The 57,671-nt window shown below is 63.2% G+C and carries 51 protein-coding genes and 3 pseudogenes (1 of these 54 running past the window's edge); 36 read left to right on the top strand and 18 right to left on the bottom strand.

The features are described from left to right. From HPY55_10250 to HPY55_10195, 12 genes and pseudogenes are all read left to right on the top strand, one after another. A protein-coding gene (locus HPY55_10250) for an imidazolonepropionase (GenBank protein ID NPV71009.1) crosses the window boundary here: on the top strand, nt 1–57 show its final stretch. It extends 1,224 nt beyond the left edge of the window; only the last 57 of its 1,281 coding nucleotides appear in the window; the start codon falls outside the window, past its left edge; its stop codon occupies nt 55–57. Nucleotides 58–267: 210 nt separating this feature from the next. Further along, nucleotides 268–1,965 (top strand): formate--tetrahydrofolate ligase, encoded by a 1,698-nt coding sequence (locus HPY55_10245; protein NPV71008.1) that lies wholly within the window; start codon nt 268–270, stop codon nt 1,963–1,965. Between the two features lie 240 nt (nt 1,966–2,205). Beyond that, nucleotides 2,206–2,502 carry a hypothetical protein gene (locus HPY55_10240; protein ID NPV71007.1) on the top strand — a complete coding sequence of 99 codons (297 nt, stop codon included), beginning with the start codon at nt 2,206–2,208 and terminating at the stop codon, nt 2,500–2,502. Then, nucleotides 2,451–2,624: pseudogene (locus HPY55_10235) on the top strand (ABC transporter ATP-binding protein). Before HPY55_10240 ends, HPY55_10235 begins: the two are co-directional and overlap by 52 nt. Before the next feature lie 305 nt (nt 2,625–2,929). Then, complete coding sequence (locus tag HPY55_10230; protein ID NPV71006.1) at nt 2,930–4,069, top strand: ABC transporter substrate-binding protein; 1,140 nt, start codon at nt 2,930–2,932, stop codon at nt 4,067–4,069. A 78-nt stretch (nt 4,070–4,147) separates the two neighbouring features. Then, nucleotides 4,148–5,053 (top strand): branched-chain amino acid ABC transporter permease, encoded by a 906-nt coding sequence (locus HPY55_10225; GenBank protein ID NPV71005.1) that lies wholly within the window; start codon nt 4,148–4,150, stop codon nt 5,051–5,053. 47 nt (nt 5,054–5,100) lie between these two features. Further along, entirely contained in the window at nt 5,101–6,072 is a 972-nt protein-coding gene (locus HPY55_10220) for a branched-chain amino acid ABC transporter permease (protein NPV71004.1), read from the top strand. After that, entirely contained in the window at nt 6,059–6,829 is a 771-nt protein-coding gene (locus tag HPY55_10215) for an ABC transporter ATP-binding protein (GenBank protein NPV71003.1), read from the top strand. The genes HPY55_10220 and HPY55_10215 overlap by 14 nt, the downstream gene beginning before the upstream one ends. Beyond that, nucleotides 6,826–7,569, top strand: coding sequence for an ABC transporter ATP-binding protein (locus tag HPY55_10210; protein ID NPV71002.1), 744 nt, complete (start codon nt 6,826–6,828; stop codon nt 7,567–7,569). The genes HPY55_10215 and HPY55_10210 overlap by 4 nt, the downstream gene beginning before the upstream one ends. A gap of 214 nt (nt 7,570–7,783) precedes the next feature. Further along, entirely contained in the window at nt 7,784–8,533 is a 750-nt protein-coding gene (locus HPY55_10205; protein ID NPV71001.1) for a ZIP family metal transporter, read from the top strand. Nucleotides 8,534–8,599: 66 nt separating this feature from the next. After that, entirely contained in the window at nt 8,600–9,400 is an 801-nt protein-coding gene (locus HPY55_10200; GenBank protein ID NPV71000.1) for a type III pantothenate kinase, read from the top strand. Beyond that, nucleotides 9,394–10,149 carry a HesA/MoeB/ThiF family protein gene (locus HPY55_10195; protein ID NPV70999.1) on the top strand — a complete coding sequence of 252 codons (756 nt, stop codon included), beginning with the start codon at nt 9,394–9,396 and terminating at the stop codon, nt 10,147–10,149. Before HPY55_10200 ends, HPY55_10195 begins: the two co-directional genes overlap by 7 nt. Nucleotides 10,150–10,181: 32 nt before the next feature. Here the strand turns inward: HPY55_10195 and HPY55_10190 are convergent, their stop codons facing one another. Next, on the bottom strand, nt 10,182–11,939 hold the full coding sequence (locus tag HPY55_10190; GenBank protein NPV70998.1) for a glycosyl hydrolase: 1,758 nt from the start codon (nt 11,937–11,939) through the stop codon (nt 10,182–10,184). 279 nt (nt 11,940–12,218) lie between these two features. Between HPY55_10190 and HPY55_10185 the strand changes: the two genes are divergently transcribed. Continuing rightward, nucleotides 12,219–13,496 (top strand): CBS domain-containing protein, encoded by a 1,278-nt coding sequence (locus HPY55_10185; protein ID NPV70997.1) that lies wholly within the window; start codon nt 12,219–12,221, stop codon nt 13,494–13,496. A 122-nt stretch (nt 13,497–13,618) separates the two neighbouring features. Here the strand turns inward: HPY55_10185 and HPY55_10180 are convergent, their stop codons facing one another. Then, complete coding sequence (locus HPY55_10180) at nt 13,619–14,860, bottom strand: divalent metal cation transporter (protein ID NPV70996.1); 1,242 nt, start codon at nt 14,858–14,860, stop codon at nt 13,619–13,621. A gap of 206 nt (nt 14,861–15,066) precedes the next feature. Between HPY55_10180 and HPY55_10175 the strand changes: the two genes are divergently transcribed. Then, complete coding sequence (locus HPY55_10175) at nt 15,067–16,701, top strand: amidohydrolase (protein NPV70995.1); 1,635 nt, start codon at nt 15,067–15,069, stop codon at nt 16,699–16,701. 73 nt (nt 16,702–16,774) lie between these two features. On the opposite strand, the gene HPY55_10170 is transcribed toward HPY55_10175, so the two are convergent. The 4 genes from HPY55_10170 to HPY55_10155 form a co-directional block, all read right to left on the bottom strand. Continuing rightward, the gene (locus HPY55_10170; GenBank protein ID NPV70994.1) at nt 16,775–17,515 is read right to left on the bottom strand and encodes an SIMPL domain-containing protein; all 741 of its coding nucleotides are present in this window, start codon (nt 17,513–17,515) and stop codon (nt 16,775–16,777) included. Nucleotides 17,516–17,594: 79 nt separating this feature from the next. After that, nucleotides 17,595–18,260, bottom strand: a complete 666-nt coding sequence (locus HPY55_10165; protein ID NPV70993.1) for a PilZ domain-containing protein — start codon at nt 18,258–18,260, stop codon at nt 17,595–17,597. A 9-nt stretch (nt 18,261–18,269) separates the two neighbouring features. Beyond that, entirely contained in the window at nt 18,270–18,767 is a 498-nt protein-coding gene (locus HPY55_10160; GenBank protein ID NPV70992.1) for a pyridoxamine 5'-phosphate oxidase family protein, read from the bottom strand. A 47-nt stretch (nt 18,768–18,814) separates the two neighbouring features. Further along, nucleotides 18,815–19,765, bottom strand: coding sequence for a 4Fe-4S binding protein (locus tag HPY55_10155; protein ID NPV70991.1), 951 nt, complete (start codon nt 19,763–19,765; stop codon nt 18,815–18,817). A gap of 147 nt (nt 19,766–19,912) precedes the next feature. Here HPY55_10155 and HPY55_10150 point away from each other — a divergent pair, with 147 nt between their 5' ends. Continuing rightward, on the top strand, nt 19,913–20,173 hold the full coding sequence (locus tag HPY55_10150; protein ID NPV70990.1) for a hypothetical protein: 261 nt from the start codon (nt 19,913–19,915) through the stop codon (nt 20,171–20,173). A 39-nt stretch (nt 20,174–20,212) separates the two neighbouring features. Here HPY55_10150 and HPY55_10145 read toward each other — a convergent pair whose 3' ends face one another. From HPY55_10145 to nifV, 3 genes are all read right to left on the bottom strand, one after another. Then, nucleotides 20,213–21,520, bottom strand: a complete 1,308-nt coding sequence (locus HPY55_10145) for a DUF1576 domain-containing protein (protein ID NPV70989.1) — start codon at nt 21,518–21,520, stop codon at nt 20,213–20,215. Between the two features lie 171 nt (nt 21,521–21,691). Next, nucleotides 21,692–23,809 carry an aspartate kinase gene (locus tag HPY55_10140; GenBank protein ID NPV70988.1) on the bottom strand — a complete coding sequence of 706 codons (2,118 nt, stop codon included), beginning with the start codon at nt 23,807–23,809 and terminating at the stop codon, nt 21,692–21,694. Between the two features lie 427 nt (nt 23,810–24,236). After that, the gene (gene nifV / locus HPY55_10135; protein ID NPV70987.1) at nt 24,237–25,397 is read right to left on the bottom strand and encodes a homocitrate synthase; all 1,161 of its coding nucleotides are present in this window, start codon (nt 25,395–25,397) and stop codon (nt 24,237–24,239) included. A 132-nt stretch (nt 25,398–25,529) separates the two neighbouring features. Here nifV and HPY55_10130 point away from each other — a divergent pair. From HPY55_10130 to HPY55_10065, 14 genes and pseudogenes are all read left to right on the top strand, one after another. Then, nucleotides 25,530–27,275, top strand: a pseudogene (locus tag HPY55_10130) (3-isopropylmalate dehydratase large subunit). Continuing rightward, nucleotides 27,272–28,507: an NADP-dependent isocitrate dehydrogenase gene (icd, locus tag HPY55_10125; GenBank protein NPV70986.1), complete on the top strand. Its 1,236-nt coding sequence runs from the start codon at nt 27,272–27,274 to the stop codon at nt 28,505–28,507. The pseudogene HPY55_10130 and the gene icd overlap by 4 nt, the downstream one beginning before the upstream one ends. A gap of 513 nt (nt 28,508–29,020) precedes the next feature. Then, nucleotides 29,021–29,374: a hypothetical protein gene (locus HPY55_10120; protein ID NPV70985.1), complete on the top strand. Its 354-nt coding sequence runs from the start codon at nt 29,021–29,023 to the stop codon at nt 29,372–29,374. A 51-nt stretch (nt 29,375–29,425) separates the two neighbouring features. After that, nucleotides 29,426–29,716: a hypothetical protein gene (locus tag HPY55_10115; protein NPV70984.1), complete on the top strand. Its 291-nt coding sequence runs from the start codon at nt 29,426–29,428 to the stop codon at nt 29,714–29,716. 218 nt (nt 29,717–29,934) lie between these two features. Beyond that, nucleotides 29,935–31,185: a hypothetical protein gene (locus tag HPY55_10110; protein NPV70983.1), complete on the top strand. Its 1,251-nt coding sequence runs from the start codon at nt 29,935–29,937 to the stop codon at nt 31,183–31,185. 20 nt (nt 31,186–31,205) lie between these two features. Next, nucleotides 31,206–31,856, top strand: a complete 651-nt coding sequence (locus tag HPY55_10105) for an ATP phosphoribosyltransferase (GenBank protein NPV70982.1) — start codon at nt 31,206–31,208, stop codon at nt 31,854–31,856. Continuing rightward, a complete protein-coding gene (hisD, locus tag HPY55_10100) occupies nt 31,843–33,102 on the top strand; it encodes a histidinol dehydrogenase (GenBank protein NPV70981.1) in 1,260 nt (419 codons plus the stop codon). The genes HPY55_10105 and hisD overlap by 14 nt, the downstream gene beginning before the upstream one ends. Nucleotides 33,103–33,114: 12 nt before the next feature. Further along, on the top strand, nt 33,115–34,170 hold the full coding sequence (locus tag HPY55_10095; GenBank protein ID NPV70980.1) for a histidinol-phosphate aminotransferase family protein: 1,056 nt from the start codon (nt 33,115–33,117) through the stop codon (nt 34,168–34,170). Then, nucleotides 34,167–34,769, top strand: coding sequence for an imidazoleglycerol-phosphate dehydratase (locus tag HPY55_10090; protein ID NPV70979.1), 603 nt, complete (start codon nt 34,167–34,169; stop codon nt 34,767–34,769). The genes HPY55_10095 and HPY55_10090 overlap by 4 nt, the downstream gene beginning before the upstream one ends. 34 nt (nt 34,770–34,803) lie before the next feature. Further along, complete coding sequence (gene hisH, locus HPY55_10085) at nt 34,804–35,406, top strand: imidazole glycerol phosphate synthase subunit HisH (protein ID NPV70978.1); 603 nt, start codon at nt 34,804–34,806, stop codon at nt 35,404–35,406. 39 nt (nt 35,407–35,445) lie between these two features. After that, a complete protein-coding gene (gene hisA / locus HPY55_10080; GenBank protein NPV70977.1) occupies nt 35,446–36,183 on the top strand; it encodes a 1-(5-phosphoribosyl)-5-[(5-phosphoribosylamino)methylideneamino]imidazole-4-carboxamide isomerase in 738 nt (245 codons plus the stop codon). Nucleotides 36,184–36,217: 34 nt separating this feature from the next. Next, on the top strand, nt 36,218–36,982 hold the full coding sequence (hisF, locus tag HPY55_10075) for an imidazole glycerol phosphate synthase subunit HisF (GenBank protein NPV70976.1): 765 nt from the start codon (nt 36,218–36,220) through the stop codon (nt 36,980–36,982). Then, a complete protein-coding gene (locus tag HPY55_10070) occupies nt 36,969–37,661 on the top strand; it encodes a bifunctional phosphoribosyl-AMP cyclohydrolase/phosphoribosyl-ATP diphosphatase HisIE (GenBank protein NPV70975.1) in 693 nt (230 codons plus the stop codon). The genes hisF and HPY55_10070 overlap by 14 nt, the downstream gene beginning before the upstream one ends. Continuing rightward, on the top strand, nt 37,661–38,464 hold the full coding sequence (locus tag HPY55_10065) for a histidinol-phosphatase (GenBank protein NPV70974.1): 804 nt from the start codon (nt 37,661–37,663) through the stop codon (nt 38,462–38,464). The genes HPY55_10070 and HPY55_10065 overlap by 1 nt, the downstream gene beginning before the upstream one ends. Before the next feature lie 43 nt (nt 38,465–38,507). Here HPY55_10065 and HPY55_10060 read toward each other — a convergent pair whose 3' ends face one another. The 9 genes and pseudogenes from HPY55_10060 to HPY55_10020 all read right to left on the bottom strand — a co-directional run bounded on the left by HPY55_10060 (nt 38,508) and on the right by HPY55_10020 (nt 50,015). Further along, entirely contained in the window at nt 38,508–40,586 is a 2,079-nt protein-coding gene (locus tag HPY55_10060) for a sigma-54-dependent Fis family transcriptional regulator (GenBank protein NPV70973.1), read from the bottom strand. Nucleotides 40,587–40,735: 149 nt separating this feature from the next. After that, entirely contained in the window at nt 40,736–41,695 is a 960-nt protein-coding gene (locus tag HPY55_10055) for an NAD(P)-dependent oxidoreductase (protein NPV70972.1), read from the bottom strand. Between the two features lie 22 nt (nt 41,696–41,717). Beyond that, on the bottom strand, nt 41,718–41,903 hold the full coding sequence (locus HPY55_10050) for a hypothetical protein (GenBank protein ID NPV70971.1): 186 nt from the start codon (nt 41,901–41,903) through the stop codon (nt 41,718–41,720). Nucleotides 41,904–41,937: 34 nt separating this feature from the next. Continuing rightward, nucleotides 41,938–43,641 carry an L-lactate permease gene (locus tag HPY55_10045; GenBank protein ID NPV70970.1) on the bottom strand — a complete coding sequence of 568 codons (1,704 nt, stop codon included), beginning with the start codon at nt 43,639–43,641 and terminating at the stop codon, nt 41,938–41,940. A gap of 127 nt (nt 43,642–43,768) precedes the next feature. Then, entirely contained in the window at nt 43,769–44,713 is a 945-nt protein-coding gene (locus HPY55_10040) for a pyruvate ferredoxin oxidoreductase (protein ID NPV70969.1), read from the bottom strand. 19 nt (nt 44,714–44,732) lie between these two features. Next, on the bottom strand, nt 44,733–45,926 hold the full coding sequence (locus HPY55_10035; GenBank protein ID NPV70968.1) for a pyruvate ferredoxin oxidoreductase: 1,194 nt from the start codon (nt 45,924–45,926) through the stop codon (nt 44,733–44,735). 13 nt (nt 45,927–45,939) lie between these two features. Continuing rightward, a pseudogene (locus HPY55_10030) lies at nt 45,940–46,883 on the bottom strand (4Fe-4S binding protein). Between the two features lie 104 nt (nt 46,884–46,987). Then, a complete protein-coding gene (locus tag HPY55_10025) occupies nt 46,988–49,189 on the bottom strand; it encodes a CDC48 family AAA ATPase (protein NPV70967.1) in 2,202 nt (733 codons plus the stop codon). Nucleotides 49,190–49,331: 142 nt separating this feature from the next. After that, nucleotides 49,332–50,015 (bottom strand): GntR family transcriptional regulator, encoded by a 684-nt coding sequence (locus HPY55_10020; protein NPV70966.1) that lies wholly within the window; start codon nt 50,013–50,015, stop codon nt 49,332–49,334. Between the two features lie 210 nt (nt 50,016–50,225). Here HPY55_10020 and HPY55_10015 point away from each other — a divergent pair, with 210 nt between their 5' ends. The 7 genes from HPY55_10015 to lysS all read left to right on the top strand — a co-directional run bounded on the left by HPY55_10015 (nt 50,226) and on the right by lysS (nt 57,331). Further along, on the top strand, nt 50,226–51,602 hold the full coding sequence (locus tag HPY55_10015) for a phosphomannomutase/phosphoglucomutase (GenBank protein ID NPV70965.1): 1,377 nt from the start codon (nt 50,226–50,228) through the stop codon (nt 51,600–51,602). A gap of 61 nt (nt 51,603–51,663) precedes the next feature. After that, entirely contained in the window at nt 51,664–52,083 is a 420-nt protein-coding gene (locus HPY55_10010) for a bifunctional nuclease family protein (GenBank protein ID NPV70964.1), read from the top strand. Between the two features lie 5 nt (nt 52,084–52,088). Continuing rightward, nucleotides 52,089–53,054, top strand: coding sequence for a tRNA dihydrouridine synthase DusB (dusB, locus tag HPY55_10005; protein NPV70963.1), 966 nt, complete (start codon nt 52,089–52,091; stop codon nt 53,052–53,054). Continuing rightward, nucleotides 53,055–54,023 (top strand): hypothetical protein, encoded by a 969-nt coding sequence (locus tag HPY55_10000; protein NPV70962.1) that lies wholly within the window; start codon nt 53,055–53,057, stop codon nt 54,021–54,023. 15 nt (nt 54,024–54,038) lie between these two features. Beyond that, complete coding sequence (locus HPY55_09995; GenBank protein ID NPV70961.1) at nt 54,039–55,088, top strand: hypothetical protein; 1,050 nt, start codon at nt 54,039–54,041, stop codon at nt 55,086–55,088. Between the two features lie 232 nt (nt 55,089–55,320). Continuing rightward, complete coding sequence (greA, locus tag HPY55_09990; protein NPV70960.1) at nt 55,321–55,800, top strand: transcription elongation factor GreA; 480 nt, start codon at nt 55,321–55,323, stop codon at nt 55,798–55,800. A 64-nt stretch (nt 55,801–55,864) separates the two neighbouring features. After that, complete coding sequence (lysS, locus tag HPY55_09985; GenBank protein NPV70959.1) at nt 55,865–57,331, top strand: lysine--tRNA ligase; 1,467 nt, start codon at nt 55,865–55,867, stop codon at nt 57,329–57,331. The last annotated feature ends 340 nt before the right edge of the window (nt 57,332–57,671 follow it).

The raw sequence follows: 57,671 nt of genomic DNA, 5'->3' as shown, positions 1-57,671 counted from the left end.
GGTCGCGTGGTGGCCAGGGACGGTGTACCGTGCTGGTCGGCGGATGGACGAGCATGACAGGAGTTTGCCGCGGGACGTAGAAAGGAGAACGCTGTGAAGTACGACTGAACACTCCGCCCAGGCGGGGCCCCCCGGGAAAGCGGCCGGTGGCGCCGGCGGCGGAACGATTCTTGCATTGACTGGAGCGTATGAGAGCGGGGGGGTTTCTCGTCAGTAGACGGGTTTGCGGCCCGATCCGACGAATCTGCGGACAAGGAAGGTGCGCCGATGAAAAGCGACATCGAAATCGCCCAGGAAGCAAAGATGAAGCCTATCGGGGAAATCGCAAAAGGCATCGGGCTCACGGAGGACGACATCGAGTACTACGGCAAGTACAAGGCGAAGGTATCACTCGATGTCATCGACAAGTTCGCCGGCAAGCCGAACGCGAAGTACGTGGTAGTCACGGCCATAACCCCCACACCACTCGGTGAAGGCAAGACCACCACCACGATAGGCCTTGGCCAGGCGCTAAACCGCCTCGGCAAGAAGACGATCAACTGCATAAGGCAGCCGTCGCTGGGCCCCGTGTTCGGGATAAAAGGGGGCGCCGCCGGTGGCGGCTACTCTCAGTGCATCCCGATGGAGGAGTTCAACCTCCACTTCACCGGCGACACCCACGCGGTCGCACTCGCCCACAACCTGCTGGCGGCGTTCATCGACGCCAGCATCCTACACGGCAACCCGTTCAACATCGACCCGTTCACGATAACGTGGCCGCGCGTCGTCGACATCTCCGACCGCGCCCTCCGGAAGGTCATCGTCGGCCTGGGCGGGTCCGAGAACGGTCACCCTCGCGAGACGGGATTTGACATCGCCGTTGCTTCCGAGGTCATGGCGATCCTCGCACTCACCAATAACATCAAGGACCTCCGCCAGAGACTCGGCAAGATCGTCGTCGGCTACAGCAAGGACGGCAATCCCGTCACGGCGGAAGACCTGCGCTGCGCCGGCTCGATGGCGGTCCTCCTCAAAGACGCGATCAAGCCGAACCTGATCCAGACCCTCGAGAATACCCCGGTTTTCGTGCACGCGGGGCCGTTCGCCAATATCGCGCACGGCAACAACTCGATCCTGGCGGACAAGATCGCGGTCAAGCTCGGTGACTACGTTGTGACCGAGGCCGGGTTCGGCGCCGACATCGGCTGTGAGAAATTCTTCAACATAAAGTGCCGCTACAGTGGCCTCAAGCCCGACGCCGCGGTCATGGTCGCGACGGTCCGCGCGCTGAAGATGCACGGCGGCGCGTTCAGGGTCGTCCCGGGCAAACCGATGGACAAGGAGCTCGTCGCGAAGGAGAACTACGACGCTCTCGCGAAGGGCTGCGAGAACCTGGCGAAGCAGATCGAGAACGTCAGGATGCACGGCGTTCCGGTAGTCGTCTGCGTCAACAGGTTCGATACCGACCACGACAAGGAAATCCAGATGATCCGCGAGCTCGCCGTGCAGGCGGGAGCCTCCGACTCCGTGCTCAGCGAGGTCTGGGCGAAGGGCGGTGAAGGCGGAATCGACCTGGCGAAGGCCATCATCAAGGCATCGGAGCAGCCCAACCAGTTCAAGTTCCTCTACCCGCTCGAGGCGTCGATCAAGGAGAAGATCGAGACCATAGCGACGAAGGTCTACGGCGCGTCGGGAGTCGATTACCTGCCGGCGGCGGAGAAGCAGATCAAGATGTACACCGCGAACGGGTTCGACAAGATCCCGATATGCATGGCCAAGACCCACCTCTCGCTATCGGCGGATGCAAGCCTGAAGGGCCGGCCGAGAAACTTCAAGGTCACCGTGCGCGAGGTCCGCGCGTCGGTCGGCGCCGGCTTCCTCTACCCGCTCCTCGGCGAGATGAGGACTATGCCCGGCCTCCCGTCGGACCCCGCCGGAGCGCACATCGACTTCGACGACGAAGGGAAGATCGTAGGGCTGTTCTAGCAGGTGTTGTCCGCAGGGCCCGGCCTGGGCTGGGCCCTGTTGGGCCCCTTCCAGCAGGACTGCACGAAATGGAGGCGACCACCGCGTCGCCTCCGATCCATCTCTAGCCCTCCTTGATGGCTTGTTGCCAGCATGTGTCTCCAGTGCTTACCTGAACGCTTGCAGGGCAGCTGCTCGTAGAAATCAGACAACTTAACAGGATTCTTTCATTTTGGGGCGAAATGCGGACCGTGTGGAAAGATTGCCATAAATTGCCACGTCCTTGTGGGACCGTTTTTATGCGACGCTCGGGGCAACATCACGGTAGTGGCCGGGTTCAACATCCACGCAGACCCGGAGGCGGCGGCTGTCGTTTTCCAGTCGGGGATCCCCATCACTATGGTTCCATGGGAGACAACGCTAAAGGCGCTGTTTGGGGCCGAGGGCATGGAGGTACTCGAGCGCTCGGACCGTCCCCTGGCCCAGACCTTTCTCAAGGCCAGCCGGACGACGGCATCGGCATGGTCCACCAGCACTTCATGTTGGCGCCCTCCCTGACCGTCGCCGAGAACGTGGTCTATGAGGACACACCGGCCGGCATGCGCCAGAAAGTGGAGATCCTGACGGCCCTGAGGAGAGGGGCCGAACTCCTGGTGTTGGACGAGCCTACCGGCTTGGTCGAAGCCTCCGTGCAGGAGGACATGGGCATCCTACAGAATGGAACGCACAATAGTCAGGATCTGAAGCAGGAACAGCGAAAGGGCTAACATTTTGTCGCGGGCAGTCATGGGAGCTATCGTAGGCCTGCTCTCCGGCCTCGTGGGTACCAGCAGGCGGGCTCGCGCTCAGATTTTTATAGGGAGATTTTCGAAGGAGGTGATTATTGCAGGAACGCACGCCTGAAACTCCAGGAGACGGCGCTTGATTCAAAGCATCTTGATTCAGGCTATCTTGATTTAGATCATCGCGAGGGGGGTAATCGGTTTTGAAGAGATTACTGGCGCTAGTAGTGATCGCGTGTATTGCCGCGTCGGTGGCAGGCTGCACCAGTAAACCCGGAGAGATAAAGATCGGATGCAACGCCGAACTTACCGGCAGCATCCCTGTAGTCGGTCAATCGTGTAAAAACGCGGCTGTCATGGCGGTGGATGAGGTTAATAAGGCCGGTGGCCTGGAGGTAGGCGGCAGGAAGTACACGATCACCTTACTGATCGAGGATAACGAGGATAAGGCTGAGTCTGCCGCGGCGGTCACTCAAAAGCTGATTAACCAGGGCCAGGTTCTCGCCATGATCGGGCCGAACGCCAGCCGCAACGCCATTCCCGCCGCGTCCATCGCCGAAGCATCCAAGGTTCCTATGATCAGCCCGTGGTCCACGAACCCCAAGACCACCGATGGCAAGAAGTACATATTCCGCGCGTGCTTCATCGACGACTTCCAGGGAGTGGTGTGCGCCAAGTTCGCGTTGAACAACCTGCAGGCCAAGACGGCCGCGGTGCTCTACGACGTAGGCAGCGAATACAACAAGGGCATCGCCGAGGTGTTCAAGAAGACGTTCGAGGGATCCGGCGGAAAGATCGTGTCGTTCGAAACCTATACCACCGGTGACAAGGACTTCAGTTCGCAGCTCACCAGAATAAAGAATGCCAGTCCGGATGTCCTGTTCCTCCCCAACTACTACAGCGAAGTCCCGCTCCAGGTCCAGCAGGCATACAAGCTCGGCTACAAGGGCAAGTTCCTGGGCGGCGACAGCTGGGGTAGCCCTGAGCTCATAAAGCTCGGTGGCGCCGATATGGAGGGCCACTTCTTCAGCACCCACTACGCCCCCGACATTGCGACTCCGGTGGCGCAGAATTTCATCAAGACTTACAAGGAAAAGTACGGGAGCACCCCCGACGATGTCGCGGCGTTGACCTACGACTCTTTTAGCCTGCTGTTCCAGGCGATCAAGGCAGCGGGGAAGCCCGACAGGCAGGCCGTACGCGACGCCCTGGCAGGGATCGCGAAGTTTGAGGGGGTTACGGGAGTCCTCCAGTTCAAGGGGACCGGAGACCCTGTCAAGAGCGCGGTCATCCTCCAGATCAAGGACGGCAACTTCAAGTACTTCGAGACGGCCAAACCATAACCGGGTGCAAAGAGGGGCGGAAAGGGGCCGTCACGGGACGGCCTCACCGCCCCGATTTGCCTGGGGGAGGGTCACGCATTGGTGCACCTTGTGCAACAAGCACTGAACGCGCTCCAGCTGGGTAGCGTGTACGCCTTGATAGCGCTGGGATACACGATGGTCTACGGCATACTCCGGCTGATCAATTTCGCGCACGGCGATATCTTCATGGTCAGCGCCTACCTCGGCGTGTTTGCGGCGGGCTTTTTTCTTTCCTTCAGGCACGCGCCGTTATGGCTGGCGTTCATCCTGACCATGCTCGTTTCGATGATAGGAACCGCGACGCTCGCCGTCATCATAGAGCGGGTGGCGTACAGGCCGCTCCGGAACGCGCCGAGGGTGTCATTGGTCATAACTGCACTGGGCGCCGGCCTGTTCCTGGAGAACTTCACCCTCGCAACCATGGGCGCGGAGCCAAGAAAGATGCCGGCTCTCATTCCTGTCGTCAACATCGACCTCGCCGGAGTGACGGTATCAACCATCCAGATCCTGATTGTTGTGGTTTCCGTGGTCGTCATGTTAATCCTTGACACAATCGTCATGAAGACGATGACAGGCATGGCGATGCGCGCCATATCCTTCGACAAGAACGTGGTTCCCCTCATGGGAGTGCCGCTGGACCGGATCATTTCACTCACATTCGCCATCGGGTCGTCGGTCGCGGCCGCCGGTGGAATTCTTTACGGGATCGCCTACCCGGTCATCGACCCGTACATGGGGATCAGGATCGGGTGGTGGGCGTTTATCGCTGCCGTCGTGGGCGGCATCGGAAACGTGCGGGGCGCGATGATAGGGGCGTATATTCTCGGCTTTGTGGAGATATTCACCCCGCTCGTTCTCCCGTCTTCAACGTACAGGGACTTTGTAGCCTTCTCGATTCTCTTGCTGTTCCTCGTGTCCAAGCCCACCGGCATACTGGGCAGGCCCAGCGTGCAGAAGGTGTAGGCCAACCGCCTTGAGCGAATGCAAGGTACGAAATGTGAGGTGCCTAAATGAGGAAACGGGACAAACACATCTGGGTCATCCTGGGCCTCATCCCCGCCCTGGCGGTCCTCCCCCACACCGGACTGGTCAACCCATACCTGGAACTGGTGCTCATGTACATAGGAATCAACATCATCCTGACCGTCGGCCTGAATCTCGTCAACGGATACATGGGGGAGTTCTCCGTGGGTCACGCGGCGTTCATGGCAATCGGGGCATATGCATCCTCCATCCTTACAGTAAAAGTTATTCCTGCAGCCTGGGGCGCCACGTTGTTCCCGCTGGTGGTACTTGCAGGGGGCGCCGCGGCAGCGCTGGCGGGAGTGGTCATCGCTGTCCCTTCTTTCAAAACGAGGGGCGACTACCTGGCGATTGTCACGCTGGCATTCAACATGATCATCAGGAGCGCCCTCGAAAACATGGAGGTAATTGGGGGACCGCGAGGCTTTATGGGTATGGCCAAACTGACTAACCCGGCCTGGGTGTACGTGTGGACCTTGATAGCGGTGTTCGGGGTCAGGAACTTCGTCTACACGAATTACGGGCGCGGGGTGCTTTCGATCAGGGAGGACGAGGTGGCGTCGGCGCTGGTCTCGGTGGACACCCGCAAGTGCAAGGTGCTCGCCTTTGTGCTGTCTTCATTCTTCGCCGGAGTGGCGGGGGCGCTATTTGCACACCTGCTCCAGTTCATCAACCCCAGGTCGTTTACGATACTGAAATCTACCGAGGTGCTGGTTATGGTTTACCTCGGCGGCGTCGGCTCGATCTGGGGGTCCATACTCGGCGCCGCGATATTCACGGTTCTTCTCGAACTCCTGAGGCCGCTGATGGTGTGGCGGTGGGTGGTCGGCCCGTTAATGCTGGTGGCGCTCATGCTATTCAGGCCGACAGGCATAATGGGTCTTCGTGAACACAGGTGGTTTTTGCCCGGGGACGAGGACATGAGCACGGTGGAGGTGAAGGCCGATGTCGCTGCTTGAAATGTGGGGAGTCACCCATTTTTTCGGCGGCCTGCGGGCGGTCCGCGAGTTCGAATTACGTGTCGAGCCTGGCGAGCTGGTCGGGATAATCGGGCCGAACGGAGCCGGCAAGACCACCGTGTTTAACCTTATAACCGGCGTGTATCACCCAACAGAAGGATCGATAACCTTCAAGGACAGGGACATCACAGGTATGGCGCCCAACGTCATAGCCTCAGCTGGCATAGCGAGAACGTTCCAGACCATCCGGCTATTCAAGGACTTGAGCGTACTGGATAACGTACGAATCGCCCAGTTTTCGCAGATAAAGTATGACCCGTGGCAGGGCTTGCTCAGAACAGGCGCGTTCAAGAGCGAAGAACGCGAGGTGCGCTCGAGAGCGCTTGACCTGCTGGGCATATTCAACCTGAAGAAATACGCGGGGATGCCCGCCAGGAGCCTGCCCTATGGAGAGCAGCGCCGCCTGGAGATAGCGCGGGCGCTTGCATGCAACCCCTCTCTCCTGCTTCTCGACGAACCAGCCGCCGGCATGAATCCCGGGGAGATTTCGAAGCTGATGGATCTTATCCAGTGGGTGCGGAGCCAGTTTAACCTCACTATATTGCTCATCGAGCATCAGATGAAGGTGGTCATGGGGATCTGCGAGAGGATCAAGGTGCTTGACTTCGGGGAAACGATCGCCGAGGGGCGGCCATCGGAGATCCAGAGCAACCCGCGCGTGCTCGAAGCGTATCTCGGAAAGGAGATGGTCGTGTGAGCACACCTTCCGCGCCGCTTCTTTCCGTAAGGGAACTATCGGTGTCGTACGGCAGCATCCGCGCGCTGCGTGGGATCTCGTTCGACGTCTATCCCGGGCAGATAGTAACGCTGATAGGAGCGAACGGGGCCGGGAAGTCCACCGCGCTGAGGACAATATCCGGGCTGCTCCGGGCCAAATCGGGCGGCATCATGTTGGACGGTCAGGATCTATTGAAGCGACCGGCGCACGAGATCGTCGAGATGGGCATAGCACACGTTCCAGAGGGTCGCGGGATATTCGGGAACCTGACCGTCCTTGAAAACCTCAAACTGGCGACGTACGCAAGGAAAGACCGCGCGGCCGTCAAACAGGACCTGGAGCGGGTGTTCGCTACATTCCCCCGCCTCAGGGAGCGACAGAATCAGTTTGGGGGCACTCTGTCCGGCGGTGAACAGCAAATGCTGGCCGTCGGGCGCGCCCTGATGACGCGGGGCAGGCTGATGCTCCTCGACGAGCCGTCGATGGGTCTTTCCCCCATCCTCGTCCAGGAGATATTCCGGATCATAAGGGAAATCAACCAGAGCGGTATCACCGTTCTCCTGGTCGAGCAAAACGCGCACATGGCGCTCCGGATAGCAGATTACTGCTACGTGCTCGAAACGGGTACCATCGCGTTTTCGGGGACGGCCGACGCCCTCCTGGGCGATGTCCGCATTAAGGAGGCATACCTCGGCGGGTCCGGCAGGGAAACCGCCTGACGCAGCGGAATTATCCTTGCCGTAGGACCTCACGATCACGTGGCGCCATACATAGGTCCTCACACCATGGTGACGAACCGCCGCAGTGCGACCGTGGCCGTAATGTACCAGGGCCTAACGCACCAAAGCGCAACTGGGCATTCTAAAGAATGACATGAGAATGACATGCACGAAAGTCAGGATCTGAAGCAGGAACAGCGAAAGGGCTAACGATTTGTCGCGGGTAGTCATGGGAGCTATCATAGGCCTGCTCTCAGGCCTCGTGGGTACCGGCGCGGGCGGGCTCGCGCTCAGATTCTTCGGAAGACCGTCCGACAGGGTATTCAGCATCATCCTCGGGTTCTCCGGCGGCATCATGCTGTCCATGGTCGCCTTTGACCTCATGCCCCAGGCCTTCCGTCTCGCCAGCGTGGGCTGGGGGATTGCGGGCCTGGTCGGGGGCGCGCTGCTCATCGGGCTGATCGACCTCCTGACGCCGCACGTCCACTTCATGTCTGACGACACCGAAAGCTCCCGGTTTGTCAGGGCCAGCCTCCTGATCGGCATCGGGATCGCGATACACAACCTGCCGGAGGGCCTCGCGATCGGGGCCGGCTACCTTGCTTCCGAGAGATTCGGCATCGGCCTGGCCATCATGATGATGCTTCATAACGCGCCTGAGGGTATGGCGATGTCGGCCCCAATGTGTAGAGTCGACGGGTGCACCTGGAAGGTGGTGGGCTGGGCGGCAGCGGCGGGCCTGCCGGAGGGGGTAGGCGCGCTGATAGGCCTGGCGCTTGGAGGGGTTTCGCCGATCGTGCTGGCGCTTGCCCTCGGCTTCGCGGCCGGCGCGATGCTGTTCATAACTTGCGACGAACTCATCCCCGATGCGCAGGAGTTCCGCGTCGGGCATACGGGAACGTGGGGGATTGTTGCGGGAGTGGTGACGGGCATTGTATTATCTACTTTACTGGAATTGCATTAGGTTGGACCCCCGGGCCAAGCGCTGGGAGGCGCGCTGGAGATCCGGCTGAGAGGTGGCGGTTCGCTCATGGTGCTGGTAGTTGACGTAGGCAATACGAACGTCGTGCTCGGAGTATACAGGGGCAAGGATCTCGTGGCGCACTGGCGCGTGTCGACGCAGAGGCACAGGACGTCCGACGAGTACGGTATCCTGTTCTGCCAGCTGTTCACGTACGACGGGCTTGACCCCAAGTCCGTGGATGCCGTCGTCATATCCTCGGTCGTCCCGCCGCTCACGGGCCACGTCGAGGAGATGTCCAGGAGGTTCTTCGGGGCCGAACCGCTTGTCGTGGGTCCGGGGATAAAGACGGGTATCACGATCAGGTACGATAACCCGCTCGAGGTGGGCGCCGACCGGATCGTCAACGCGGTCGCGGCCTTCACTAAATACGGTGGCCCCGTGATCGTAGTGGATTTCGGTACCGCCACGACTTTCGACGCCATATCCCGCAAGGGCGAGTACCTGGGCGGCGCGATCTCTCCCGGGATCGGGATCTCCGCCGAAGCGCTCTACACGCGCGCCGCAAGGCTCCCCAAGATCGAGATGATCAAGCCGCCGTCCGCGATCGGCAAGAACACTGTTGCAAGCATGCAGTCAGGGATACTGTTCGGTTATGCCGGGCTGGTGGACGAGCTGGTAGACCGGACCAGGAGGGAACTCGGCGGGTTCGCGCGTGTCGTGGCTACCGGGGGTCTCGCGTCGCTAGTGGCGCCGGAGACGAAGACGATCACCGAGGTCGACCCGTGGCTCACGCTCGAAGGACTGCGCCTGATATACGAGATGAACGCCAAGGACATGCAGGCGGAGGCGGTATTGCGGTCGTGTTGAATGCCACTCAGAGGGAGAGGTATCAGAGGCAGATTGTCATCCCGCCGGTAGGAGAGGAGGGGCAGGAGAGGATCCTGCGCTCCCGCGTCCTTGTCGTCGGCGTTGGGGGGCTTGGGTCCCCGGCTGCATACTACCTTGCCGCGGCAGGCGTTGGTTTCCTCGGACTCGTGGATGGCGACGTAGTGTCAGAGTCCAACCTGCAGCGACAGATCATCCACTCCACCTCGACCCTCGGCGTGCGGAAGGTCGAATCGGCCGCCGCACGGGTGAGGGAGCTTAACCCTGGCGTGACGGTCAGGACTTACGAGGGACCCCTGACCCGCGGCAACGCGCCGGACCTCGTCCGGCAGTACGACGTGGTGTTGAGCTGCCTCGACAACATGGAGGCGAGGTACGCCCTGAACGACGCGTGCGTCGCCGAACGGAAACCGTTCGTCGAGGGGGGCGTGATGAGGTTCAACGGCCTCGCGACCACTGTCGTCCCGGGTGTCAGCCCCTGCTACCGCTGCATATTCCCCGAGACTCCCCGCGAGGGCATGATGACTCCCGCACAGGCCGGCGTGATCGGGCCGGCGCCGGGCGTGATCGGCTCCGTGCAGGCCGTAGAGGCCATCAAGATCATCCTGGGGATAGGGGACCTGCTTACCGGCCGGCTGCTGCTGATCGACCTGTTGGGCGGGTCATTCAGGGAAGTATCGGTGCAGAGGAACCCGTCATGCCCTGCGTGCGGCGGGATGACGGCCGGATAGCACGGGGGTCCCGAGCTGGGCGGCAGTCGTGCTCAGAACAGCCTGAGCTCGGCCAGCGCGTCCCAGGTAGCGGCGTTCTCGAATCCCCGGCGCCACGAGGCGACCCCTTTCAGTCCGAACTTCTTCACCAGCGCGACCCGCCTGCGTATCGACTGCTCGTCCTCGATCCACATGACGTACCTGTGGCCGTTCTCCTCGTACCGCACGACGAACTGTTGCGCCTCCGCATCCCACGACGGCTGGAGTTGCCTGTCGCGAATGATCGCGGCAGCCTCGTCCATCGACACGGCGCGCTGTGTCACCCGCGCGGCCTCGCCGTTCGAGGCCCCAGGCGCGGCGGGCGTGGCGTCAGGCGCCAGCCGGCCGGGCGCCGCCGCCGGGCCGGGCTGCTTCCACAGGCGCGTGTAGAACGGCACGCCGAGCACGACCTTGGACGGGGGGACGTCCTCGAGCAGCGAGCGGATGCCCTTCTCCACCCACGGCAGTGACGCCGTCGGCCCCGGAGTCTGCGACCCCGCGGGGTACTCGTCGTAGGCCATGAGCATCAGGTAGTCGGCCGCGCTCCCGAGCGCCTTCCGGTCGTAGCATAGCGACCAGTTGCCGCTGGACGACTTCACCGTGACGTCGATGGAGACCGCGAGCCCCTGTTCGTGCGCGAGCGGGACGAGCTCCCTGATGAACTGCACGAGCAGCCCCGCGTCTTCCTTGAATACGTTCTCGAAATCCACGTTTATCCCGTCGAAGTCGTACATCTCCGCGTACAGGAGCAGCGAGCGTACGATGTTCTCCCTCGCGGCCGGATCCGACAGGAACGCGCGGGTCCGGTTGGGGTCGAACCCGTTGTCCACCAGCGCCCAGACCTCGCAGCCCCGCGAGTGAGCCCACTTCACGTATGCGGGGTCAGCGCGGCACGTGACGCTCCCCGAGCCGTCGGCCACCTTGAGCCAGGTAGGGGCCACCACGTTCACGCCCGGGAGTGGGCCGATCGACGATGGCGCGGGGTTCTTGTTGAGCACGTGCTCCCAGGTGAGGTTTATCCGTTCGCCTGTCCTCTTCCACGGCCTGTAGTAGTCGGGGGCCGGTGGCTGGGGTGCGTGAGTGACCCCTTTGAGGACCACCGCCGCCTTGGCGACGTATCCCGGGAGGCCGCTCTTTTGCCTGGCGAGGTACCAGCCGTGCATCTCGCCAAACAGGTACACCTCGGACCCCTGCTTGAGTTCGCTTATCACCGGCGCCTTGACCGAGGGAGACGTTCTTATGGCGGTGTCGACCGTCGTTTCGCCCGTCGCGGACTGCGAGCCGGGCGGGTCGATCACCACGACGTGCGATTCGGGGTCGTGGTGGACGGACAACCCGAGAAGGCGGGAGAACGGCTCCGCCGGCGCGTAGGGCCGATCATCCATCATCACGGGCGCGATCGACAGGGAAACCGGCCGGCCGTTGACGTAGGCGGTGAGGTCGCCGGTGCGCATTTTGACTACACGGTCCCTGGTCGTCACGATGACGGCGCGGGCCGTCTCGTCCCACACGATATGCGGGTCGACCAGGTCGTGCAGCGCTTCGACGGGGAGCAGCAGGCGGCCGTCCGCCACGACGGCCGGAGCGGCGTGACGTATGCCGCCGGCGACGAGCGCGGGCCTGTCCGGTGATGGCTGTACGGCCGGTTCATCTGATGGGATGTAGGGCAGCACCGCCATGTACGCGATCGTGCACAGGACCACGACCGCGAGCGGCGCAACAAACCACGGTGCGCGCCTTCTCCGGGTTACCTGGGGACCGATTGCCGCCACGACTCTCCGCCCTTAGGCCAGGTTAACTGGTCATACCTGCCAGGAACATCCAGTGCAACCCCGCAGGCTGATCGACATAATACTTCGACCATCCGCGGCGGATCTCTTTTTTCGGTAACATCGGAGAAATCTTCGCCAGACGCTCAGAATCTGCTTGACAAGGTGAGATGACGATGCTAGGGTGAAAACGAAGGCCCCTTGAGGACATAGGGCAAGCATAACGACCTTGAAGCCCGCTGATGGTCCCAGGTGGGCGTTCTCGCTTGATTGCAGTGAAATTTGGCCGAATCCGTGATGACGGGGGTGGTAGCTGTGTTCTACCTGTCGAGCTTCCTCGGCACCAAGGTAGTTGACCGTAAGGGAGCATTTGTCGGGAGTATCTCCGACATGGTGATCAAGGCGCACAACCCGTCCGGCACGGTCGTAAAAGCAGTTGTGTCGTCGGGAAAGAAGGGCGAGGCGTTCGCCGTCCAGTGGCAGCACGTCACGGCGTGCGACGAGGCGATCATCCTATCGGTTGACCGCGAGGCGCTACCGGCCTACGTCCCAGACGAGGACGACATCCTGTTGAGGGACAACATCCTCGACAAGCAGATCATCGACATAAAGGGTATCCGGGTTGTGCGCGTGAACGACGTCGCGCTGGCGCGGCATGAGAACTGCCTCAGGGTCGCCGGAGTCGACACGGGGTGGCGTGGGGCGCTGAGGCGCCTGGGCCTGCTGCGCGCCGCGAACCTCGTCGGGCGGGCGGCGGGGTGGGTTGCCCCCGAGAGGCTGGTTCCGTGGAACTGCGTCGAACCGCTGGCCGGCGCGCTCAGCCCCATCACGCTGACGGTCCCGTGGAAGAAGGTCAGGCATCTCCACCCGGCCGACCTGGCCGAGATCGTGGACGACCTCGACGCTAACGAGAGACGGTCGCTGTTCAACGCCCTCGACGATGAGGTGGCGGCGCAGACCCTGGCCGAGGTCGAGGAGCCGAAGATCCAGGAGTCGATACTCGACACACTCGGCCACGAGAGGGCGTCCGACCTCCTCGAGGAGATGCCGCCGGATGACGCGGCGGACATTCTAGGTGATCTGCCGCCGCACAAGGCGCAATCACTGCTTGAGGCCATGGAGGACGACGAGGCTGCGGAGGTTAAGTCGTTGATGCACTACGACGAGGACACCGCCGGCGGTCTCATGACCACCGACCTCGTGAAGATACCTGTGGGCTTCACCGCGCAGCAGACGATCGAATACTTAAGGCAAATCCAGCCCGGCGCGGACACCGCTTATTACCTGTACGTGGTTGACGAGTCAGACCGGCTGACGGGCGTGCTGTCGCTGCGCGATCTCGTCGTAGCGCCCCCCGAGGCGAACGTCGGAACGGTCGCCGAATGCCCGGCAGTGTGTGCGACCGTCGATATGGACGCCGACGAGGTTGTTGAACTGATGGCGAAATACGACTACCTGGCGCTACCTGTCACCGATCGCGACGGCGCGCTCAAGGGCGCGATAACGGTGGACGATGTCATGGATGTGGCGCTCGAGGCCAAGCCCCGCCGGCGGGGCTGAATACCGGCGGTGTAAGTGCGGCCCCCCGGCGACCGGTGTGGCGGCATGGATATACGATTGCATGCAAGGAGCGTACCGCAGGTGTTCCTGCGTGCGCTCCTTGCATTTCAGTCATGGGCCGTCTAGTGAACGAACGTCTGCACGAGCATAACTGCGGTCAGAGCCACCAGCACTGCAGCCTGGCTCCAGGTTATTATGTTCTCGAGCTGGTTGTTCGTGTGGTTACCCATGATCTTACAGTTGTTGATTATTCTCAGCATGAAGTAGAGTATCAACGGCAGGAGGACGCCGTTCACTGTCTGTGAAAACAGCATTATCTTCATGAAATCGACATTGGGCATCAGGACCATGGCGGCCCCTATGGCGACCATGGCGGTGTAGAGCCAGTAAAACGCGCTCGACTCACCCGACTTGACTTCGAGGCTCCCCTCGAAGCCGAGTGCTTCGGCAACGGCATACGCAGTGGTCAGCGGGAGTATGGAGGCCGCCATTATCGACGCATTGATGAGCCCCGCGGCGAACAGGAGGCCGCAGTACTTCCCCGCCAGGGGTGCCAGCGCAACAGCCGCCTGGTCTGCGGTATCGATGGTTATACCCTTGGGGAAGAGAACTGCCCCGCACGCGACCACAATGAAGAACGCCACGAAGTTGGTCAAGAAACTCCCGATATACGTGTCGATCCTCTCCATCGGCAGGTCCTTCACCGTCAGGCCCTTGTCCCTGATGGCCGACTGCTGGTAGAATTGCATCCACGGCGCTATGGTCGTTCCGATAATGGTAATTGACATCGTGACGAAGGCGGGGTCCCACGAGAAAGTGGGCCTCACCATGTCGGTGAGAACCCCGCCCCAGTTGGGGCGCGCGAGAACGCCCGAGATGACGTAGGTGCCAAACAGGATACAGAAGGCCATGTAGAACCTTTCGACAACCTTATAAGATCCCCGGACCACCAGCCACCATACGCCCAATGCACACAGCGGCACCGAGATGTATCGCGAGACCCCGAATATTTCGAAACCCGCCGCTATACCGGCAAACTCGCCGGCCGTATTGGCCAGGTTGGCGGCAATGAGCGCGAGCATAGCCAGCACGGTAATACGTATGCCAAAGGTCTCTCTTATGAGGTCGCCCAGGCCTTTACCTGTGACGGTCCCCATGCGCGCACACATTTCCTGTACAATGGCCAGGCTGAACGTGATTATGAAGAGTATCCACAACATGCGGTAGCCAAAGCGCGCTCCCGCTGCGGAATAGGTAGCTATGCCGCCGGCATCGTTGTCGACGTTCCCTGTTATGATTCCCGGTCCGGCGACTGCGAGGAAAACCAACAGATTGTGCTTGAGCGTTGCGAACCTGTTCTTCATTCCCGATACCCCCCGGGGCGGTCTACACTCCGTTCAACCTCCGTTTTTGGCCCCAGTGAATTCTGGCGGCTACCGTGGGGGCTCTACGAGTGACTACCATCGCCTGGCTCGTCTTGCGGCCGGTTAGCTCGCCGATTCTCAGCGCCACTTACTAGACTACGCCCGGCATTGCCCCAAGTCAAGCAAATTGATTTAATGTGATCGGCATGCTTTTCGTAACCCGGCCTTGGCCGGAGGTGGGCATTCTGAAGCGTGAATCCCGTATTGTATACATGAACGGCCGGTTCGTGACCCTGGACGACTCGCGCCCCAGCGCCGGGGCGGTGGCCGTGCGGGGCGGGCGGTTCGTGGCCGTGGGCCCGACAGCCGGGGCGCTTGAGGCTGCGGGGCCGGGCGCAAGCGTGTGCGACTTGCGCGGGCTCACCGTCGTCCCGGGATTCATCGACTCGCACTTGCACTTCGCTTCGTATGGTCTCGGGCTGCAGGACGTCGACCTTTCGGGCGCGGCGTCGGTGCGGGAGATACTCTCCCTCATCGGTCGCCGCGCCTCGCTATCGGCTGCGGGCGAATGGGTGGTGGCCCACGGCTACAACCACCTGGCGCTCGCGGAGAGCCGGCATCCCAGTCGCACCGAACTCGACTTCGCTACGCCGCGGAACCCCGTCTACCTGAGGCACTCCTCGGGCCACCTGTGCGTGGTCAACAGCGCCGCACTGCGCCTCGCGGCGATCGACAGGGAAACCCCCGATCCGGAGGGCGGCGTGATTGGCCGTGACGCTGCGGGAGAACCCGACGGCGTCCTCCACGAATCCGCGCAGATGCTCGTAAGGCGTCTCAGGCTGCCCCACGCGAGGGATCAGCTCGTGCGGGCGATAGCGCTGGCCAACGCTGAGCTGGTGAAGCGCGGGGTGACGAGCTGCCACGAGGCGCGCGCGGGGAGGCTGGCTCCCGACGAGGTCGAGGCCTACATCGAGGCGTCCCGCCGGGGCCTGCTCCAGATCAGGGTACACCTCATGGCCGACGGCACCACTGGGGCCGGTGGGCGCCCATCCCCGGAGTGGGCCGCTCTGCCCGGCGACGACCGCGCGCTCTCGGGCGGCACTGTCAAGTTCTTCGCGGACGGCTCCATCCTGACGGGCACCGCGGCTTTCTCGGGGGATGGCAGGTGGGCTCCGGTGAGGCTGGGAGAGATCGAATCGCTCCGCGAGGCCGTGCGAAACGGCTGGAGGGTTGCTGTACACGCCATCGGCGATCTCGCAGTCGACGCTGCGGTGACGGCCATTGCCTCGGAGGCGACCGGGGGGCGGAGCCGCGCAAAGCGGCACCGGATCGAACACTGCGGCTTGCCCTCACGCATCGCCGTCGAGATGATGGCGCGGATGGGAATCATGGCGGTCGGTGAGCCGTCTTTCGTGGCGGGAAGCGGCGACGATTACGAATCCCTCCTCGGGCGCGCCAGGGCCGAGCGGCTTTTTCCCGTTGCATCCCTCCTCCGCGCGGGGATCCGCGTTGCGTTTGGGACCGACCTGCCGGCGTCGAGGTCCACACCGGTCAGGGCGATCCACGACGCCGTGAACCGGTCCACGCCTTCAGGTAACGTGCTCGGGGGCGGCGAGAGAATAGGCGCCCTACAGGCCTTGAGATGCATGACCTCTGAGGGCGCCCACGCTTCGATGGAAGAACGCATCAAGGGCGTCATCCGGCCCGGGATGCTTGCCGACTTCGCCGTGCTGTCGGACGACATCACCCGGACGGCCCCTGAGTCGATCGGGCAAGCAACCGTCGTGGCGACCGTGATCGGCGGGGAGCCGGTTTTCGGGGCGCCGGACCTGGGCTGGTAACCAGGTATGAAACCGGCCGGCGCCCCACGCTGGATCGTTGACCGCGCGACAGCGTCAGGCGCGGCGAACGGCGCTACTTGATGAGGTAGGACGCCTCCACGGCGACCGAGAACTTCAGCGTGCCCGGCAACACCGGCATGGGCGCGGGCTGCGCCGACTCCAGCGCCTTGGCCGCCCTGTAGACTATGGGCGGTTCTCCCGCTTGCTCGTCCACGCTGACACTCTGTACTCCGGTGATCTCCTGGTTCGTCCTGGCGGCGATCTGCTCGGCTTTCTTATGCGCGTCCTCCACCGCGAGGTCTATCGCCTGCTGCTTGGCCTTCTCCGTATCCTTCAGTGAGAACGCAACGCTCTGCACCTCGTTCGCGCCCGCCTTGACCGCCTCATCGACGATTTCACCCACCTGGTCGAGCTTCTGCGTCGTTATCGTCAGGAGCGATTCGGATGCGTAACCTACTATCTTCGGCGTCCCGCGATAGTCGTACACAGTGTTCAAGCTCACCCTCGAGGACCTGATGTCGGACTCGGGGATGCCGAGTTTCTTCAGGGCGGCCACCACGTCGTTGATGATCGCGGCGCCGGCTGCCTGCGCCTCCTTGGCGGTACCCCGCTGCACCCTCATCCCCAGCGTTATCGTGGCCGTGTCCGGCTTCACGTCCAGCGTGCTCGTGCCCCTGACCCTGATCGTCTTCGCGGGTGAAGCCGAGTTTACGGTGACGCTGGGGGTCCTGTTCATGGACATGACCCCGAAAACCAGCGAGATTACGGCGACCGCGAGTACGGCCAGCATGATTGGGTCTCTTTGTGTGGACATTTCGTGACCCCTCCCGTCGTAGCGCCTGCAGGCTGCTGGCTATTGGACGGAACGGGAACCGTTTGGTTCCGGAGGAGCACTACTCCGTCTTACGCTCGGTGTGGAGAGAGTCGAGGACGAACCGCTTGACGTACGCGGTGAACGCGGTGGAGGGATTCTCGAAACCCAGGCCGGTTAGCCAGCCTGACAGGGTCTGCTGCACCCTGTTCACGACGCATTCGACCTCACCGAACGCGTCCCAGCCCGGGGAATTGACTGTCACGCCGATCGTGAGGTGCTCGGGGAGCTCGATGGGCGTACTTATACCCAGCCCGGACAGCCCGAGGTCGAGACAGATACCGGTCCCGACCCCTTTCGATTCGGTTAGGTCGTGCTCCAGGTACCTCAGGAGGCGGTAAGTGACGTTGGCCTGGAAAGGGACCCGGACGGACCGGCGGCGTTCGCGGTGCTCGACCAAGCCCGACGGGAACATCCTGATTTCTTCGGGCGAAATCCGGACGGCGAACCCGCCGAGGGCGCGCACACCGGACATCGTGTAAACCTGGGCTCTGAAGCACCCGTGATGCGGACACGGGGTTCCCGGCGGGATAGTGACTCCGAACAGGTTCCCGCGCACAGTGAGGTTGCCCGAAACCCTGTGGGCGAACTCACTGTCTGTGAAATAGAGGTCAACCTTCGCCCCGGCAGACTTGCCGAGGACTCTCATGTGGAATTCGCGCGGTCCGCCCCCGGTCGAGTTATCCATGGATTTCCCCTAACCGTGTGACCGCTTGCCCGTCACTATGTCCATCGAAACCTCAATAACCAGGGTTTTCTCGGTGGCTGCCCTGCTGACGGTGCCGGAGGTCTCCGGCGCGTACTTCCGCGCGAGCGCCTCAAGCGCTTCCATCTTCCTGCCGGTGTCGTCGACTATCGTCGCCCTGCCGAAGGCGACGACGCTGCGGTAGACGTATGACAGCTCGCAGGCCGTCGCTGCCCCCACGATCCCGCCGGCGTCGAAGACGGAAAAGCAAACGCCGGCTTGCCGGCGTATTGCGTCGATCTTGGCGCCCTGCCTGGCGCAGTGGATCACGACCCTGTCGCCCAATACGGCGAAGTTGACCGGAATGGCATACGGACGGCCGTCATCCAGTACGACGGCGAGCGTGCCAACCTCGGCCTTTTCGAGCAGTTCGCGCGCGCCCTCCGCGTCCATCGCCTTGTCCTTCCGGCGAAGGTGACCTGCTCCCGTGGGCTTCACGTGCTCGCTCATAGTTACCTCCCGCTGCATTTAGCGCCGCCCTGTCCCGCCGCCATACTTTATGCCAGCCTGAGGGCGAAGTCAGGGCAGACCGGGTTGCAGTACCCGCATAGGAGACATTTCCCGTAGTCCACCACGGCCTTACCATCGACAACCCTTATCGCCTGGCTCGGGCAGGCTCTCTCGCAGGTGCCGCAGCCCCTGCACCATTTCTGCACCAACAGTCTCTTGTTATGCTTGCCGATTTTCGAGCGGATCTCCTCGGGGACGGGTCTCCCCTCGTACGCTGCGATGTTGGCGTCGACTTCATCGTTCGACAGCATACCGATGGCGATCGAGGTCACACCGGGCATGTCGCGTACAAACCGTATCGCCTCGTCGTACCGGTCGACCAGGTGCCCCCCGGCGAGCGCCTTCTGAGCGATGACCGCCTTCCCCCTGGAAAGTGCATACTGAATTGCCTGGATCATGTCCTCTCTCGAACCGTCCATGATACCCACGCCGGCCACGTTGATTACAGGCATCACCACGTCGATCTGTGGGACATCGGCGGCTATCCTGAGGAGCTCCACCGAATGCAACGAAATGCCTGCGGCGCGGATGAGACCCTCCTTCTTTGCATCGACGAGGCAACGCAGCGCATCACGCCTCTCGGATAAGACGGTCAGAGGCACCCGTGCGGCGTGGAGGTACATTATATCGACGTGGTCGATCGCCATCTCGGCGATGGCCTCCTCGATCGCTTCGCGCATGCCTTCGTAGGTGGCCGCGTACGACTTGCTGGCGATTACCACCTTTCCACGGTGCTCCAGGAGGGCTTTCTTGATGTGTGGGTAGGTCTTGTAGGCCTGAGCGGTATCAATGCAGCTTATGCCCTTTTCGAGGGAGTGCTTGATTATCGAAGCCCCCTGGGCGAGGCTCATGTTGACCTGCAGGGGTCCCAGGGGGAGCGTCCCGTAGCAAAGTCCGGTCATCTTGATTCCTGTCTTACCAAGGTAGCGCTGCTCCAACAATGGTCACCCCCGGAATGATTCACTCCCGCCGGCAAGTGTTCCATGCCGTCACGACGAAACCCTGCAAGTGGTCCGCTTGACACCCGGCTTGCTCGCGGATAAGATCCCTGATTGGAAACAAGGCCGTTGGAGGAGGTATCCGGCATGCCCACCTACGAGTACGAATGCGCCAGGTGCGGCAGGTTCGAACACTGGCAGAGTATAACCTCGGAGCCGCTGGGTGAATGCCCGAAGTGCGGTGGCTCCGTAAAGAAGATCATATCGGGCAACGTGGGTATCATCTTCAAGGGTTCGGGGTTCCACGTCACCGACTACCGCAGCAAGAGCTACTCGGAGAAGGCCAAGGAGGACGCCCCGAAGGATCCGGGCAAGGCGGATTCATTGAAGAGCGGGAATGACGAGTAACCGGACCGGCGGTCAGGCGACCCGGCAGGCGGGCGAGTCTTACGTCTGGTCCGGGGCTGTGACGGGCGCCTGCGCCCGATCGGCGGGGACCCTTGGACCGGTGAGGCGATCATACGCCGCGGCCAGCGTGGGCCAGGCGCCCCAGAACAGGGTCGCCACCAGCCCGGCCGCGAATCCGTTGTTGTAGAGGTTCATTCCACCGTGGAGCCACCCCACGTTCGTCACCACGGCGGTATGCACGATCCCCGCGAGGAACCCTGCGAACGGGCCGAACATACCGGCGACCGGCGCCAGGGCGGTCCCAAAGAGGGCCGCAAGGATCACGCCGGGCGTGGATGGCTGGAGACCCAGTATCCAACCGCCCGCGAGCACACCCATCATTATCGGCAGTACGTTCCGGGGATGCTTCCCCATTGCGGCGAAGCCGACCATGGTGAGAAGACCGCCGACCGTCGGGCCGTTGAACACACTGCCTGTCACGAGGATGTAGGTACTCCCCATCAGCCCCACTGTGCCCATGTTGAACAGGGTCGAAGGCCACCCGGCGATTTGCACGAAGTCCGAGGTGAGTTTCCCGGAGGACGCCAGTATCCGGCCGTAGTTCTTCGTCAGCGAGTCCTTTCCCGTGACGTACGCTACCATGCAAAGCCCCACGAACAGCAGCGTGAACAACCACCCCAGCCAGCTCGACCAGTGGACCGACCAGATCAGCACCGGGTCGAACTTGCCGGTGAAGCGCACCTTGAACGCATAAACGATACTGCCTACGATTCCCGCGGTAAAGCCTATGTTGTACAGGTTTAAACCGTTATGGCAGTGGTAGAGGACGGGCCTCAGCGGGGGCACGAGGAATCCAGTAATCACACCCATCAGTATTCCGGTGGGAAGGCCCAACCCCAGGCCGAATGCCGCCTGGCTCACGACGGGAGCAAGCGCCGTCGCGAACATGGCGGGTGTCAGGTAGTTCCTGAACGCCTTCCCCTCCGCCAGGCTGTAGAGGTACACCCCGCCGATGAGCGGGAATATCGTGATGAGGTTCTTCCCGAAGAACGCGAACCCCGTCATGGTCAGCACACCCGCCACTTCGGTACCGGACGGCCGTATGCCGCATATCGCAGCGAGGAGCACACCCGCCAGTCCGACCGCCCCGGCGTTCACGAGCGCCGCGCCGACGCCGCCCACCATCACGTAGTCGGTAATCAAAAGTCCGGGGCTCAGCACGACCTTCTTCAGGCCCTCTGCGAGAACCCCGGACTCAACGACGATACCGGTGAGTATCAGGAATAACTCAAACGCGGCGAGGACAACGGCTTCAGGGTATACCCGTGGAGTCTGTCTCGGACGCATCGCAACCCCCTGGCGACGCCCGGCGCGCACACGGCGGGCGGATTGATGAGGTTGTGAACATGTTCACTTTTAGCTATACAATCAATCTAACAGATGAGGCGCGCACCGGTCAATCACTCTTTTGGGTAGGACGGCCCGGGAGACGGCCCACCCGCGCGGCACTGCGACGTGCTACCCCGCGAGTTCAAATCGCTTGTGAAGCGCCCTCACGGCGTCCGCGAGTCGCTTCCTGTCGATTATGCACGATATCCGGGAACCGGAGGTGCTTATCATCTGTATGTTTATGCCGATCTCGGCCAGCGCCTCGAACATGTCCGCGGCTATCGAAGCGTCCTGAGTGATCCCCGCCCCAACCACGGAGACCTTGCCCACGTCGTCCTCTATCACCAGCTCTTTCCCGCCGATCTCCCTGCATATGCTCTCCGCGGCCAGCTTCGCCGAGGGGAGATCCTCACGAGAGACCGTGAACGCGATGTCGTTGACGGCACTCTGCGCTATGCTCTGGATGATCATGTCCAGCCGGACTTTCTCGCGGGCGAGCGAGCGGAATACCCTTGCGGCGATGCCGGGGACGTCCGGCACCGACTTGAGTACGATCTTGATCTCGTCGGCGTTGTGGGTTATGGCCCTGACAAGCGGCTCCTCCATGCCTTGCGCCTCCCTTATCCAGGTTCCGGGGTTGTCGTTCATACTGTTGCGGACCAGTATCGCCACACCGTACCGCCTGCCGAACTCGATCGACCTGAGCTGCATGACTTTGGCCCCGAGCCCTGCCATCTCGGCCATCTCGTCGTAAGGGATCTCGGGTATAAGCCGCGCGGACGGCTCGATCCGCGGGTCGGCGGTGAACACCCCATCGACGTCGGTGAATATCTCGCAGCTGCTGGCCCCGAGCGCGGCCGCCAGCGCCACCGCTGTCGTGTCCGAACCGCCGCGGCCGAGCGTCGTGACGTCGCCGCTCGGGTCCACGCCCTGGAAACCGGCCACTACCACGACTTTACCCTGGTCGAGGTGTCTCATGATTGTCTCGCGGTCTATACGCTGGATCTTTGCCTTCGTGTGGGATCTGTCCGTGATGATCCCGACCTGCGCTCCCGTCATCGACACTGCGGGGACACCGAGGTCGTTCAGAGCCATGCACAGCAGCGCTATGGACACCTGCTCGCCCGTCGCGAGCAGGACGTCCATCTCGCGTTTTCCGGGGTCGGAGGATACCTGCCTCGCGATCTCGATGAGTTCATCAGTAGTCCTGCCCATGGCCGAGACCACGACTACCACACGATTGCCCTGTTCGTGGGCTTTGGCGACCCGCCTCGCGACGTTCTTGACCCTGTCGGGGTCGGCCACCGAACTGCCCCCATACTTCTGCACGATTGGGGCGGGCGTGTTGCCTGCCACCAGCCGGGCACCGTACAGATCGAGACCGAGCTCCATGATCCGGCACGGGACGCCCTTTTCGGTGAACACCTCGAGGATGGCGGCTTTCACTCTTGAGGCGTGGCCGTCGGTGAAAACCAGCAGCGATGGTCCCGAGCCGCTCACGGCCGCTCCCTTCGCGCCGGCCCTCCGGGCGGCTTCGATCGCGTCCTTGAGCTCGGGAGCGAGCCCGCTCCTGTACTGCTGGTGGAGCCTGTCCTCGGTGGCCCATTCGAGGACCTCGGACCGGCCCGTAACCAGCCCTCCGACCAGGGCCGCGGCGCGGCTGATGTTGAATATGGCGTCCTCCATCGGTACCTGCTGCGGCAGGACTGCGCGCGCTTCCTCGGTCCTCAGTTCCTTGTCGGGGATCACGACCAGGACGTTTGAGCCGAGCGGGGGTTCAAGCCTCATGTACCGCACGCGTCCGGATTCCACGGTGGATATCACGAACCCGCCGAGGAGAGCGGGGGCGACGTTATCGGGGTGGCCCTCGATCTCCGTGGCCAGGTTGAGCAGGTCTTCGGTGCTGAGGGCGGCGCCCGCCAGTTCATTGGCGGCGACCAGGCCGGCAACTATCGCGGCGGCGCTGCTGCCGAGCCCCCGCGTGAGCGGGATGTTGTTGGTGGCCCTGATCCGCAGGCCTTTGGGCCTATATCCGGTTCGTTCGAAGACCTTCCGCATCGACGAGACGATGAGGTTTCTCTCGTCCCGGGGGAGCCTCGACTCACCCTCGCCGCCGATCTCCAGGTTGAGGCCTTCCCCGCCCTCCTCTACCTCCAGGTAGTTATAGAGGTTCAGGGCGATGCCGAGCGCGTCGAACCCAGGACCCATGTTCGCCGAAGTCGCCGGCACCCTCACGTTGACCGCCATCACAACACCCCCAAACACAAAAACCCGTCCCGGTCAAGGGACGGGTTTGACCCCGCGGTTCCACCCTGGTTGGCTCTCGAGCCCAACTCTCAGGCACAACTCTGATTAGCGTTGACGCCTTGCACTGTAACGGTGCAGTCCGTCGGAGCCTACTTGCCGGCCGTATCGCGCCGTCGCCGGCTGGGCCGGCCAGGGACGCGTCTCCAGCGGTTTTCGGTCCGCAGCTCGGGGGCGGATTTCCGCGCCTTTCGGAATCCCCGCTCGCACCGGGCGCCGGCTGGGCACCCGCGGGGTTCTCTGCTTCCGGAACGGGGCGCGTACTTCTCCCTTCATCGCCTTTGCATATTGCGGTTATTCTAGCACTCGCTGCCTGAGCGCGTCAATGGGTCGAATTGCCCTTGTGGTCGGACTGTGATATTGTCACCCGTCAACCGGCTTTGGCCTGCCTCCGTGAGATATCGCGATAGAGATGCAGCAGCTCCTGGTCCACCAGGGATCGCTTGAGTTCGATTGCGGAGCTCTTCACGGCGGCTAGTAGCTCCGCGACAGTCTTCTCATCCGCCGTTATTCCGTAGTCCTGGAGCCGGCGCTTTATAGCGGCGGTGCCCGAATGCTTGCCGACAACGATCTTCCTCTCGAGCCCCACCTCGGCCGGGTCAAACGCCTCGTAGTTGCCGGGGTTCTTCAAAGTGCCATCGACGTGAATCCCCGATTCGTGCGCGAAAACCGACGAACCCACTATAGGCTTGGCGGGATGAACGCCTCTTCCAGAGGCCAGCCCAACGTATTCGGACAGCTCCTTGAACGATCGCGTTTCGATGTTGGTGTGGTATCCAAGGACGTGTTTAGCGGACATCACGACCTCCTCGAGCGGGGCGTTTCCTGCCCGCTCTCCCAGGCCGTTCATCGTGACCCCGGCGTATCTGGCCCCTGCCATCAAGCCGGCCAGCGTGTTGGCCGTAGCCATCCCGAAGTCGTTATGCATGTGCATTTCGATCTCCAGCCCGCGCACGGTGTCGAGAAGCCTCTTCACCTTCTCGTGGGTAGTAAACGGATCGAGGATGCCCACGGTGTCGCAGAAGCGCACCCTGTGCGCTCCGGTCTCGACGACCACCCTGCAGAACTGAGCCAGGAAATCCTCGCCGGCCCTCGAGCCATCCTCGGCACTGACGGACACATACAGGTCATGCTTTCTCGCCAGATTGACGCACTCCGCAATCTGGCGCAGCACCCAGGCCCTGTCCTTCTGCAGTTTCGTCTCTATCTGCAGGTCGGAGGTGGAAATGGAAATGGCCACCGCATCGACCCCGCACCTCAGACACTGCTCCACATCGCGTACCACCGCTCTGGTCCAGGCCATAATGCTGGCCTTCAGGCCTGCGCCGGCGATCTCGCTGATGGCGCGCTCTTCCTCTGCACCGATTGCGGGGATGCCTACCTCGAGTTGATCGACCCCTACCTCGTCCAGCATCTCGGCAATTCGCCTTTTCTCCCTCGCCGAGAACACCACGCCGGCAGCCTGCTCACCGTCGCGAAGGGTGGTGTCTACCAGCTTGAGTGTCTTGCGGTCCAGGTCGCTTCCGTTCATGATAGCCCTCCTCCAGTTCGGGGAATCTAATCTTCCCATTGACTGGCATGCATGGATACTTGTATACTGGTATACAATGCGAACGAAGCGACGTCAAGACCTTTTTTAGAAATGCCTGGGGGAGGGACCATTATGGGCAGCACGCTGGCCGAACTCATCATCGGCAACGCGGCGGGGAAGACATTGAGGGCAGGGGACCTCGTGGTAGTGGAGGTTGACCTGGCCTACGTTCAGGACGGGACAGGACCTCTGACCCTGGAAAGGCTGTACCAGCTCGGCGGGGTGAAGGATCCCGGGAAGATGGCGGTATTCATAGACCACGCCTCGCCCAGCCCGCGGCTGGAACTGTCCAACGATCACCGCGGCCTTCGCGAGTTCTGCTCGAAGACGGGCGCCATGCTGTTCGATGCCGGCTGCGGCATATGCCACCAGATTGCGGCCGAGAGCCTGGTGGGGCCAGGCGACATCGTCGTAGGCGCGGATTCCCACACGGTGATGGGAGGGGCTCTGGGGGCGTTCGCAACGGGAATGGGCTCCACCGACGTCGCCGTGGCACTGCATACCGGAATGGTCTGGCTCAGGGTGCCCGAGACCATTCGAGTAAACCTCATGGGGTCGTTTTCCAGGGGCGTATGCGGTAAGGACCTGGCCCTTTTCGTGATAGGAACCCTTGGCTCTGAGGGGGCCAACTACATGTCGCTGGAATTCGCGGGGCCCGGCGTGGCGGCCGTGGACATGAGTGACCGGCTTACCGTGGCCAACATGGCAGTTGAGTGCGGTGCGAAGGCAGGCCTGTTTCCCTCCGACGAGGTCACTCTGGAATACCTTCGACAAACCGGCAGGGCCGGTGACTACCTCCCACTGGCGCCCGCCCCTGATAGTCCAGTGACGTTCAACATCGACATAGACCTGGACACCCTCGGCCCTCTGGTAGCCATGCCCGACAGCGTGGACTCGGTGTTCCCCGTAGAGGACGTCACCGGGACCCGCGTGGATCAGGTCTTCATCGGATCGTGTACCAACGGAAGGCTGGAAGACCTGCGCGTGGCCCGCGACATCCTGCGCGGGCGCCGCGTGGACCGCGGTGTGCGGCTCGTGGTTATCCCCGCCTCCAGAGACGTGTTCCTGGAGGCGACGCGTCTCGGGTATACCGCGGATTTCATTGAAGCCGGGGCGCTCGTCCTATCTCCCACCTGCGGCCCCTGTGTGGGGGTGCACGCAGGCGTGCTGGGAGACGGCGAGATGTGCCTCAGCACCCAGAACCGGAACTTCAAAGGCAGGATGGGAAACCCCAAGGGGCGCATCTGCCTGGCGTCGCCGGCTGTAGCGGCCGCCAGCGCTCTCACGGGCTACATAACCGATCCCAGGGAGGTACTGTAAATGATACTCAGAGGCAAGGCGTGGAAGTTCGGGGACGGGATAACCACAGATCACATCGCGCCGGGACGGTATTTTCACCTCAGGTCCAACCTGCCGGAGCTCGCGCGGCACGTCCTGGAGGATGCGGATCCCGGGTTCGCCGGGAGTGTCCGGAAGGGCGACTTCATCGTGGCAGGCCGGAACTTCGGCCAGGGTTCTAGCCGCGAACACGCGCCGGTCGTGATCAAAATGGCCGGCGTTGCCGCCGTGCTGGCGAGCTCGGTGGCACGGATATTCTTCAGGAATGCAATAAACGTAGGACTGCCTGTGCTCCTTTGCGACACCAGTTCGATTCTCGCAGGCGACGATCTGGAGGTGGACCTCTCCAGGGGTACGATCCTGAACGTCACACGAGGCTCAACCCTGGTGGTGCAACCCCTTCCCGGCGTGATGATCAGGATACTCAACGACGGTGGCCTCGTGGAACACGTGAAGAAGAATGGTGGGTACGCACTATGAACGACCGCGCTGAACTAGACGCCGCCCGCTACCGGAAGATATCCATCGAGGGGGGCCGCCTCAATGTGCCGGACCACGCGATCGTCCCGTACATTGAGGGAGACGGCGTGGGCCCTGAGATCTGGGAGGCTACCAGCATGGTTCTGCGCACCGCTGTCCGCTGCGCGTACAATGGGGAGCGCTCCGTGCGTTTCGTTGAGGTGCTGGCGGGCCTGAAAGCACAGATTCAATGCGGGAACCCATTGCCTGCCGAAACGCTGGCGGCCTTCAGAGAATACGTCGTAGGCATCAAGGGGCCGCTGGAGACGCCTGTGGGGGGCGGGATCAGGAGTCTAAACGTGGCCATCAGGCAGGCGCTGGACCTTTATGCCTGTGTACGCCCCGTAAAGTACCGTCCCGGGGTACCGAGCCCGCTGCGATACCCCGAACGCGTAGACGTAGTGATATTCCGCGAGAATACCGAGGACGTCTACGCCGGAATCGAATACCCTGCCGGAAGCGGCATGGTAGATGACCTGCGGGAGTTGATAGGCCCCGCCATCGCGGGGGATTCGGCTGTGGGCCTGAAGATCATGAGTCGTGAGGCATCGAAGCGCCTCGTAAGAAAGGCAATCCAGTACGCCCTCGACAACGGAAGGCGGAGCGTCACCCTGGTTCATAAAGGGAACATCATGAAGCACACGGAGGGAGCCTTCAGGAATTGGGGCTACGAGGTGGCAAGGGATGAATTCCCCGGCCGCGTGGTGGAGGAGGGCGACAGCAAGGAAGGACATGGCAGAGCGAACGAAGGGACGATCGTCATCAAAGACCGCATTGCCGACAACATGATGCAGCAGCTGCTCCTTCATCCGGAGGAATACGACGTCATCGCGACCCCCAACCTGAACGGCGACTACATCTCGGATCTGGTGGCCGCTGAGGTCGGGGGTCTTGGGATAGCTCCGGGAGCGAATGTGGGAACCGGGTGCGCGGTTTTCGAGGCCACTCACGGCACGGCCCCTGACCTCGCGGGCAAAGGCAGGGCTAATCCCTGCTCTCTCATCCTTTCCGGCGTAATGATGCTGGAGCACCTGGGCTGGAAGGAAGCGGCCTCGCTGCTTGAGAAGGCTTTGGAACACGTTATCGGCGGTGGGGTGCTGACCGACGACCTTGCCGGCGGCCGCGGTGTTTCAACGTGGGAATTCGCGCAGGCGCTCGCCGGGGCTGTAGCGGATGCCGGCGCGGGTTGGTGAGCTAAGGCTCCCCGCGCGTGGCCTCCGCACGCGGGGACTGGGGTCGTGGGGAATGCGCGATCGTTATGCTTGACAGGATTGCTTCGTATTCCACGGCCCCGGTAGTATCCCTTCGGAGACGGAATTCGGCCCTGGGTATGACCACGGTGACCTCGTGCGGGACACCCACGGAGGAAGACCTGTCAAGCGTGATTCTAGAGAAGGGCAGGCACACCTGGACCCTATCCCGCCACAGTGCGGACAGGGTCAGGCGGAACCAGGAGGCGACCCGGGAAGCGACCCGGGGGAGAAAACCACCCTCCTGCAAGCGATAGAGCCTCCCAGCTTATGCGGCATGTCGCGGCGCGCCGGCCGGCTGCAAGCGGGCAGCCGCGCCCGTTATGTAGATTATGAGGGGGCGGCGCGGGTTGTTCGCGCTTCTCGCGTTGATAAGCTGCCACCGGATAGATATATTAGTATAAGGATGGAAATCCGCGGAGGAACGCAGGGTCCGTGCAGCGGGGGTGTGTTCGAATGTCGGTGTACGACCGCGCTCACGAGCTGGCCATGGCGGTACGCGAGAGCGAGGAATACAGGGAGTACGACAGGGCTCGCCGGGGCATTGCGGCCGCGGAGACGGCGCGGTCGATCTTGAGGGACTACAGGATGGCCCAGCTCGAGGTGCAGGCGTTCAGGCTGTCGGGGAAAGAGCCGCCCGAGGCCAAACTCAAGGACCTCGAGAGACTGTCGGGCATTGTGGAACTGCACAAACCCATCATCGATTTCCTGAGAGCCGAGGGCAGGCTCCTCACGCTGGTGGGAGACATCCAGAAGATCCTCGGCGATGCGCTTGACCTGTGGGATTACGGTGAGGGTTCCGGCAAGTGAACCGCCGAAAGGGGTAGTAACGTGCGATACGAGGGACGCCTTCGCGACCCGATGGTGGACAGGCTGTTCGACGCCATACTGTTGCTCAAGGACAGGGAAGAGTGCTACATGTTCTTCGACGACCTGTGTACCATCGGCGAGATAAAGGCAATGGCGCTTCGCCTCGAGGTCGCCAAGATGCTAGACGCCGGAAGGACCTACGAGGAGATCGCGCAGGAAACCGGGATGAGCACCGCCACGATAAGCAGGATAAAGAGGTTCCTCGCATACGGCTCCGACGGCTACAGGCTCGTCATCGACAGGCTATCGGGGAGGGACGAGGCCGGCGCTTCCGAGCGGTAGTTCACGGGACCGCGAATGGCCCCGCACAGCAGCGTGTCACCCCATTCCTGCTGCGGGCCTCCACCTTTTAGCCGAATTCCCGGCATTGACGGTTCCCAGGACCGGTGTTAGACTGACGGTGTGTTTGGCCTATTAACGTATTAGCATAGTAAAGTAATAAAGCACGAACAGAGAGCGAGCCGGCGAGATGGTGACCGGCGGAAGGCGGAGATGAGGTCATGTTGGAGAACGGCTTTCGGCCATTACCCGACGGGATGAGGGACCTGCCTCCCGAGGATGCGTCAATCCAAAGATACGTCGAGTCGGTGGCGGCGCGCGTCATGGATTCATGGGGGTTCACCGAAGTCATCCCGTCGACAATACAGTTCAACGATGAGGTGTCCTCGGGCCCCGGCAAGTACATCGAGGCCAAGACGTACAAGTTCTCAGACAGGAGGGGCAGGGTACTAACCCTCAGGCCTGAGATGACCGTGCCCGTCGCCAGGATGGTCGCCACGGGTGGCTGGTCGTTCCCCGCGAAGGTTTGGTACAGGGGCAGCGTGTTCAGAATGCAGGAGGACAGGTCCAGCAGGCCTCATGAGTTCACGCAGGTTGGAGCCGAGGTGTTTGGACTCTCGGACCCGCTGGCGGACGCCGAAATTGTGGCCGTGTGCGCGGATTGCCTCCGCGCCGCCGGTATCGGGGTGTTCAGGATCGGCATAGGTGACGTGAGGGTTACCAACCGCCTGCTGGAGCAGGCCCGATTGGGCGGGGAAGCGGTAACGCAGGCGCTCGAGGCCCTCCAGCGCAGAGACATGGTCCTTCTCAAGGGAATCCTCGGGGACGCCGGAGCGTCACCCGCGGTGATAGACCGGATCATGGAATGGCTCAGGCCCATCCCGCTACGGGAGGCCGTCGAGTCGGGTATCCTCGAGGACGACACCTGCTCGTGTATCCGCGGGGTGGTCGAGGGCCTGCGGTCGTTCGACATAGACCGCGTGGCGTACCTCGACATGAGCATAGTCAGGGACATGACGTATTACACCGGAATGGTGTTTGAGGTTTACGGCAAGGGCATCGGCCACGCAGTGGGGGGTGGGGGGAGGTACGACGGCCTGCTCGAGAGGTTCGGCATCTCGCAGCCGGCGACCGGATTCGCGCTCGGTGCCCCCGAGGTCGCGGAGTTGATCCGGGAACAGGGCGGCACGGCGCCGCGCAAGTCCGTCACGCTGGTAACGGCGTCACGCGGCACCGCCTCTCAGGCCGCATCCCTCGCGCGGTCGCTCAGGGCGAGGGGGCAGAGGGTCAGGTTCGACGGCGATCCGGTATCGCGCGAAGAAGCCGCGAGGCGCGGAGCCGCCGTGGGGGCAACGTCCGTGCTGTACGTGACGCCTGCGGGGTGCGAGGAGGTCTGCGGCGAGCCGGGGCTGCCGGGCGTCGCCTGGGCCGCGTGGCTTGCCCGCTACTCGGAACTCGCCGGAATTCACTGACCGGCTGCTGCCTGGGAGGATTGACCGTGGAACAGATAACGATCGCTCTGGCGAAAGGCCGGCTTCTCGAACCCGCCGTCGACGTACTGCGGAAGGCGGGGGTCTGGAAAGGTGGACCCCCGGCGACGGACGGAATTGTGCTCGATCGTGAGGGGCTGCGCGTCATCGTCATAAGGGACGACGATGTTCCCACGTACGTCGCGCTGGGCGCCGCCGACATGGGCATCGTAGGGAAGGATGTGCTGTTGGAGCAGGGGAAAGACGTTGTCGAACTCGGGGACCTCGGTATAGGGCGGTGCCGGCTCGTCGTGGCGGCCCCAAAGACCCCTCGCAGGCCCCAGGGATCACTGCTGAGGGTGGCCACAAAATACGCCTCGCTCGCCGAGTCTTTCCTCTTGCGCAAGGGCTACCCGTTCCAGGTGATAAGGGTGCACGGGGCCACCGAGCTCGCTCCGGCTATGGGCCTGTCCGATGCGATAGTGGACCTTGTCCAGACGGGAAAGACCCTCGAGCGAAACGGGCTGGCGGAGATAGAGGAGATACTCAGCTCGTCGGCGAGACTCATCGTCAATCCCGCCAGCTACACAATGAAGCAGGAGCAGATACGCACAATGGCTTCGGCCATAACGGCTGCAGCCCGCAACGGAGGATCCGGCAATGAAGGTACTTGACGAACGGGAGTTCGTGTCGTTCCTCGCCGAAAAAAGGGCGTCGGCGTCGGATCCGGGGCTGGTGAAGGGCGTCGCCCGCATCCTGGAGGACGTCCGCAGCCGCGGGGACGCGGCGCTCGTCGACTACCTCAGGCAGTTCGACGGGGTCGAACTCGACCCCGCCAGCCTCGAGGTGTCGCCCGAGGAGTTCGATTCGGCCTACGCGGCTGTCGACGAGGCGACCCTGGAGGCGATTCGCTACTCGGTCGGCAGCGTCACCGAGTTCCACAGGAACACGAGGACCGGTTTCACGCGGCTTTATCCGTCCGCCGGGGGTCTCCTGGGCCGCGTATACCGCGCCCTGCCGCGGGCGGGGCTGTACATCCCGGGCGGCCGCAAGCCGTACGTTTCAACCGTGGTCATGACGGCCGTCCCCGCGTCGGTAGCGGGAGTTGGGTGCATCGTAGCTTGTACCCCCCCAAGGCGCGATGGTTCCGTGGACCCGCACGTGGCGGTGGCGTGCCGGGAAGCGGGCGTGGACCGGCTGTTCAAGGTCGGAGGCGCTCAGGCCGTGGCCGCGATGGCTTACGGCACGGACACGGTGCCGAGGGTCGACAAGATCGCGGGCCCGGGCAACAGGTACGTTACCGCCGCGAAGCGGCTGGTGTTCGGCGACGCCGGCATCGATACCCTCGCCGGGCCCAGCGAGGTGGCGATCATCGCGGACGATTCGGCGAACGCTTCCTGGCTGGCGCTGGACCTTCTGGCCCAGGCGGAGCACGGCGCGGATTCTGTCGCTGTGTTGTTCACGCCTTCCCGGGTCCTGCTTCGAACCGTAACGCAGTCGATCGACGCGGAGGCGGGTTCGTTTGGGCGGGATGCCCCCTCTGTTGTGGGTGTCCTGACGGAAAGCGTGCTTCGAGCGGTGGACCTCGCGAATGAATTGGCGCCGGAGCACCTGCAGGTTGCGGTCGAGGACCCCGTTGGGCTGCTGCCCCTGATTCGCGCGGCGGGAGCCGTTCTGCTGGGGGACTATGCGCCGGCGGCCCTGGGGGATTACGTCGCAGGACCGAGTCACGTGCTGCCCACCGGCGGCGCCTCGCGGTTCTCCAGCGGGCTGACCGCCGACGATTTCCTGGTTTCTTCCAGCGTGATATACATAACCCCGGAGTGCGTGGGTCCGGCTGTGGATATGGGAGCCAGGCTCGCTGACATCGAGGGCTTTACGTATCACGCCTGCGCACTGCGCGCGAGGACCGGCGACTGAGGAGGTATCCCCATGTCGAGAAGTATTGGCGCCAGACGCGGCGCAGCCGCGCCGGTCGCAAGGCTCGATCTCAACGAGAACCCCCGCGACCTCCCGGCCGGCCTGAAGCGTTCCATACTGCGGAAGGCGATGTCTCTCCCGTTTAACAGGTATTATTCGGAGCCGGGCGGGCCGTCGGGAAAGGGCATCGAGGATCTCCAGGCGGTCATCGCGGGGATAAACGGGGTGCGGCCCGACATGGTTACACTCGGAAACGGGTCGGACGAGCTCGTGATGCTCAACGTGTTGGCGGCAGCCGGCCCACGCGGCCGCGTGGTAACCTGGACGCCGACCTTCGGGGTTTACGCCATGGCGGCGCGGGCCGTGGGTAGCGCGCTCGTCGAGGTGCCGCTGGATTCGCGGTTCGAGCCGGATGCGGCGAGGATGGCGGCGGCGGCGGACGGACCGGATTGCCTGGTATTCATTTGCAGGCCCAACAGTCCGACTGGCAACATCTGCGATGCCAGGTCGGTCGAATACGTGCTCGACCATACGGCCGCTACGGTCGTGGTGGATGAGGCATACCATGAGTTCTGCGGCGAGACGGTATTGCCGCTGATGCGGAAATACCCGCGCCTTTGCGTAATGCGCACCCTGTCCAAGGCGTTCGGCCTCGCGGGCCTGAGACTCGGGTACATGCTGGCCTCGCCGGAGTGCACTGCCAGGGTGAGGTCCTTGAAGATGCCGTTCAACATAAACGTGTTCACTCAGATGGCGGCGATTGAGGTACTGAAGCGCCGCGAGACCGTTACCAGGGCGGCGCGCAGGATCGCGCGCGAGCGCGCCCGGCTCGAGGAGCGGTTGTCGGAAATCCCCGGGCTCACCGTGTTCCCAAGCGTGACCAATTTCGTACTGGTCCGCGTCCCGCTGGACTCGGGCGAGGCGCACAGGGCGCTTCGCGAGAAGGGCGTGTACGTGAGACACCTCGAGAACATGCCCGGGTATCTCAGGATAGCCGCGGGTTCCCGCGCCGAGAACAACAGACTGGTGCAGGCGCTCAACGCGCTGTTGGGGAGGGATGCCGATTGACCGTGACCGCCACGGCGTCCAGGAAAACGCTCGAAACCGAGGTCGTGGTGAACCTCAACCTCGATGGGATGGGCAAGGCCGTGGTCTCAACCGGAATGGCCTTGCTCGACCACCTCGTGTCGTCGATGGCGTTCCATGCGGGGTTCGACCTCGCTCTCAGCGTGTCTTCCCCGGGGTTCTTCAGCGCGCACCACGCCGCGGAAGACGCCGGGATAGTCCTCGGTGAGGCGTTCCGCGAGGCCGCGCAGTCCTCGCTCGCGGGGGTGGCCCCGGGGATCGCACGGTTCGGCGATGCCGCCGTCCCGATGGACGAATCGCTGGTCCTTGCAGCCGTGGACATCGGAGGCAGGGGGTGTTTCCGGTGGGACATCCCGGTGGAGGACAGGTCGACCGATGGCTTCGAGTGCCGCCTCGCGGGGGAGTTCCTCAAGGCATTCTGCTCAAACGCGAAAGTCGCGGTACACTTGAAGTATGTGTGGGGCTCCGACCCTCACCACTTGCTGGAGGCGTCGTTCAAGGCGCTGGCGGTCGCGATGAGGGAGGCGCTCGCGCCCGCGCCCAACCGGACCGGGGCTCCCTCGACGAAGGGCGTGCTATGAGCCGTAAGGCTGGCTTGAGCGAGGGGTTGCCGCCTTGGTAGCCATAATAGACTACGGCGCAGGGAATCTGATGAGCATATCGAAAGCTGTCCTCAAACTCGGGTTTGAGTGCAGCGTGACGTCGGACCCCGATACCGTGCGCCGCGCGCGGTCGGTGATACTACCGGGCGTCGGGGCGTTCGGCCCGGCCGCCGGTTTCCTGAGGTCGACCGGTATGGACGCGGCCGTGCGGGAGGCCGCCGGCGAAGGCAGGCCGCTCCTGGGGATATGCCTCGGGATGCAGCTCATGTTCGAGGGCAGCGAGGAGGGAGAGGGGGTCGCCGGCCTGGAGTTGTTGAAGGGACGAGTGTCGAGACTCCCGGCGGGCATACGCGTCCCGCACCTCGGCTGGAACACGGTAGAGTCGCAATCAGGGCCGTTGTTCGCGGGGCTCGACGGTGAGAGGTGGTTCTACTTCGCCCACTCTTACTCGGTTGAGCCCGTGGATCCAGCCGTAGTCACGTCGCACACGACCCACGGCATCCGGTTTCCGTCGTCCATTTCGAGCGGTGCGGTTTGCGGGGTCCAGTTCCACCCCGAGAAGAGCGGCGCTGCCGGTCTTGAACTACTGGATAACTTCCTTCGTCTGGGACTCTAGACACGCGTCGAAGAGATGGGCCAAAAAGGAGGTAGCCTCGTGCTGATCATTCCCTCGATCGATATCATGGAGGGGAAATGCGTTAGGCTGAGGCGGGGGCAGGAGTCAGAGAAGACCGTCTTCTCCAGCACGCCGGTGGCGGTCGCCAGGGTGTGGGAGCGGCTAGGGGCGCGGTTGGTTCACGTGGTAGACCTCGACGGGGCGTTCAAGGGGAAGCCCGTGAACATCGATGTGATCAGGGACATGGCGAGGAACCTCAAGACGCCGGTCCAGGCCGGCGGCGGCATCAGGAACATGGACGACCTCAACACTGTGTTTCAGGCGGGTGCTTCCCAGGTGGTACTCGGCACCGCCGCGATATCCGACCCCTCCTTCCTGCAACAGGCGTGCGCGGCGTACCCGGGGAAGGTGCTGGCCAGCATCGACTTGAAGGCGGGACGCGCGGCGGTCATGGGGTGGAAAGAGACAACCAGCGAGCCCATCCCGCAGATCATGAAGAGGTTCAAGGAGTCGGGTGTCGTTCGCGTGGTTTTCACCGACACCGCAAGGGACGGCATGTTGGGCGGGATCGACCCTGCTGTGGTGAGGACTGTGCTGGGTCACGGCCTGAAGGTGATCGCCGGCGGGGGGGTCACATCTTACGAGGACGTGGCCGTGTTGAAGCAGATGGAACCGGAAGGAATAGAAGGTGTGATAATCGGCCGGGCGCTCTACTCGGGTGGCCTGAAACTGGAGAGGCTGATCGCGATGTTCCAGGAGCCTGCGGGGTGCGGCTGACCTGAGGCGGCCGGCCGGAGTCGGGGGACCTCGAATGCTGGCGAAGAGAATAGTGCCATGCCTTGACGTCAAGAACGGCAGGGTGGTCAAAGGGATCAACTTCATAGAGCTGCGCGACGCCGGGGACCCGGTGGAGCAGGCGCGATACTACGAAACGGACGGCGCGGACGAGGTCGTCTACCTCGACATATCGGCGACCCCGGAGGGCCGCAAGACATTTGCCGACCTGGTTGCCAGGACCGCCGCGGAGGTGTTCATACCGCTGTCGGTGGGCGGAGGGATCCGCGGGGTGGACGACATCAGGGCCCTGCTCAAGGCAGGCGCGGACAAGGCCTCCCTCAACACCGCCGCGGTGGCCGACCCATCGGTGATAACGTGGTCGGCGGAGAAATTCGGGAGCCAGTGCGTGATCGTGTCGATCGACGCCAAGTGGGATGGGGAACACTGGGAGGTCTGGACGCACGGGGGCCGGAGGAACACCGGTCTGGATGCGCTGGAATGGGCGGTCAAGGCGGTGTCCCTCGGCGCTGGTGAGATACTGCTGACCAGCATCGACAGGGATGGCACCAGGCAAGGGTTCGACGTCGCCCTCACCAGGGCCGTCTCGGAAGCCGTCGATGTCCCCGTGATCGCGTCGGGCGGGGCCGGCTCCGAAGAGGACTTCGTTGACATCTTCGTGGACGGGCGGGCCGACGCGGCCCTGGCGGCGTCCGTGTTTCACTACAGGGAGATCTCGATACCGGCGCTCAAGAGGCGACTCGCCTCCGAAGGGGTTAAGGTGCGAAATGTCCTGGGTTGATACGGTAGAATTCGATGAAAACGGGCTCGCCCCGGTTGTCGTGCTGGAGCACGGCACGGGCCAGGTGCTGATGCTGGCGTACGCAAACCGCGAGGCGCTCGAGCTCACGCGGTCGACGGGCCAGGCGTGGTACTGGAGTCGCGAGCGCCGGAAACTCTGGCGCAAGGGGGAAACCTCGGGCAATACCCAGCAGGTCGTCTCTGTCTCGCTCGACTGCGACCGCGACGCCGTCCTCTACACGGTCGTCCAGACGGGTGACGCCTGTCACGAGGGGCATCATTCCTGCTTCCACAACCCCACGGAGGGGCCGTGCACCGCGGAACACGGGCGCCCGCCCGGGGCAGCGGAGGAGGGGCGTGACCTCCTCGAGCGCTTGACGGGCGTAATCGAGCAGCGCAAGCGGGACATGCCCGAAGGCTCGTACGTCGCGCGCCTCCTGGCCGGAGGCCGTGAGGCGGTCGCGAGGAAGGTAGGCGAGGAGGCGTCCGAGTTCATGGTCGCGTTGCTCGCCGAGGGCAGGGAGCGGGCGGTCTCAGAAGCGGCCGACCTCCTGTTCCACTCCATGGTGGCGCTTGCGGCCGCAGGCGCGAGCATCGAGGACGTCCTCGCCGAACTCGGCAAGCGCGAGGGCGCGCCGCAGTTGAGCAGGAGCGTGAGCCGGCACACGGAGGCGACGTGATGTTCTTCGACTACCATATCCACCTCGAAAACGGCCCACTGGACATGGAATGGCTCGAGCGGTTCGCAGAGGCCGCCGTCGCCCGCGGGGTCTCGGAGATAGGCGTATCCGAGCACATCTTCAAATTCACCGAGGCCGGCCCACTGTGGCCGTCGTGGTGGAGGCTGACCCCGGACCGTTCGCTCGAGGATTACGTGGATCTCATAGCCGCGGCCCGCGCGAAAAACCTCCCCGTGAAGATGGGCATCGAGTGCGAGTACCTGACCGGCATCGAGAAGCGGCTGGCCGCGTTCCTCGAAGGGGTCCCGTGGGATTACGTAATCGGGTCCGTGCATTTCATAGACGAGTGGGGATTCGACGACACGGACAGGCTCGACACATGGGACGGCAGGGACGTGGATGACGCATACAGGCGGTACTTCTCGCTCCTGGATGAAGCCATGACATGCGGCCTGTTTGACATGATAGGGCACCCCGACGTCATCAAGGTGTTCGGCCACCGCGCCTCGTTCGACCTTCGCCCCCTGTACGATACGGTGGCCGCCACCGCGCGGCGGGCGGGTGTCGTGGCCGAGGTCAGCACCGCGGGGCTGAGGAAGATGGTAGGGGAGATGTACCCGCACTTCGAGTTCCTCCGCGCACTGTCGCGCGAGGGTGTCCCGATCGCGATCTCGTCGGACGCCCACTATCCCGAGCACGTCGGGTACGAGTTCGCGCACGCGGCGCGCTACGCCGCGGCCGCCGGCTACACCAGGGTTACCAGGTTTGCTGGCAGGAAAGTGTACGGCGAACCCCTCGGCTGAGCCACCGGACGTCACGGTCCGGGCGACTGCCCCCGCTCCGGCGTCATTTGAGCCCGTACCTCGCCATTTTGGTGTACAGAGCCGACCGTGGGATCCCCAGGAGGTTCGACGCCCTCACCCTGTTGCCCTTGCACGCTTTGAGAGCCTCGGCTATCGCCTGTCTCTCCGCCTGCTCCATGATGCTCCTGAGCGTGATCGAGCCCCCGTTCACCCGGGGGCTGCTCGCGCTGCCCGCGATCTGGAACGGGAGGTGGCTCGGAAGGATCACGGGTTCGTCCACGGTGTTTATCATCCGCTCCAGCACGTTGATGAGTTCCCTGACGTTCCCCGGCCACTGGTAGTTCACGAGGCTCTTCATCGCTTCGGGTGAAACCGTCTTCCTGGGGAGCCCCATCTGCGACCCGAGCCTGTTCAGGATGCATTCGACCAGGATCGGGATATCCCCGGCCCTGTCCCTGAGGGGCGGAATAACCAGCGACACGATGTTCAAGCGGTAGTACAGGTCTTCCCTGAACTGGCCCTCGGCGATCATCTTCTCGAGGTTCTTGTTGGTGGCGGCAACCAGCCGGACGTCGACGGGTACGGTGTCGACCCCGCCGACGCGCTGGATCTCCTTCTCCTGCAATACGCGGAGCACTTTCGCTTGCATGTCGATGGGCATGTCGCCGATCTCGTCGAGAAATATCGTCCCGCCGGCCGCCAGTTCAAACCTCCCGGGCTTGCCGCCCTTGCGAGCGCCGGTGAACGCGCCCGCCTCGTAGCCGAACAGCTCCGACTCGAGCAGCTCCTTGGGAATGGCGGCGCAGTTTATCTGGATGAACGGGCGGTGCGCGCGGGGGCTTGCGCTGTGAATCCCGTGGGCGAGAATCTCCTTTCCGGTGCCGCTCTCGCCGCGTATGAGCACCGTCGAGCTCCCGCGGGCCACCTTGAGCGCCAGTCCCTTGATCTTGACCACTGCCTCGGACTCCCCGACGATGTCGTCGAGGCTGTACCGGGCGCCCTTGATCCGGCTGAGCTCGCGCTCGTAGTACTCCAGCCGCTTCTCCGCGAAGTTGAGCTTCTCGGCCAGCGCTTGCAGTTCGTTGACGTTCTTGAACATGACCTTGCCGACGGCGCCGATTATCTCCCCGTCCTTCTTGATGGGGATGCGCTGGACGACCATCTCCTGACCCTTGATCTTCTGCACCCAGCCGATCTCGGGGACGCCCGTCTTGACCACGATGTGCATCCTGGTGTTCTCGATACACTCGGTGACGTGTCTTCCGATCATCTGATCGCGGCTTATCCCGAGGAACTCCTCGTACGCCCTGTTGAACATCCTGACCACGCCATTCTTGTCCACGACCACGATCCCGTCGTAGGCGATCTCGAGGATGGTCTCCAGCGTCTGGGCGTGGTTCTTGACGTCGCTCAGTTCCTCGATGATTTTCTGTAGCTCGGTCACGTCCTGGAATACCGCGATCGCGCCGATCACCTTGCCGTTCTTGATGACCGGTGTGCGGTTTGAAATGACCAGCGAGTTGCCGATATGGAACTTCTGGCCGATCTCCGCCTTGCCGGTGGCAACGACGTCGGGGAGACGCGAGTTGTGCAGGACGTCCGCTACGTGCCTGTTGATAGCCTCCGCGGGACTCTTCCCCGAGAGCTTCCCCGCCGTCGAATTGAACAGGATTATCCTGCAGTCGGCGTCCACGGCGATGATCCCGTTAGTGGTGGAGTCCAGCACGACGCGGAGCTCGTCCTGGATGCTCTCCATCCGCTCGAACATCTTCACGACCAGCCTGTTGTGGTCGATCATGCCCACGGATTGGCCGGTGGCCGATACCACGACGGCCTGGCGGTTCGCCTCGTGGATCCAGTCCTCCACCATGGCGTTCGACTGGACGCAGAATATATCGCGGTGGCACACGTCGCCGACCCTGCCCAGCGGAAGTCCCTGGGCCGCCGCGGCGAGACGCTCCCGGTCGATCGTTCCGACGACGTTCCCGGCCGTCGATACGACGGGGGCTCCCGGCGCGCCTACGCGGTCTATGGCCGAGAGCGCGGCCTTCACAGTCTCGTCCGCGCCGATGGTCAGCGCGATAGGGTCCATGACGTCTTTGGCTGTCCAGGTCCTGAGCATGGCATCTCACTCCGGGGCGGATTTTCCGCAGGATTTCACCATTTATGGGGGCTCATCCTGCATCGGGACGCGGGCAGGGCCGGCTCCGCCTGGAACCGGCCCTGCGTGGGCTGCTGCCGGGGCCCCAGGTCCGCGGCGGCGGCGGCCGGCTAGCCAGCACGGGCGAGGGCCGCGACCCTCGAGGTCATGCGGCCCACCGCCCGCATCACGGACGACCGTACCTCTTCTGGCGTGAACGCGGGGGCGTACCCCAACTTCTCCTGCGCGAGCGCCTCCGACAGCTCCCACCGGCCCATCATAAACGGCGAGCCCCTCCATTGGTCTTCGGGAACTGCGTGGACCCCGGCATTCGAGCCTGCGGCCCTGGCGATCGCGGTTGCGACGTCCTCCCAGCTCACGAACCCGCTCGCGACGTTGAAAGTACCGGCACGATTGGACTCGGTCGTGACCGCCAGCTCCACGATGCGCGAAAGGTCGTCGAGGTGCAGGAAGGATCCGCCCGCGCCGGCCACCACCTCGAGCGGGTTGCCGCGCAGGGCGGCGACCGCCATCTCCCGCAGGTGACGCCCACCGATGTCGTCGCCGTACGCCCACCAGAATCTGATGTTTGTGACCTCGAGGCGATGATGGGCTGCGTAGGCGAGGTTCAGGTTCTCGGCCGCCACCTTCATGGCGGCGTAGAACGGCTTCCTGGCCAGATCCACCTTGAGGGGGTGCGTCTCGTCAATGGGCACCCTCAGGGGTGCCCCGTACACGACCGCGCTGCTGGTGTACACGAGGCGCCGCACGCCGCTTGCCACCATGCGCTCTAACAGGTCGATGTGGCCCTTTATGTCGGTCGCGAGGAGTGTACGCGGGTCGTCGCTGAACGACCAGGCGAGGTGGACCACCGCGTCCATCCCCGCTACGGCCTCGCCGAGGTATTCCTCGTCCTCGACCCTGGCGCAGACGGTGTCGAGCAGTCCGGCGCAGTCCTCCGGGAGGCCGGCGCGCAGGTCGCTCACCGCGGGACTGGCATCGAGCGCCCTGACGTTCCAGCCCTTCTCGAGGTAGCGCCTAACGAGATGACGCCCCACCGACCCGGCAGCGCCGGTAATCAGCACCTTCACGGCAGCCCCTCCTCAACGCCTCTCAGGTGGCCAACACCAGGATCGCCGCACCAAGCATGGCCAGAAGGCCCAGCGTGTTAGCCGTCGCGCTCCCGCCGACCATCCCGCCGAAGTAGATGGCGAGAAAACCAGCCCAGAACACGGCTATGGACAGGAGCCTCGCGGAGAGCTTGTTCTTGACGTACGAGGGTTCGAACTTCCCTGCCACCTGTCACACCTCCCATGGAATAGACTGAGACGGGCTACAGCCCGGCCCTGGGGAACATCGAGACCAGCACCAGGGACAAGACGCCGGTGACCAGGCCGATAATTGCTCCCGTGGTCAGAGTCCTCGACATGACCTCCCCCTCGCGGCCCGGTATTCCCGCGGAGCCCGTGCCGAGGGTGATGTTCATGGGGCAGTGGATGTTTCCGATGGCGCCGCCGACAGTCTGCGCCCCGGCTACCAGGAAGGGGGTGATCCCGAGCACGAGTGCCGTGTCACGCTGGAACGCCCCAAAAAGGATGTTGGACGCGGTGTTGCTTCCGGTCATGAACGCGCCGAGCTGGCCGATGTAGTTGGCGAAGAACGGGTACAGCGCGCCCGTCGCCTTCGCCGTTCCGACGGCAAGGAGGGTCGTTATGCCGTGCTCCATCATGACCACGGACATCATGCTGAGAGGTATTAGCGTGAGGCTGGCGGGTATCGCGGCCTTGATCAACCTCTCACCGATCTTCTTCCATACCTGGGGCTTGAACAGGCCGGCGATGGTGTAGATCGCCACCGAGATTATCAGCGACCCCCAGATGATCGAGCCGGGCATGGTGAAGATGCGTAGCGGGGAGTACTTGGCGGCCTTGGCGTTCACGAACCCCAGCGCTGTCTTGGTTTGAGGCCATGCGGGGCCGAGCTGAAACTGGTTCTGCTCCAGTATTGCCCTGATGTTTGGCGTCCCCAGCACCGGCTGGAGAAGTGGCGACAGGTATATTGCCAGCACAAGGACGATGATCACGACGTAGGGGAGGAACGCCTGCCCGAAGGTCAGCTGCCTGCTTGCCGGCTTTTGGCCCTCTTTCGTGGCGGGGGCCGTTACCGCCGGGCCTGTGCCTGCCTGTGCAGCCACGGTCTGGTCGCTCACCTCGACCCTGTAGAACGGGAATTTGCGTATCAGGCTACCCCACGCCAGGCCGACAAACCCCGCCATGAATCCGCCGATTGAGGGGAAAACGTACGCCGAGAACAGGAAGATCGCCATCCCCTGTATGACCCCGAGCGACAGCCACGGGAACCACCCGCGCTTCACCTCTCTCCATGGATCGCCGTAGACGAGTTTGGAGTACCAGAACGCGCCGAAGAAAAACATCATGACGCACATCGGGACGAAATAAACCGCCGACCACAACGCCAGGGGTTTCTCCGCCAGGCCGGTCATCCGCTGGAGGGTCCAGTAGGAGCTGCCAAGGGAGCCGAACGTTACGGTCCAGCTGTGACCGAGCAGCGGGATAGTGACCGCCAGGATGGGGTCGAAGCCGAGACCGATAAGGAGCGGCGCCGTGACCGCCACGGGGGTCCCGAATCCGAGCACCCCTTGCATCCAGGCGGGAAACACCATGCCGATTATTAGGATCTGGAGTAAACGGTCGCCGCCCGTGACCCTGTTGAATGTCGACGTGATCACGGGGAACCCGCCCATCCCGTCGATGAGCCCATAAACCGACATGGCGCCCCAGACTATCAGGAGGATAAACAGCGTCTCCCAGAGACCCTTGGCGGTGCCGCTCGCCAGGGTGGTCACGTCGCCGCCGAAGCATGTCAGGGAAACGAGTGCCGCCCACAGCCATGCGACGGCCCCCGCCTTGGCCCCACCCCAGCGAAGCGCCACCATGAGGACGAGCACGGTCGCTATCGGGGAGATCCCAAGGATCCAGGTGCCCGGGGAAAGGTAACGCGCCATTACTTCAATCACTGCACTCTACCTCCCAGAGGGTACGTTTAGGGAACGGGCCCGGAAACTGGATCTCGATACACGCGCACCGGCCGGGACACCGGCCGCGGGAGCGACCAGTGTCCCGCGTATCACACGTACCTCCTCGTTAAGCCGTTGCGGGCGGCGTCACCGCTTTGATGCCGGCCTCGACGCACTTCGCGTCGATGAACTGCTGGATCTTCTCGATGTGCTCGGGTTTGAGGTGGCGGAACCTTCCCTGCCTGGTGACATATTCCGTGACGGGGAGCCTCTTCTCCGGCTCCAGGGTGAGTTTGAAGCGGCCTCCGGACACCTCGTACATCTGCCACATGCCGGTCTGCACGGCAAGCCTGCCCATCTCCAGGGTGAGATCGGGAGCGAACATCCATCCCTTGGGACAGGGGGCGTGGATGTGGAGGTATGCCGGGCCGGTGGCGTTCAGCCCCCTCCTGACCTTGTTCATCAGGTCGAGCGGGTACGCGAGGGACGCCGTGGCTATGAACTTCAATGCCGGGTGGCCGGCGGCCATGAGCTTGGGGTTGTCCTTTTGCCATATCCTCTTGCCCTCGGGGATCACCGGGCCGGCGGGGGTGAACGTGGTCCACGCGCCCCACGGCGTGGTGGGCGACGTCTGGATGCCGGTGTTGGCGTAGGACTCGTTGTCGTAGCAGATGATCAGCATGTCGTGGCCGCGGTACGCCGCGCCCGAGATGCTGGTCAGCCCTATGTCGGTGGCGCCGCCGTCCCCCGCCATCACTATCACGTTGGGGTACTCGCCCGTTTTCTTGCCTTTGCGCAGTATCGCCTTGTATGCGGCCGCGATTCCCGAGCCCACACCGCCGCCATTGGTGATCTGGGCGTGGATCCACGGCACCTTCCACGGGCCGCACCCGTAGCTGGTGTTAGCGACGTACATGCAGCCGGTCGGGCCTATGAATATGGTGTTGGGACCGGCCGCCTTCGCCACGAGCCTGTACACGAGCGCCGGGCCACAGCCCGCGCAGGTACGGTGGCCGGGCGCGTAATACTCTTCCTTCGGGGCTTTAGCCAGCGAGCGGATGTCTTCAAGCATGTCGTCACCCTCCTTTCGATCAGGCGCTGAGCTCGAACGGCAGCCAGTACGTATCCTTCTCGACGACGCCCGTCCTGGCGGCCTCGAGCATTACCTTGCCCATCGAGTATAGCTCCTCGCGGCTTATGACCTCGCCGCCGAGACCGGCGACGAAGCCGATGGTCTTCACCCTGTCGCCGAGGCCGTACAGAGCGGTGCGGACCTCGCTGAAGAGGACACCCGCTCCGCCGCTGATACCGAAGCACGCGTCGTTGTTGACGATCCCCACTACCTTGAATCTTGACAGCCTGTCGCATACCTCCCGGGAGGGAAACGGGCGGAAGGTGCGGAGCTTCACCACGCCGACCTTTGCGCCCTGATCCCTCATCCTGCGGGCGACCGCCCTGGCGGTTGCCGCGTGCGCGCCCTGTATGAAGAACACGGCGTCGGCGTCCTCAGTCAAGTACTCCTCCATCCAGGGATCGTACTTCCGGCCGAAGATCCTGCCGAAGTCCTCGTGCGCCTCGACGATCACCTTGCGCGCCGCGTCGACGGCCATCTTCCTCTGGTACTGCAAGGGCGGGCCCATCTTCGGCTCGATCTGCGCGCCGATGATCTGGGGCTTGTTCGGGTCGAGGGAGTGGTGGTTCTTGTATGGCGGCAGGAACTCTTTGACCTGAGCGGGGTCGGGGATGTCGACCTCGCCGGGGATGTGTGACACGAAATACCCGTCCTGGCATGCGAACTGCGGGAGGAGAACCCGCGGGTCCTCGCCTATGCGGTAGAACAGCAGGCTCAGGTCCAGCGCTTCCTGCGGGTTCTCCGCCCAGCCCATTATCCAGGCCTGGTCCCGGCAGCACAGCGCCTCGGTGTGTTCCGAACCGAAGTCGCCGGGCGGGTCGAGGGTCCTGTCGGCGATCATGCACTGGGCGGGGAGTCGCGCGCCGGACATGGGGGAGTACACCTCGAAGGCAAACGTTACCCCGACGCCGGAGCTCCCCACGAACGTCCTGGCGCCCGCTGCGGACGCCCCATACGCAATAGCTAGCTGGTCGTGCTCGCCCGCAGCGTGGAGTATCTCGGCGTCGAGCTCCCCGTCGGCCACCATCCTGGTAAGTTCCGACATGACGCCCGTGTAGGGCCTGATGGGGTACGTGGCGATGACGTCGACGTCGGCGAGTTTAACCGCATTGGCCGTCGCCACAACCCCGGACATGAACTTTTTCTTGCCCACGATCCTTCACCCCCTAATCCTTGAACTCAAGCTCCGGAACGTACGTGATCGCCCCGACCGGGCACTCCTGGCCGCAGAGGCCGCAGCCCTTGCAGAACTCGTAGTTCCATGTGAGGCCATCATCGGTCTGGGTAATGCAAGCGTCGGGGCACACGATCCAGCAATTGAGGCACTCGGTACACAGGTCCCTGTTCTGGACGGGCCGCTTCATTTTCCAGCAGCCTGTCACCATCCCGCGGTTGACCGTCGTCGGGCAATCGACGGTTCCGGCGAACGGCATCTCGGTATGCGTCATCTGACCACACCTCCTTACTGGAAGAAGCCCGCAGGCACTTCCCAGACCTGGGCGGTCTTGAACCCCATGGTCGCGGATTCCGGGTCTTTCACTACCTTGCAGAGAGAATCGAGGTTTACCCAGCCCGTCGCCTTGACGACGGCGCCTGCGAGGGGCGCCGCCAGGCCGCCGCCGATCCCCGACGCGTCGGTGGCGCCCTCTGCTCCGGACAGCGTCACTATCGTCTGCGAGATCCCGGACGCATCCACGCAGACCACCTTCGCAAGGTTAGCGGCGTTGCGCAGGAACCCCGCGATATACTCAGGGCTTCGCCTGGTGTTTACCACGAGCACGCCGCCCGGCGGCATCCCGTCAAGTACCTGGCAGCCTTTCACCAGCGACTCCTCGACGAGCACCACCGCGTTTGGGTTCTCGTTTTCGTAGATGTACCTGGACTCGATCGGCTCGTCTGCGATCCTGGCGTACGAGCGTACGGGCACGTGCACCCTGTCCGGCAGGTCGACGTAGTTGTCGAACGCCTGGACGTACTTGCCCTCGGATGCGGCCGCGTTGGCCAGGGCCACCGCCAGGTCGCGGGCCTCCTTGTTCTGGAGCACCCCGCGACACCAGATGGACGCCTGTTTCAGGGTCTTTTCCGCGAATAGCTCCCTGGCATCCAGCATCTTCATCCACCATCCTTTCCAGCCTTATTCTCGGACCCGGGCGGGCCGCCCGGACCGTGCGTCCGGCGACGGGCTTCACACTTGCCGGCCCGCCTCCGGCGACTCTAGCCCTGGTAGCGATGGCATCCCTCCTTCACCTGACCCCTGATGGCCTCTACACCCGCGGCGAAGTGCCTCATGGACAGGCGGAATTCCCCGGTTCCGCCGGCCGCGACCGCGCTGCGCGCCATGTACTCCCGCACGGCGAGGATGGACGCGTGGCGGCAAACGCCCGCGAGATCGGAACCGGTGAAGCCCTCCGTCATCGCGGCTATCTCGATGAGGTCCACACCGGGCTCGAGCGGCGTCTTTCTCGTGTGGACCTTGAGTATCTCGAGCCTGCCGCTGGAGTCCGGGGGTTTGAACTCGACTATGAAGTCGAACCTCCCGGGCCTGAGCAGAGCGGGGTCGATGAGGTCGATCCTGTTGGTGGCGGCGAGTACGACGACTCCCTTGAGGTCTTCGAGACCGTCGATCTCGAACAGCAGCTGGCTGACGAGTCGCTCCGAGCCGCCGGCCGTGGCGCCGTGGCCGCGCGTGCCCGCGATTGAATCGAGCTCGTCGAAGAAGAGGATGCACGGGGCGGCCTGCCGGGCCTTCCTGAACAGCTCGCGAACGGCTTTCTCGGACTCACCCAGCCACTTCGAATACAGGACGGGGCCCGGCACCGGAATGAAGTTGACTCCGGTCTCGGTTGCGACGGCTTTGGCTACAAGGGTCTTGCCGGTGCCCGTGGGTCCCGAAAGCAGGACGCCTTTCGGCGGGGTGATCCCGGCCCGCTCGTACAGGTCAGGGTGTTTCATGGGCCATTCGACCAGGGAGGCCATGGCCTGTTTCACGTCGTCGAGAGCGCCTATGTCGCCCCAGCGCACCTCGGGCACTTCCGAAAAGAACTCACGCATCGCCGAGGGCTCGATTTCCTTCAGTGCCTCGAGGAAGTCGCCGGCGGTGATGGTGATCTCGAACAATTCGCCGGCGACCACGCCGGCGTCCGCCAGCGGGTCGCCGGCCTCCCGCACTTCCGTCCCGCCGCTTCCCATGCGCGGCAACAGGCGCCGCAAGGCCCGCATCCCTGCTTCCCTGCACAGGTTCGCAAGGTCGGCCCCGACGAAGCCGTGCGTGAGGTCGGCGAGTCTCGCCAGGCTCACGTCCGGGGCCAGCGCCATGCCGCGGGTGTGTATCCGGAGTATCTCGAGACGGTCGCTCTTGTCGGGAACGGGGACGGGGATCTCGCGGTCGAAGCGGCCGGGGCGCCTCAGCGCCGGGTCAACGAGGTCGGGCATGTTCGTGGCCGCGAGGACTATGACGTCGCCCCTCGCCACCAGCCCGTCCATGAGCGCGAGGAGCTGGCCGACCACGCGCTTCTCGACGTCTCCGAGCACCTCACCCCGCCTCGGCGCGAGCGCGTCGAGTTCGTCGAGGAATATCACGCTAGGGGCCTTGCGCCTCGCCTCGTCGAAAATCTCGCGCAGCCGGGCTTCGCTTTCGCCGTAGTATTTGTGCATTATCTCGGGGCCGTTTACGTGGATGAAATGCACGTCGGATTCGCTCGCGACCGCGCGGGCGATCAGAGTTTTCCCGGTCCCGGGTGGGCCGTACATGAGGACGCCCCTCGGCGGCTCGATCCCGAGGCGGCGGAACAGGCCGGAAAACCGGACAGGCATCTCTATGAGCTCGCGGATCCTCCGTACCTGCCGGTGGAGCCCGCCTATGTCCTCGTAGGATACGCGGATCTGGCGACCGTCCAGGGTCTCAGGCGGGCCGACCTTGACCTGGGTGTCGGCCGTGATCACCACCGGCCCCTTCGGGGCGGAGCCGGTGACGGTGAACGACTCGAATTGCTGACCGAGCAGCGGCGCCTCCACCCTGTCGCCCTTCGTCACGGGGAGCCCCCGTAGCGAACGCGAGAGATACTCGATGTCCCTCTTCGAGTCGAACTCGCGGGCGAGAAGGGGGGATAGGACGACCGAAATCGCGGGGGAGGGCTCGCACTTGCGTACCCTGACCGGTTCGCCGACCGCTGTGCCTGCGTTTTCCCGGGTCACACCGTCTATCTGAATAACGCCGAAACCGTACACGTCGCCAAACGCCGGCACCACCCTGGCGCAGGTTGTGCGCCTTCCGGCGATCTCGACGTAATCACCGAACTTGACGTCAAGCACGCCAAGGTACGACACGTCTATCCTGGCGATACCCTTTCGCGCGTCATCGGGCAGGCACTCCTGTACCTTTAAGGTTGCTTCCGGGCGCCGCACATCGTCACTCACCATCCGACCTCCCCGCACGACAACCTGTCCGAACTCCCTGCTTAGGCGGCCTTTACGCTCGTCTCAGGCAGGTTTTGTCATGGGATACGGTATACCAAGAGTGAGCCGAAAAAGCGCGCCTGCCTCAATGCACTGCCGCGCGTTATGCCCTCGTAACCGTCGATTGTATGCTCATGTAAGCCGCCTTGGAGCGGTTGACGTGCTCGCGCGAGCGCGATTCGGCGAGGTCCGAGTCTCCCGTCTCGATGGCATCGAGCATTGCCGCGTGCTCTGCCTGGGCCTGTTCGATCCTGCCCGGTATGGTGTATGCGACGCGGGCATACCAGAAGCTCTGGTGCATCAGGGTCTTGAGCATCCCCGCGAGCCTGGGGCTCCGCGCCGCGCGGAATATCGTCTCGTGGAAAAGGACGTGGAAATCGTGCGCAGTGGACGAATCCCCCCGGGCCGCCGCCGACCGCAGATCGGTGAGGATCTTTCGCAGCCTCGTGACGTCGCGGGGCATCCTGCGCTCCGCGGCCAGCCGGCTGGCCAGAGGCTCCAGCGACGACCGGATCATGAATACCTCCACAACTTCACCTGCGCTCACGCGTCGGACCACGCATCCTTTACGCGGAAGATGCTCCACCAGGCCTTCCGATTCCAGCTTCCGGATGCACTCTCTTACAGGGGTCCTGCTGACGCCGAGCCTGTCTGCGATATCTCGCTCTATCAACCTCTGGCCCGGTTCAAGTTCACCGGTGAGGATCATCCGTCGCAGCGCCCCCAGCAGTTCCTGTGTTACCGGATGCCAGCAAGCGAGGCTGATGCCCACGGGTCCTCCCGCCAACGAAAAGCCTCCTCCGAAAAGCCATGGCGTGTATGGCAGCTATTGGCATATGCTTTCGACAGGCTGTTGTGAATTCCTGCCATCCGGAATTGTACTTTCCCGGTTTCGATTTATGCGGGCGCGGCGCTCACTATGTCACGGCGCAGAAAGGAATGGATTGACGCAGGGAAGAACTACTAAGGACTCCAGCGAGCACTTGGGGGTGCTTTCATGCCGGTGGTCAATCCTCAGATTTTCCGCGAGTACGATGTGAGGGGACTCGTAGGCAAGGACTTGAGCCGTGAGACGGTCGACCTGATCGGCAGGGCGTACGGCACGTACATCAGGCGGCGCGGCCTGACCGACGTTGTCGTGGGGCGTGACAACAGGCTTTCTTCGCGCGCGTACAGGGACACCATCGTAGAGGCGCTTCTCGAAACCGGCTGCAACGTCATGGATATCGGCCTGGTTGTGACACCCATCTTCTACTTCACCCGTGCGAGGTACGGGATAGAAGGTGGCGTCATGATAACGGGCAGCCACAACCCTCCCGAGTTCAACGGGTTCAAGCTCGGCAAGGGCGTCGCGACAATGTACGGGGAGGAGATACAGGACCTGCGCAGGCTCGTGGAATCCGGCAGGTTCGAGAAGGGCCGCGGCTCTCTCAGCATGCTCGACCCCGTCTCCGAATACATCGAGACCATCCGAAACGGCATCAAGCTGGGCCCGCGGAAGGTCACGGTCGTTGTAGACTGCGGGAACGGAGCAGGCGGGTTGTTCGGCCCTCGCGCGCTGGAAGCGATCGGCTGCGACGTCATTCCGCTGTTCTGCGAGCCTGACGGCAACTTCCCCAACCATTTTCCCGACCCGGTAAAACCCGAGAATTTGGCCCACCTGGTCGAAGCCGTGCGGAAACATGGCGCCGACGTGGGCGTGGCTTACGACGGGGACGCCGACAGGCTGGGGGCGGTAGACGAAAACGGGAACCACCTCTGGGGCGACATCCTCATGGTCCTGTTCTGGAGGGAGATAATCCCCAGGCATCCGGGTGCGGACGCCCTGGTAGAAGTCAAGTGCTCCCAGGCGCTCGTCGACGAGATCAGGAGGCTCGGAGGGAACCCCATATTCTCGAAGACGGGGCACTCGCTGATTAAGGCGAAGATGAAAGAGATCGGCGCCATATTCACGGGCGAGATGTCGGGCCACATGTTCTTCGCGGACGAGTACTACGGGTTCGACGATGCGATCTACGCCTCCGCCAGGCTCATGAGGATAATCTCGCACAGCGACAAGAGCATCTCAGAGATGCTGGGCGACATTCCCAGGTATTACTCCACCCCCGAAACCAGGGTTGACTGCCCGGACGACGTGAAGTTCAGGGTGGTAAAGGAAATGACGGAACACTTCCGGTCGCGGTACGACGTAATAGAAGTGGACGGTGCGCGGGTGCTGTTCCCGAAAGGGTGGGGCCTCGTCAGGGCGTCCAACACCCAGCCCGCGCTGGTCCTGAGGGCGGAGGCGACCGACCCCGAATCGCTCGAGGACATAAAAGCTCAAATGCAGGGGAAACTGTCGCAGTACCCCGAGGTCGGTGAGATAGACTGGTAGGGTGGGTCCCGGTGCTATAATAGATGTGTGACCACGAAGGCGTCAACGGGAGGGGCATACTATGGTCCGCGTAACCGTTGAGAAGGTCGGGCTGGATGTTGAAACCGACCAGGCCATCGTGCTTCTGAAGGACGTCGAAGGCAAGATGGTCTTGCCTATATGGATAGGGCCGGCGGAGGCTTCGGCCATCGCCCTCGCTCTCCAGGGCCTGAAGGCCCCGAGGCCGCTCACCTGCGACCTCCTGAAATTGGTGCTCGACTCCCTGGAGACGCGAATGGCCATGGCCATGGTCCACGACCTCCGCGACGAGACCTTCTTCGCCCAGCTCGTCCTCGAGAAGGGCGGACAGACGTACGAGATCGATGCGCGGCCGAGCGACGCGATCGCCCTTGCGCTCCGGTTTGACGCCCCGATTTACGTCGCCGAACCGGTGCTGGAGCAGGCGGGCGTGCCTGCCCCGACCGACCACACAGTGCATTGAGCCCCATGCGGATTCGCGATGTCGAGATCAATCCCCCCGTCGTGCTGGCGCCGATGGCCGGCGTCACCGACAGCGTCTTCAGGCGTATCGCCAGAGGGCATGGGGCGCAGCTGTCGTACACCGAGATGGTCAACGACAGGGGGCTCGTCAGCGGCAACAGGGAGTCTCTCAGCCTTATCCGGATACGCCCCGGGGAAGGCCCCGTCGGTGTGCAGATCTTTGGGTCGGACGCCGGATCGATGGCTGAAGCGGCCGCCATAGCAGCGGGCGCAGGGGCGTGCCTTATCGATATCAACATGGGCTGCCCCGTGCCGAAGGTAGTGAAGTCGGGCGCGGGCGCCGCGCTCATGCTGAACCCCGGCCTCGTGGCAGCTATCGTGGGCAGGGTTTCTTCGGCGATCCGGGTGCCCGTCACGGTCAAGATCAGGAAGGGATGGGACGAGGGTAGCGCGAATCCCGCCGGGTTCGCCGCGATCCTGCAAGACGCTGGGGCGGCGGCCGTGACTGTCCATGGCCGAACGCGGGCGCAAGGGTATTCAGGCCGCGCCGACTGGAACGCGATCCGTGAGGTGAAGCTCGCGATTTCGATCCCCGTCATCGGCAACGGCGACGTGGACGGCGCGGAGGCGGCCACGAGGATGATGCGCGAAACGGGCTGCGACGCGGTGATGATAGGCCGCGCCGCGCTGGGGAACCCGTGGGTATTCGCCGAGATCGCCTCGGCATATTCGGGAGAGAAGCAGCCGGAGCCGCCGGCTCCCGAAGAGCGAATCAGCGTCGCGCTGGAACACATTCGCCTCGCCGTCGGCGAGGCCGGCGAGACCCGTGCTGTGCCGGCAATGCGGAAACATATCGTATGGTACACCAGGGGCATGAAAGGGGCAGCCCGCGCAAGGCGCGCCATAATGGAGGCGCGCACGGCGGACCAGGTGGAAACGGCTTTGACTGCGCTCCTGGCAAAGGAGACTTGAATGGACATTCCTGTCGTGGCGGTCGCCAACGGCATTCTGCCCCGCGCGGATGGGGGCACCGTCCGGGGCGTCTTCCTCGACCCCTCGACCGCCTCAATGATGGCTCAGGTGGGAGTCGGTGGCACCTGCCTTCTCTTACCCCACTCCATCGGATCCGGTGAGATATACCCTGTCGGCGTGGTCAGCCGGATCGAACAGGCGTGGCTCCGGCCCGTCTTTAACCCGTATTTGAATTCCGGCTGTACCGCGCTGTTCGCTGAGATGTCCGGCAGGGGCAGGGCGAAAGCGAGCGGGTACAGGCTCGAAGGCTCGACGGTGGTCGCGGAGGATGTCGAACCGGTGGACCTCGGCCAGCTGTGGTCGTCCGGGTACCCGGTCATCGACGGCTCGGGATGGCAACCCACGGGTGGCTTCACCGAGATAAAAGGGGCCTGCGACCTGCCCATAACGATCTACGGGTTCGACCTCGAATCCAGTGAAGAGGTCGAGGTCACCGGAAACGTGGGCGGCCTCGTACCGCCCGAGAAGGCCCACACCCTCGAGCACGCCATCATTCGATGCCTCAGAGAGCATGCCCTGTGCACGCCGAAGAACCTCGCAGGGGCGATCGAAGCCGAGACGGCGGAACTCAAGGAGTCGCTCGAGATCGGGTTCACCTTGCGGAGACCGGAGGTGTTCGGACTCACGCAATCCGGCCAGTGCGGCAACCCGCTTACAAACCTCGCCCATTTCTATCTGGCCCGCGAGGTCGTCGAGAACCTCAAGGAGGGTCAGGACCTCCGGGATTCGCTCGAGGCCGCGCGGCTGAAAGCCCTCTCGCGAATCAGTGGGGACCTCGGGCTGAGCACGGAGCCGGGCATCCGCGTGTTACAGGGTCTGAAGAAGGGCATGATGCACGACGACACGAGACTGACCCCCTCGTTTCTCAAGAAGGTTCTCAAGCGGTTTCCAAGGAGTCCCTGGAACTGACAAGGAGGACTCCTGATGGGAGTGTACGGCTTCGTCAGTCATTTCCTGGACGCCTCCGGACTCGCGGCGCGGTACCGTTTCGGGAGCGTCGTCCCTTCAGCTATTGTCGAGGCGGCCGGCAAGTACCTGCTTCCACCGAGCGTGTTGAAGGCGCCCGCGGTGTCGTCGCGCTACGGTTCCGCGTCGGGCTGGCTCGCTTATGTCTCACTCACCGCGAGGCAGGTGCGTGACCTGCCCCGTTCTACAGTAATTCGCAAGGCCGGCGCCGGAGTCCAGGCAGCGAAGAGGCGCGGCGCGACGGTCGCCGGCCTGGGGTTCACACCCGCGCTCGCGCGCGAATCCGCCCAGGCCATCGCGCGCGCCGCAGGTGTCCCGGTCATAACAGGTTCGGGCTTCGCTCTGTCTGTCGCCGTGGACGCCATCGGGCTGGCCGCGCGATCCATCGGTTTCGATTTGCAAGGCGCCGGCGTGACGGTGGCCGGCTGGCCATCGCCAGCGGGGGAGGTGTGCGCCCACCTGCTTGCGCGCGTGTGCTGCAGGTTGACACTCGCGGGGCCGGCGGGCGCTGGCTGGCGCGGGCTCGCCGGTTCGATCATGGAGTCTACCGGCCTCTCACCCCGCATCACCGCCGATACGGCTGCGGCAGCTTCGCGAAGCGATGTCGTGGTGATGGCAGGGGCGGTGAATGGGCTGGAGACCGCCACCTTTAAGCGGGGCTCCGTCGTGTGGGACCTTGCCGGATCTGCCGTGGCCATTCTTCGGCACGCTGAACGACGGGGCGTGCTCGTAATCGATGGCGGACTGGTCGAGGCCCCGCAAGACCGGGCTGATCCCGCGGACCCACCCTCGCTGGTGGAACCCGCGCTGGCAGCGGTGATGGCGGTGGCCATGGAGGAACGGTTCGATGGCCGCCTGGAAGGACGCGAGGTGTCAGTTGCGGAGGCTGACGAAATGAAGCGCCTCGCGGAGAGGCATGGATTCAGGACCGCAGGACCGGCGCAGGCGGGCAGGCTTCTCGGACCTGCGGAAATCGACAGGGTTACGGGTGGAGGCTACGTCCCTTGACAATGGTTTTGCCGTTCCCTATAATATAAGTTGGTCTTCAGATGGATATATGTGGGAACACCTGAGCACTGCGGGCCTTCCGGCCAGCCAGTGCTTTTGAAATATCGGGACCACCCGGCTTTTTGTTTGGCCCCGGCGGGCCGGGAATAGGAGTACCGGTGGTCAAATATACTCGTTCTGAATACGAGGAAGGCCAGCGCAACTACCTCATCGGGAAAAGGAGCGAGAACTGATGGCAGAAAAGGAGGTCATCCTCTCGCCCGAGGGTCTCAGGAAGATCGAAGGGGAACTCGATCACCTGAAGTCCGTACGGCGCAGGGAAGTGGCCGAGAGGATAAAGCAGGCGCGGCAGTTCGGGGACATCAACGAAAACTCCGAGTACGACGACGCCAAGAACGAGCAAGCCTTCATCGAGGGCAGGATCATCACACTCGAGAAGATCCTGAGGAACGCCAAGGTGGTCACCGGCTCGGGAAATGCTCCTGATCAGGTTACCATCGGTTCAACCGTCAAGGTGAAGGACCTCCAGACAGGCGAGATCCACGAGTACATGATCGTCGGGTCCGCCGAGGCGGATCCCTCCATGCAGAAGATCTCGAACGAGTCCCCGGTTGGAAAGGCCCTCCTCGGGCTCCGGACCGGCAGCGTCGTGAGTGTTTCCGTCCCCGTCGGTGTACTGAACTACGAAATAACCGAGATAACGCAACACTGACTTTGCGCAGCGTGCCTCGCGCCGGCCTGCGCCGGCGCGTGAATCAGTCTCGCTCGGAGGGCTTATGGACGAGGAAAGACTCGCCGGAATAGATCAGTCGCGCCTTCAGAAACTGGACAAGCTTCGCGAGTCGGGGATCGACCCGTTCGGCCACAGGTTCGAAGCGACGAACCACGCCGCGGGCATCCACGGCTCATTTGAGACCCTCGACGGAAAGGACGTGTCAGTGGCGGGGAGGCTCATGGCCATCCGCCATCACGGAAAGGCCGCGTTCGGTGACGTCCAGGACCTCACCGGCCGCATCCAGGTTTACATCAAGATGGACACGGTAGGAGAGCGGGCTTTCGATCTGTTCTCCACGCTTGACGTGGGCGATATCGTTGGTGTGTCGGGGACCGTCTTCCGGACCCGCAAGGGCGAGGTAAGCATCTGGGCCAGGAGATTCGAACTGCTCACCAAGTGCCTCAGGCCGCTCCCAGAAAAGTGGCACGGCCTCAAGGACGTCGAGGTCCGCTACAGGCAGAGATACCTGGATCTCATCGTCAACCCGGGAGTCAGGGACACGTTCATAACGCGATCCAAGATCGTCCGGTCCATCAGACAGTTCCTCGACAAGAGGGGGTTCCTCGAGGTCGAGACACCGGCCATGCAACCCATCGCCGGCGGCGCGACGGCGCGCCCGTTCATAACCCACCACAACGCGCTGGACATCGACCTGTACATGCGCATAGCGCTGGAGCTCTACCTGAAGAGGCTCATCGTCGGCGGGCTCGAGAGGGTATACGAGATCGGGCGCAACTTCCGGAACGAGGGCATCTCGACGAAGCACAACCCCGAGTTCACCATGCTCGAGATATACCAGGCGTACGGCGATTACACTGACATGATGAGCCTGTGCGAGGAGATGATCTCAACCGCAGCACAGGAGGTGTTCGGGAGCACCAAGATCGCCTACCAGGGCCACACCGTCGAGCTCGCACCGCCGTGGCCGAGGATGCGCCTGCTTGACGCCATAAAGCAGTACTCCGGGATCGACGTCTCGGGGGTCCAGACCGACGAAGAGGCGCGGGCGGTTGCCTCGAAGGCCGGCCTCACCATGGACAAGGCCGTCACGAAGGGCAGCATCATCGACAAGTTGCTCGAGGCGTACGTCGAACCGAACCTGATCCAGCCGACGTTCCTGACGGACTACCCCGTCGAGGTGTCGCCGCTCGCCAAGCGGATGCCGGACAACCCGTCGCTGACCTATCGCTTCGAGGCGTTCGCCGGCGGCAGGGAGATCGCCAACGCTTTCTCCGAGCTCAACGACCCGATCGACCAGAGGCAGCGCTTCCTCGAGCAGGTCCGCGAGAAATCGAAGGGGGACGACGAGGCCCACCCCATGGATGAGGACTTCATCACCGCGTTGGAGTATGGCATGCCACCAACCGGTGGAATGGGCATCGGTATAGACAGGATCTGCATGCTGCTGACCGACTCGCCGTCGATAAGGGACGTCATCCTGTTCCCTCTGCTCAAGCCGAGAGACTAGGGAGTAAACCGGAGCAAACTCGCAAAAAGCTGCTGAGAACGGTGAGCCGTCTATCCAGACGGGCCACCGTTTCTATTGATTCCGCGTGAACGGCGTGCTATATTATCACTTGCTGCCATGACGGGGCGACAAACCCTCGATTGACAGCCAGAATGCAAGCGTGGTACAATGAAATTCCCACGATACATGGACTGACGTTGAGTGGGGGACGCATTTGGTCTTTGAAAACTGAACAGTGTGCGAAGGAGCCTAAGCGGCCCGAGTGGGGTGAGCGGAGCTGGAGGCAGGCGGTGAGCCTGCGGAAGGCCGAGCGGCACTATGAGGGTAAGTAAAGGTAATG

This window comes from Bacillota bacterium (assembly GCA_013178305.1).
Classification (GTDB): domain Bacteria; phylum Bacillota; class Sulfobacillia; order JABLXB01; family JABLXB01; genus JABLXB01.
The sequence above is the reverse complement of the archived record's forward strand: the minus strand, read 5'-3'. Positions and strand labels throughout refer to the sequence as shown.

Excerpts from the sequence above, each read along its gene's own strand:
- HPY55_10180 (NPV70996.1), bottom strand. The coding sequence starts at position 14,860 with ATGAAGAACAGGTTCGCAACGCTCAAGCACAATCTGTTGGTTTTCCTC.
- HPY55_10015 (NPV70965.1), top strand. The coding sequence starts at position 50,226 with ATGCCGGTGGTCAATCCTCAGATTTTCCGCGAGTACGATGTGAGGGGA.
- HPY55_10150 (NPV70990.1), top strand. The coding sequence starts at position 19,913 with ATGCCCACCTACGAGTACGAATGCGCCAGGTGCGGCAGGTTCGAACAC.
- HPY55_10140 (NPV70988.1), bottom strand. The coding sequence starts at position 23,809 with ATGGCGGTCAACGTGAGGGTGCCGGCGACTTCGGCGAACATGGGTCCT.
- nifV (NPV70987.1), bottom strand. The coding sequence starts at position 25,397 with ATGAACGGAAGCGACCTGGACCGCAAGACACTCAAGCTGGTAGACACC.
- hisD (NPV70981.1), top strand. The coding sequence starts at position 31,843 with ATGAAGGTACTTGACGAACGGGAGTTCGTGTCGTTCCTCGCCGAAAAA.
- HPY55_10165 (NPV70993.1), bottom strand. The coding sequence starts at position 18,260 with ATGGATAACTCGACCGGGGGCGGACCGCGCGAATTCCACATGAGAGTC.
- HPY55_10245 (NPV71008.1), top strand. The coding sequence starts at position 268 with ATGAAAAGCGACATCGAAATCGCCCAGGAAGCAAAGATGAAGCCTATC.
- hisF (NPV70976.1), top strand. The coding sequence starts at position 36,218 with ATGCTGGCGAAGAGAATAGTGCCATGCCTTGACGTCAAGAACGGCAGG.
- icd (NPV70986.1), top strand. The coding sequence starts at position 27,272 with ATGAACGACCGCGCTGAACTAGACGCCGCCCGCTACCGGAAGATATCC.
- HPY55_10095 (NPV70980.1), top strand. The coding sequence starts at position 33,115 with ATGTCGAGAAGTATTGGCGCCAGACGCGGCGCAGCCGCGCCGGTCGCA.
- HPY55_10060 (NPV70973.1), bottom strand. The coding sequence starts at position 40,586 with ATGCTCAGGACCTGGACAGCCAAAGACGTCATGGACCCTATCGCGCTG.
- HPY55_10065 (NPV70974.1), top strand. The coding sequence starts at position 37,661 with ATGTTCTTCGACTACCATATCCACCTCGAAAACGGCCCACTGGACATG.
- HPY55_10010 (NPV70964.1), top strand. The coding sequence starts at position 51,664 with ATGGTCCGCGTAACCGTTGAGAAGGTCGGGCTGGATGTTGAAACCGAC.
- HPY55_10170 (NPV70994.1), bottom strand. The coding sequence starts at position 17,515 with ATGTCCACACAAAGAGACCCAATCATGCTGGCCGTACTCGCGGTCGCC.
- HPY55_10120 (NPV70985.1), top strand. The coding sequence starts at position 29,021 with ATGTCGGTGTACGACCGCGCTCACGAGCTGGCCATGGCGGTACGCGAG.
- HPY55_10110 (NPV70983.1), top strand. The coding sequence starts at position 29,935 with ATGTTGGAGAACGGCTTTCGGCCATTACCCGACGGGATGAGGGACCTG.
- HPY55_10215 (NPV71003.1), top strand. The coding sequence starts at position 6,059 with ATGTCGCTGCTTGAAATGTGGGGAGTCACCCATTTTTTCGGCGGCCTG.
- HPY55_10000 (NPV70962.1), top strand. The coding sequence starts at position 53,055 with ATGGACATTCCTGTCGTGGCGGTCGCCAACGGCATTCTGCCCCGCGCG.
- greA (NPV70960.1), top strand. The coding sequence starts at position 55,321 with ATGGCAGAAAAGGAGGTCATCCTCTCGCCCGAGGGTCTCAGGAAGATC.
- HPY55_10115 (NPV70984.1), top strand. The coding sequence starts at position 29,426 with ATGGTGGACAGGCTGTTCGACGCCATACTGTTGCTCAAGGACAGGGAA.
- HPY55_10175 (NPV70995.1), top strand. The coding sequence starts at position 15,067 with ATGCTTTTCGTAACCCGGCCTTGGCCGGAGGTGGGCATTCTGAAGCGT.
- lysS (NPV70959.1), top strand. The coding sequence starts at position 55,865 with ATGGACGAGGAAAGACTCGCCGGAATAGATCAGTCGCGCCTTCAGAAA.
- HPY55_10220 (NPV71004.1), top strand. The coding sequence starts at position 5,101 with ATGAGGAAACGGGACAAACACATCTGGGTCATCCTGGGCCTCATCCCC.
- HPY55_10040 (NPV70969.1), bottom strand. The coding sequence starts at position 44,713 with ATGCTTGAAGACATCCGCTCGCTGGCTAAAGCCCCGAAGGAAGAGTAT.
- HPY55_10145 (NPV70989.1), bottom strand. The coding sequence starts at position 21,520 with ATGCGTCCGAGACAGACTCCACGGGTATACCCTGAAGCCGTTGTCCTC.
- HPY55_09995 (NPV70961.1), top strand. The coding sequence starts at position 54,039 with ATGGGAGTGTACGGCTTCGTCAGTCATTTCCTGGACGCCTCCGGACTC.
- dusB (NPV70963.1), top strand. The coding sequence starts at position 52,089 with ATGCGGATTCGCGATGTCGAGATCAATCCCCCCGTCGTGCTGGCGCCG.
- HPY55_10070 (NPV70975.1), top strand. The coding sequence starts at position 36,969 with ATGTCCTGGGTTGATACGGTAGAATTCGATGAAAACGGGCTCGCCCCG.
- HPY55_10200 (NPV71000.1), top strand. The coding sequence starts at position 8,600 with ATGGTGCTGGTAGTTGACGTAGGCAATACGAACGTCGTGCTCGGAGTA.
- HPY55_10160 (NPV70992.1), bottom strand. The coding sequence starts at position 18,767 with ATGAGCGAGCACGTGAAGCCCACGGGAGCAGGTCACCTTCGCCGGAAG.